The sequence below is a fragment of the Thioalkalivibrio sp. ALR17-21 genome, from assembly GCF_000420185.1.
Taxonomy (GTDB): domain Bacteria; phylum Pseudomonadota; class Gammaproteobacteria; order Ectothiorhodospirales; family Ectothiorhodospiraceae; genus Thioalkalivibrio; species Thioalkalivibrio halophilus.
This window is the reverse complement of the sequence record NZ_ATUL01000010.1, coordinates 1-57671: the sequence shown is the minus strand read 5'-3', so window position 1 is coordinate 57671 and position 57671 is coordinate 1. Positions and strand designations below refer to the sequence as shown.

The window sequence follows — 57671 nt, the reverse complement described above, 5'->3', positions numbered from 1 at the left end:
GCGCACGGCCAGGCGGTTCTCGAACGGTTCGACATGGATGTCGGAGGCGTTCTCGCGGACCGCCTCGGTCAGCAGTGCGTTGATCAGCCGGATGATGGGGGCATCGTCCTCGGTCTCCAGCAGGTCCCGGGGCTCGCCCAGCGATTCCGCGACACTGGAGAGGTCGAGGCTGTCGTCCAGTCCTTCCATCGACTGCATCGCGTCCGAGGAGCTGGACTCGTAACGTTCGCGCAGGCGCCGTTCGAAGGTGGCCTCGTCAACCGGGTGCAGACGCAGCGGCTCGGCGCTGCGTCGCCGGAGCTCGGCCAGTCCCTCGGGGTCCGCTCGTGGATGGAGAATGATTTCCCGCTCGCCGCCGCGGACCTCGCCCGGAACGGCGCCGACGCGCCGGGCGAAGCCGTAGCCGACGCTGAAGTCGTCTTCCGTGCTCGGGTCGGGGGCCTGTTCAGTCAGCATGGTCGGTGGCGTAAGCCGGATGCAGTTCTTCGAAGGCCGGGGGCAGCTCGGTCAGCCGGTCCCATTGCGGCAGGACCGGTGTGGTGTCGCCGCGGCCCCGGGTGCGGGCTCGTTCGCGCAGCTGTTCGGCGCGGATGAAGCTGTACTTCTCGCTGGTGAGTTCGGCGCCGTCGGCGCTGTCCCGGACGATGCGCGGGTGGAGGAAGACCATCAGGTTGCGTTTTTCGGTCTGGTTGCGGTCGGCGCGGAACAGCCGGCCCAGGCCCGGGATATTCCCGAGCCCCGGGACGCCGGCTTCCTGGTCGGTCTGCTGCTCCTCGATCAGCCCGCCGAGGACCAGCATGTCGCCGTCATCCACCAGGACATGGGTGGTCAGTGTGCGGGTGTTGGTGATCAGGTCGGCGGCACCCGCGGTGCCGGGCGCCAGCTGCGAGACCTCCTGTTCGATCTCCATGCGCACCGCGTTGCCCTGGTTGATCTGCGGACGCACGCGCAGCTTGACCCCCACGTCCTCGCGCCGGATGGTGTCGAAGGCCTGTCCGGAGTCCTCGATTGAGCGCCCGACCACGAACGGTACGTTCTGGCCGACCACGATCTCGGCCTCCTCGTTGTCCAGCGTGAGAAGGCTGGGGGTCGAGAGGATGTTGGTGGCACTGTCGCGCTGCAGCATGTTCACCAGACCGGCAATGGCGTTGTTTCCGGACTGGCCCGCGCCGCCGACCGTCAGCCCGTCGCTGAGCCCCGGCGGGCTGGCCACCTCGCCCCCGAGGTAGGCATCGATCCCGGCAGCCAGATCGACGATGCCGGTCTGCCTCTCGGAGAAGCTCAGGACTCCGGCGGCGCTGCTGCCGATCGCGCCCCACTGGACGCCCAGTTCCTCGACCCGGTCGGAGGAAACCTCCGCGATCACGGCCTCGACCAGGACCTGGGCGCGCCGGATATCGAGTTGGTCGATAATGTCGTCGAAATCACGCAGGCGCTCCGCCGGGCCCGAGGTGACCACAGCGTTGGTGCTTTCGTGGGACTCGATGTGAACGCGCGGGCCGTCGCCGTCCTCGGTTTCCATGCCCGGATCGTGCTCCGCGATGCTGCGCAGCAGTTCCGCGACGGTTTCCGCGCGGGCATAGCGCAGGTAGTGCACCCGGGTATTGCCCCGATGAACCTCGCGGTCCAGCTGGGCGATCAGGCCGCGCATGCGCAGGCGGTCGGTTTCGTCCCCCGACAGGATGATGGCGTTGCTGCGCGGGTCGGCCTGTGCGCGGGCATCCTGGAGCTCGCCCGGGCGTCCCGGCATCAGTTCGCGCAGGTGTTCGGTCAGGTCCCCGGCGCGTGCATGTTCGAGCTCGATGACATCGAACTCCGTGTCCATGGGGCGATCCATGCGTTCGACGATCCGCTGGAGGCGGCGGATGTTGTTACGGGTTGCGGAAATCAGCAGCGTGTTGGATCCGCTGGAGGCGGCCATGTGGCCGCTCTGGGGGAGGAGAGGGCGCAATGCGGGCACCAGCTGGGTGACGTCGACATGGCGCGCCTGGATGACGTGGGTGACGATCGACGCACCCCGGGTGTCCGGGGCTTCGGCATCCGGGGTCAGCAGGGGCGTGGGCTCCTGCGTGGTCTGACCATCCGGGATGATCCGGGTCGCGCCGTCACCCTCCACGGCCGCGAAGCCATGGATATCCAGGATCTCGTGAAACAGGTCCTCGAGTTCGTCACGCGCGACCGGACGGCTGGAAACCACCGTGACTTCGCCCCGCACCCTGGGATCCACGATGAAGTTGGTGCCCGTTTCTTCGGCCACCAGATCGATCAGGTTGTGGATGTCGGTGTCGCGCAGGTTGAGCGTGAGTGTGTCGGCGGCCAGCGGCGCGGCCGGGGTGGCCAGCAGGGCCGCGGTCAGCCATGCGCTGGCGAGGGACGGGCGGAGTCTCATTCGGTAAACTCGATGCTGAGCGAACGGGCCTGGCCGTCGCGTTCGACGGTGATATCGACCCGGCGCGCGTCCTGCAGGTCCGCGAGCAGGGTTTCGGGGTCCTCGATCGCGGAGATCTCTCGCCCTCCGACCGAGGTGATGATGTCGCCGGGGCGCAGGCCGGTTCGCTCGAAGTCGCGCCGATTGCGCGTGGGCCGGACTTCGAGTCCGGCCAGCGATCCCTGGCGAATGACGGGGCGGGCGCGTACGGCGTCCATGACCCGTTCGGGATCGTTGAGCCAGCGGTCGCGACTGATACGACCGTCGGCCGAACTCGTTGCAGGCGAAGGCTCCGCACTCCGGTCCGCACCGTTGCCCGCGATGCGCGGATCCTCACCGCGTGGCAGTCGCAGGATCTCGTGTCGGCCATCCCGCAGTAGCACCACATGATCGGGGTGCACCTGGTCCAGCGTGGCCATTTGCTCTCCGATGGTATCGTCGGGCCGGTAGAGCTCGATGTCCCCGCCGCCAGCCGCGATGAACGCGGTTCCGTCGCCATGGCCATCGGCCAGGACACCTTTCAGATCCAGCTGCAGCCGGGTTTCGGGCGCCTGTTCGACTGGCGCGGGCGTGGCGGTTTCGAGCGGGCCGAAAGGTTCATGACGCGCGCTGCGACTGAATCCTGAAGCTCGGTCCTCGCCTGCTTCCGTCGTCGCGCTGGCCGGTGATGAAGAATGTGTGGTGTCGGTGGGTGCTGCGGCGGGATCCGGGGGTGGCAGAACCCCCTCCGGGGCAAGCATCAGCCATACCAGCCCGGCCGTCATCCACGCCAGCATGACCGCCAGCGCCAGGTTGAGCAGGCGGGGCAGACGCGTGTGCATGAACGTTCCGGAATCCGCAATCATGTCCCCGAGTTTACCTGAGCCACAGGGACGTCACAGCCTCATTGATCAGTGTTTCCTTGACCACTGTGACGAGGAGGGAACGCTGACTGGCGGGGTGGCTGGACAGCCCCCCGGGCTTTTGCGACGGTAGCCGGCACGACGACGGACAGCGGCAGGAGCGGGCGTGGAGGCGAGCGAGGAACTGCAGCCAGGGATGGTGGTGCTGCACGGCAACCGTCTGGAGTCGCTGCGCTCGCTGGTGGTCGAGTGGGTGCGGCGGGCGCCGCCGGCGCCGCTGGAGAACGAGACCATCCTGGTGCAGAGCAACGGCATGGCGCAGTGGCTGCGGCACGCGCTGGCGGCCGATCCGGATGCTGATCCGCCCGGCTGCGGGATCGCCGCGGCGCTGGACATGCAGCTCCCCTCGCGCTTCATCTGGTCCGCCTATCGCGCGGTGCTGGGTGCCGAGGCGGTGCCGCTGGAATCCCCGTTCGCCAAGCGCCCGCTGCTGTGGCGGCTGATGCGCCTGCTGCCGGCGCTGCTGCAGCGCCCGGCCTTTGCCCCGCTGGCCGAATTCCTGCGTGACGACGGCCCGGAGGCGGGCGGCGACCTGCGCAAGCGTTACCAGCTGGCCGAGCGTCTGGCCGATCTGTTCGACCAGTATCAGGTGTACCGTGCCGACTGGCTGGCGGACTGGGCCGACGGCCGTGACGTGCTGCGCGGGGCGCGCGGCGAGGAGCCCGAACTGGCCCCGGAGCAGCGCTGGCAGGCCGAGCTCTGGCGGGCCCTGCTGGACGACGTGGGCGACGAACACGCAGGGGTCAGCCGCTCTGCGGTGCACGAGCGCTACATGCGGGCGGTGGCGGATCTCGAGCAGCGCCCCGCCGGGGTGCCGCGGCGGCTGATCGTGTTCGGCATCTCCTCCATGCCGGGGCAGATCCTGGAGGCGCTGGAGGGGCTGGCGGGCGTATGTCAGATCCTGGTCTGCGTGCACAACCCCTGCGAGCACTACTGGGCCGACATCGTGGCCGACCGCGACCTGCTGCGCGCCCGCCGCCGGCGTCAGGCGCGGCGCCCGGACATGCCCGAGGTGCTGGACGAAACCACGCTGCACAGCCACGCCCATCCGCTGCTGGCCGCCTGGGGGCGCCAGGGGCGCGACTACATCGCCTTGCTGGATGAACACGATGAGCCGGCCGCCCGCAACCGCGTGCTGGAGGGGCTGGACTGGGAGCGCATCGATTTCTTCGAGCCGCACGGCGAGGCCTGCCTGCTGCACCAGCTGCAGGAGGACATCCGCGCGCTGCGCCCGCTGGGCGAGACCCGCGAGGCCTGGCCGCCGGTGGACCCGGCCGACGCCTCGGTACGCTTCCACGTCGCGCACAGCCCGCTGCGCGAGGTGGAGATCCTGCATGACCGCCTGCTGGCACTGTTCGACGCCGACCCCGACCTGCGCCCGCGCGACGTGATCGTGATGGTGCCGGACATCAACGTGTATGCCCCGTACATCGACGCGGTGTTCGGTCAGCACGGGCCCGACGAACCCGGGCACATCCCCTACACCCTGGCCGATCAGGGGCCGCGCGGGCGCGACCCGGTCCTGATCGCGCTGGAACGCCTGCTGGCCCTGCCCGAGAGCCGCATCGGCGTGAGCGAGGTGCTGGACCTGCTGGACGTGCCCGCGGTGCGGCGGCGTTTCGGTCTCGGCGAGGACGATCTGGCGGCATTGCACCGCTGGGCCGAGGCCGCCGGCGTGCGCTGGGGGCTGGATGCCCGCCAGCGCGCCGGCCTGGGGCTGCCCGAGGGGCTGGAGCAGAACACCTGGCGCTTCGGCCTGCGGCGCATGCTGCTGGGTTACGCGGTGGGCGACGGCGAGGCCTGGCAGGCAATCGAGCCGTTCGCCGAGAGCGGCGGCCTGGCCGCAGCGCTGCTGGGGCCGCTGGATGCCCTGATCGAGGCCCTGTCCGGTGCCTGGGACATGCTGCGTACCGCGCATGCCCCCGAGGACTGGGCCGCGCTGCTGCACGGACTGCTGCAGGATTTCTTCCAGGGGCACGACGAGGACGAGCTGCTGAGCCTGCGGCGGCTGGAAGACGCCCTGGAGCAGTGGCGCGAGGACTGCCACGCCGCCGGCCTGACCGAGGCCCTGCCGCTGACCGTGGTGCGCGAGCAGTGGCTGGCGAGCCAGGAGGAGGCCGGGGTGGGGCAGCGCTTTCTCGCCGGGGCGGTGAACTTCGGCACCCTGATGCCGATGCGTGCGATCCCGTTCCGGGTGGTCTGCCTGCTGGGGATGAACGACGGAGATTATCCGCGGCGCCCGACGCCGGTGGATTTCGACGTGATGACCCGCGATTACCGCCCCGGCGACCGTTCGCGGCGCGAGGACGACCGCTACCTGTTCCTCGAGGCCCTGCTGTCGGCGCGTGACCATCTGCATGTCAGCTGGGTGGGGCGCAGCGTGCGCGACAACGAACCGCGTCCGCCGTCGGTGCTGGTGGCCCAGCTGCGCGACCATCTGGCAGCCGGCTGGCAGCCGGCGGGCGAGGCGTCCCTGCTACAGCAACTGACGATCGAACACCCGCTGCAGCCCTTCGCGCCGGCGAATTTCCCGCCGGCGGGCGAGGCTTCTGCGCATTTCACCTATGCCGCCGAATGGGAGGCGGTGCACGCCGCCCCGGCGGCGGGCGCGGCGCCAAAGGACGCGCCGGCGGAGGACGAAACCCTGCCACCCCCCGCGCCGGAGGCGGAGGACGCCGTGCTCGGGCCGGAGACCCTGGTGCGGCTGCTGAAGGACCCGGTCGAGGTGTTCTTTGGCCAGCGTCTGGGCGTGCATTTCGACGAGGACCCGGGCGCGACCGAGGACCTGGAGCCGTTCGGCGTGGCGGGGCTGGAGGGCTGGCAGCTGCGCCAGCGGCTGGTGGCCACGGCCCTGGAGGACGGCGAGATCGGGGCGGACGAGGACGCGCAGGCCTGGCTGCAGCGGCGTCGCCCGACCCTGGAGGCGGAATCCCGCCGTCTGCTGCGCGCCGGGCACCTGCCGCTGGGGGCGGCCGGCGAGCTGCAGCGCACGGAACTGATCGGGGACGCCGAGCGGCTGCTGGAACGCATCGCCGAACCCCTGCAGGCCTTCCCGCGGCGGGCCCCGGTGCTGCCGGCGGTGCGCGTGGCGGCGGCGGGCTGGCAGCTGGAGGCCCTGCCGGCCGCGCTGCGGATCCCGCCGGAAGACGCCCCGCAGGAGGCGGCCCTGCAGCTGGAATCCACGGTCAGCCGGCTGAAGGACAAGAAGGCCTGGCGCATCGACAAGCTGACGGGCGCCTGGGTGCGTCACCTGGTCGCCTGCGCCGCGCGTGCCGATGTCGAGACCCGTCTGGTGGGCCTGGATACCGAGTGCCGTTTCGTGGCCCTCGACCGGGCCACCGCCCGTGCGCATCTGGAGACCCTGCTGGAAGGCTGGGCCGCCGCGCTGGAACGCCCGCTGCCGCTGGCGGCTCTGGTGGCCGGGGCCTGGCTGCGGGCCGAGGATGAAGAGCGGGATGCGCACGCGGCCGCGCTGCGCGTGCTGGAAGGGGACGGTTACCACGAGGCCGGCGAACTGGCCCGGCGCCCGGCGCTGGCGCGCGCCTGGCCGGATCCGCAGGCATTGCTGGCGGATCCGGCGATGGCGCACTGGAGCACGCGCCTGTATCGCCCGCTGTTCGACAGCCTGAGCACCGGGGAGGAGACGGCATGACCCCCGCGCCCGGGACGGACACCCATGAGGACGTGCGCGAGCTGGATCCGCTGGCGCTGCCCCTGCACGGCTCGCGGCTGATCGAGGCCAGCGCCGGTACCGGCAAGACCTACACCATCGCCGCGCTGTACCTGCGTCTGGTGCTGGGACACGGCCCGCTGCCCGAGGGCTGCGGGGCGCTGACGCCGCCGCAGATCCTGGTGATGACCTTCACCGAGGCGGCCACCCAGGAACTGCGCGAGCGCATCCGCGACGGCCTGGCCACCGCCGCGCGGGTGTTCCGTGCCGAGGTGCCGGAGCAGGTCGCCGGCGCCGAACCCATCCATCTCGATCTGCGCGCGCAGTGGCCGGACCCGGACGAACGCGCGGGCGCGGCGCGGCGCCTGGAGGTGGCCGCCGAGTGGATGGACGAATCCGCGGTATCCACGATCCACTCCTGGTGCCAGCGGGTGCTGCGCGAACACGCCTTCGCCTCCGGAAGCCCGTTCCGTCAGGAGCTGGCGGCCGACCAGCGCGAGCTGCTGGCCGAAGCGGCGCGGGACTTCTGGCGCAGTTTCATGTATCCGCAGAGCGTCGATGCCCTGCTTTTGCTGCGCGGGGCCTGGGGTGCCCACCCCGAGGCCCTGCTGGGCAAGGTGCGCGCGCTGCTGGGGCGGGTGGAACCGCTGCCGCCGGCCACCGAGGCGCTGACCACCCCGGACGGGCTGAACGCCTGGCTGGGTGACCGCCTGCAACGGCTGGCGGCGATGAAGCAGCGCTGGAACGAGGACCGCGAGGCCGTGGAGGTGCAGTTCCGCCAGCTGCATCGTGACGTGCTGAACGGGAACAAATACCAGAAACCCGAGCAGCTGCTGGAGGCGATGCGCGAATGGGCGGATACCCCGGGGCTGCTGCAGCCGCGCATCGGCGGCAGCACTCCGCTGCTGGAGCGCATGAGCGCGGCCGGCATGGCGCAGGAGGGGTTTCGCAAGAAGGGCCAGTCCCTGCCGGCCGACCTGCATCCGGCGTTCATCGCGCTGAACGACCACGCCGAGGTCTGTGCCGACGAGAGCGAGCGCCTGCTCAAGGCCGCGGCGGCCGCGATCGACCGGCGCTTTCGCCGTGCCCAGCAGCAGCGCGCGCAGATCGGCTTCAACGACCTGCTCACCCGCCTGCGCGACGCCCTGTACGGTCCCGATGGCGAGGCCCTGGCGCGCACCCTGCGCGAGCGCTTCCCGGTGGCCCTGATCGACGAGTTCCAGGACACCGATCCGGACCAGTACCGGATCTTCGATCGGGTGTACCGCATCGAGGAGAACCCGGACGCCACCGGGCTGCTGCTGATCGGGGATCCCAAGCAGGCGATCTACCGCTTCCGCGGGGCCGACATCCACAGCTACCTGCGTGCCCGCCACGCCACCGCAGGGCGGCATTACACCCTGCCGAAGAATTTCCGCTCGGTGGAATCCCTGGTGGCCGGCGTCAACCACCTGTTCGCCCGTGCCGAGGCCTGGCCCGACGGCGCGTTCGGCTTCGGGGGCGGGGAGCTCCCGTTCCATCCGGTCACCGCCCGCGGTCGCTCCGAGACCCTGACGGAACACGGCACCGCGCTGCCCGCGCTGACCCTGTGGCAGGCCGGCGGCGACGAACCGGTGGGCATCCGCGACTGGCGGGCGAGTGCCGCGGCGGCCTGTGCCAGCCGCATGGTGGAGCTGCTGAACGGCGGCGAGGATGGTCACACCGGGTTCGTCGAGGGCGGGGACGCGGGCGAGGCCCGCTTCCGCCGCCTGCGCCCGCGCGACATGGCCGTGCTGGTGCGCGATCGCAAGGAGGCCGCCGAGATCGAACGCGCGCTGCGCGAGCGGGGCGTGCGCAGCGTGTACCTCTCGGGCGGGGATTCGGTCTACACCACCCCCGAGGCCGGGGACCTGCTGCGCTGGCTGCGCGCCTGTGCCGAGCCCACCAGCGAGCGGCTGCTGCGCGCGGCCCTGGCGACGCCGACGCTGGGACTGCCGCTGCCGGAGCTGCACCGGCTGACCGTGGACGAGTTGCGCTGGGAGGCGCGGGTGGAACAGTTCCGCGCCTATCGCCGGCTGTGGCAGGCGCGCGGGGTGCTGCCGATGCTGCGCGCCCTGCTGCATGATTTCGACGTGCCGCGCGCCCTGCTGGCGGACGAGGGCGGCGAGCGCGCGCTGACCAACCTGCTGCACCTGAGCGAGCTGCTGCAGGAGGCGGACGCCGAGCTGGACGGCGAGCAGGCGCTGATCCGCCACCTGGCCGAGCATCGCAACGCGGATTTCGCACCCGGCGACGAGCAGGTCCTGCGCCTGGAGAGCGACGAGGACCTGGTCAAGGTGGTGACCCTGCACAAGTCCAAGGGCCTGGAGTACCCGCTGGTGTTCCTGCCGTTCGTCTGCGGTTTCCGCGAGGTGACCAGCAAGGACGTACCGTTCCTGGACCGCTCGCCGGGCGCGGCCCCGCAGTGGCGTTTTCACATGGACGATGCGGCGAAGGAACGCCAGCAGCGCGAGCAGCGGGCCGAGGACCTGCGTCTGCTGTACGTGGGCATGACCCGCGCCCGCCACGCCTGCTGGATGGCGATCGCGCCCGTGCGCCACGGCAACCGCAAGGATAGCGATCTGCACCGCACGGCCGTCGGCTACCTGCTGTTCGGTCCGGAGGGCGTGGAGCCGCCGGCGCTGGCCGCGCGCATGGAGGAACTGCGCGACGACGACGGCCATGTGCGGGTGGAGCCGCTGCCGCCGCCGGCGGTCGAACGCTGCCGCGCGGGCGAGGCCGCGCCGGCCACCGGGCCCGCGCGGGTCCCGCGGCGCCGGGTGCGCGAGCCCTGGTGGGTGGCCAGCTACAGCGCCATCGCGCGGCGCGAGGAGCCGGGCCCGGACGACAGTGCCGCGCCCGCCGATGCCGGCCCCGATGCGCCGGATACCGCCGAGGAGGACATCCTGCGCGAGGACGCCGGCGCGCGTGATGTCGACGCGGCCGTCGATGGTGACCCCGGGGTGGACACCGGGACGGACACCGGGGCGGTGACCACGGCCCCGGCCGGCGGGCACCACGACTTCCCGCACGGACCGGAGCCCGGCACCTTCCTGCACGGCCTGCTGGAATGGGCCGGGGAGCAGGGCTTCGCGCGGGTGGCCGGCGATCCCGCGCGTCTGCACGCCGAGGTCGCGCGACGCTGTGGTGCCCGCGGCTGGGACGACTGGGTGCCGGTGCTGCAGACCTGGATGCACCAGCTGCTGGCGGCCGAGTTCCCGCTGGACGGCGCTGCGGGATTCTCGCTGGCGGGGCTGGACAGCTATCAGGCCGAGCTCGAGTTCCTGTTCGAGACCCGCTGGCTGCACAGCGACACCCTGGATGCAGCGGTGCGCCGTGATGTCCTGCCCGGGGAGTCGCGCTCGCCGGCCGGGCGCAAGTGGATCAACGGAATGCTCAAGGGCTTCGTCGATCTGGTGTTCCGGCACGGGGAGCGTTATTACGTGGCCGACTACAAGTCCAACCGCCTGGGTGCCGGGCCGGAGGCCTATACCACGGCGCAGCTGAACGCGGCGGTGCTGGATCACCGCTACGACCTGCAGCTGGTGCTCTACACCCTGGCGCTGCACCGCCTGCTGAAGGCCCGCCTGCCCGGCTACGACTTCGACACGCACATGGGCGGCGGGGTCTATCTGTTCCTGCGCGGGGTGGATGCGCCGGGGCGGGGCGTGTTCCATCAGCGCCCGCCGCGCGAGCTGATCGAGTGGCTGGACCGCGCCTTCGCCCGGGGTCCGGATCGCCCGGCGGTGCGCTCCACGGAGGCCGGGGCATGAGTGCGGCCACCGCAGCGCGGCCGGACGCCGCCGGCGTGCTCGCGCGTCTGGCCGAATGGGAACAGGCCGGCTGGCTGCGCGGCGTGGACCGCGCACTGGTGCGCCTGCTGCACGAGGAACTCCCGGAGCTGGATCCGCTGGCCCTGTTGCTGGCGGCGCTGGCCAGCCATCAGGCCGGGCGCGGGCATGTGTGTCTCGATCTGGACGCGTTGCTGGAGGCCCCCGACCGTACCCTGGCGCTGCCGCCCGAGGGCGAGGCGGCCACCGCGGTGCTGCCCTCCGAGGCCCTGCGCGGAACCACCCGGGCGGAACTGGAACAGGCGCTGGCGGACGCGCGGCTGTGCGCCGACGACGCGCCGGGTGCCAGCCCGCTGGTCCGTGCCCGGGGCCAGCTCTATCTGCGCCGCTACTGGCAGGCCGAGCGCCGGGTGGGCGAGGCGGTGCGCGCCCGGCTGGAAGACGCCCCCGCCTGGCGCGAGGCCCTGGATCCCGCCCGCACCCGGCAATGGCTGGACCGGCTGTTTCCCGCCGCGGCACCGGGGGGCGGCCCGGACTGGCAGCGCATCGCCTGTGCCCTGGCGGCCGGCAGCGGCTTCGGCGTGATCACCGGCGGTCCCGGCACCGGCAAGACCACCACCGTGCTGCGCCTGCTGGCTCTGCTGCAGGGCCTGCAGGGCGACGGCGAGGCTTTGCGCATCCGTCTGGCCGCGCCCACCGGCAAGGCGGCCGCGCGGCTCAATGCCTCGGTGGGCGGGGCGCTGGACCGCCTGAACCTCGAGGCCCTGCCCGACGGCGAGCGCCTGCGCAGCCGCATCCCCGCCGGGGTGGTGACCCTGCATCGGCTGCTGGGGGCGCGACCGGGGGCGCGCGGCTTCCGCCATGATGCGGCAAACCCGCTGCCGGTGGACGTGCTGGTGGTGGACGAGGCGTCGATGATCGATCTGGAACTGATGGCCGCGCTGGTGGAGGCGGTGCCGCGCCACGCGCGCCTGATCCTGCTGGGTGATCGCGACCAGCTGGCCTCGGTGGAGGCCGGCGCGGTGATGGGTGAACTCTGTGCCCGCGCATCCGACGGCCATTACACCCCGGAGACCGTGGCCTGGCTGAAGGCACATGCCGGCGCGGAGATCCCGACCGCGCTGCAGGACGGCGCCGGCCAGGCGCTGGACCAGCACGTGGTGATGCTGCGCCACAGCCATCGTTTCGATGCCGACAGCGGCATCGGCCAGCTGGCCACCGCGGTCAACGAGGGCCGGGCCGGGGAGGTGCGCCTGCCCACCCTCGATGGCGCGGTGGACCGGCTGACCCTGGAGGCCGGCGACGGGCGTGGCTGGCTGGCGCGGGTGCTGGATGGCGATCCGCAGCGCGAGGCCGCCGGGTATCGCCATTACCTCGAGGCCCTCGCGCGGCTGCGGCCGGCCGGCGGGGCCGCGCGCGGTGCATGGGAGGACTGGGCGCGCGAGGTGCTGCAGGCGCACGGGCATTTCCAGCTGCTGTGCGCGGTGCGTCGCGGCCCCCGGGGGCTGGAGCAGCTGAACCGCCGCATCGCGGCGGCGCTGCGGGAGCGGGGCCTGCTGGCGGGCGAGGGCACATGGGTCGAGGGGCGGCCGGTGATCGTCACCCGTAACGATTACGCCCTGGGCCTGATCAACGGCGACATCGGCATCGCGCTGGCCGTGCCACGCTGGCTGGCCGCGGGCGAGGACGGGCCGCAGGGCGACGCAGCCATCTCCGGGCCGGAGTCGCGGGTGCTGCGGGTGGCCTTCCTCGCCACCGACGGCCGGGTGCGCTGGATCCCGCCCAACCGCCTGGAGGGCGTGGAGTCCGCCTTCGCCCTGACCGTGCACAAGGCGCAGGGCTCCGAGTTCGACCACGTGGCCCTGATCCTGCCGGACACCGACAGCCCGATCCTGACCCGCGAGCTGGTCTACACCGCCATCACCCGCGCCAGCCGCCGTTTCACCCTGCTGGAACCTCGCCCCGGCCGCCTCGAAACCGCCGCCGGCCGCCGCATCCGCCGCGGCGGTGGCCTGCACCGCTGGCTCGAGGCGCCGGACATCCCTGCTGGATGAAGCTGCCCGCACATCGCCCGGGCATCGGGGTGGATAACCCCTCGGCAGGCGCGGCCGCCGTGGAAATCTCCCGGGGTGTCTCGTACCCTCCGGGGTCGTTCGCCCATCCCGATCCGGAGACACCGTGGCCGATATCCTGAATCCGTACGCCGACGATCAGCCCGAGTCGAAATACATCGTGCTGCGCGCACGCAGTGGCCAGGAGGTCTCCGCCAACTTCACCCTGCAGGACCGGCGGGGGCGCCAGAGCGCGGCGGAGTACCTGTTTCACCTCTACTCCACCATCAAGGAAAAGGTGGGCGAGCCGACCCTGGACACCGCCGCACCCTCGCCGGACGACCAGGACGCCATGCAGCGATTGATCCTCTACACGGCCGGTGCCCACGACACCATGTTCGGCACCTTCAATGCCTCCACGGAAATACCCGAGGAGGAGCGAAACGAGTTCGTGGAGCTCTTCCTGCTGGCCTGCGCCACGGTCATCGAGGGCAAGCGGATCACCATCGACCTCCAGCGGGGCCTCATCGACGCCGAGGCGGCCTGATTTCGAGGGACCCCTGAGCCGTCGGTAGCGGGCGGACCCGGGGTCCCGTACCGAAAGGGGACCCGGGATGACGCCGAGGACGTTTACTGGCAAGCGTGGACGACCCTCTCCCCCTCCCCGGAGAACTCGATACCGTCCCTCTCGTACTCGACGATGACCCTGAGCGAGCCTTCCTCGCCATATTCAAGTTCGGAATCGAAGTCGATCTCGTATTGATCGCTGAACAGCAGGCTGGTCACCTGCTGAAAGACCTGCTGAAGGTTTTCGTCACCTGCCGCTTCGTAGAACAGGCCGCCCGTCTCGCGCGCGAGCTTTCGTAGCCGGTCTTCGTCGAAGTCGCCGAACCCGATGGTGAACACGGGGATGCCGGCCGCGTTGGCCAGTTCGATCGCATCGTCCACATCGGCGTCGGACTCGTTGTCCATGCCGTCGGTCTGGGAGATGATGGCCTTGCGGTCCTTGTCGCGTTCGGTGGTCCGCTCGATGGCCTCGACGGTGGCGTCGTACAAGGCGGTGCGACCGCCGGCACCGTCGGGTTCCTTGTCGATCGCGGCTTCCAGCACGCCTTTGTCCGAAGTGAACTGCGGGGTCATGAGCTCGACCTCAGTGGCGTATTTGATGATGTCTGCTTCATCCTCGGACAGCATCGCGTCGACCAGTAACTTTGCTCCCTCTTTCATGTTGGATTCCGCGCCGGGGACGTCGGTGATACTGGCGCTGTAGTCCATGGCGACGCTGAACGCGAGGTTGGTGAAGCTTTCTTCGATCCAGGTGACGTGGACCGGTTGGGATTCCATGCCGGAGCTCTCCACCAGCGTGAAATTTGCAGGGTCCTCGTGCAGCCCCTTGACCGGGTATCCCGCCTGATCGATGACGGAAATATAGGCTTTGTCCAGCTCCCCCGGGCACGCGTTGACCTGGTTGACCTGGACGTTGAGATCCGGATCAATATGGGCATATTCGCCGTCCAGGCTGGCGGCATGCCCGACCGAGGGGGCGTTGGGATCGTCGCTCTCCACGATCAACAGCGCCCGGTGCTCGCCGAAATTCTGCTGGCCGGGGCCGAATGCCACCGCAATGGTGCAGCTGTCGCCGGGGTCGAGTGTCAGGCTCAGCGCGTCGCAGGGGGTGTCACCACCGCCCTGGTCCAGGATGAAGGCGTTCGGATCCTGCCCTGCCAGATACATGTTCGAGATGTCGTAGGACGTCGAACCTTCGTTGCTGATGGTGAATTGCCGCGGGGGCGTGTGTTCCTGGTTGCCCTCCGTAACGACTCCGAAGTCGAAATGTTCGGGCAGTACGTTGACGTCGGTCGAGTCGTCCCCTCCGCTACTGCCACCGCTACTGCCGCCGCCGCAGCCAGTCAGGCCGATTGACGCAGCCAGCAGGGCCGGAACCAGGAGTCGGGACTGTCCGATATCAAACCTCATGGTGTTCTTCTCCATCGATGTAGGGGGGACGGTGCTGTTGGAGAAGCCGGCCCATCCGTCCGGCGGCCAGGTTCAGCATCGCAAGCCTTTTCGGAAGTTGCCCCTGCGGGTTTTGTGAAACCGTTCTCTCGGGGGTTCCTGTCCAATGCCCTAGCAAGCCTCAGGCCAGAGAAGATCACCTTCCTGTTTTCAGTAACTTGGTGAGTTGGCTGCGTACGGTTACGAACCGGGATGTAAAATGCGCGGACAGGCTGAGGCTTGTTTGCCCTGCAGGGGCGAGGCAGGCAGCCGCGGTGCGGTACCGGATGCAGTATTCATCCCGGGGCGTCGTCGAAGTCGAGGGCGTGCCTCCCGCCGGCCAGTCGGTGGCTTCCGTGCGCTCCCGCCTGCTCGCACGGGTACCAAAAACGGGACGGGTCCTGGGACTCCATTCGAGGAATGGGGCGATGACGGCGTAAACCGGACGGACAGATCGAGATTCACGATGAGGGGCGCGAGCGCAAGCGAGTGGTGGCCCGGTTGGGTGGAGGCCGGTCGCGTAGCGACGCGAAGCATGGCTTCGCGAGGCCGGAACGGCGTGCGCCGGCAGGCGCGCGACAGGGATAGTCCGACCTGCCCGGCGCGAGCGCAAGCGAGTGGTGGGCCCGGTCGGACTCGAACCGACGACCAAGGGATTATGAGTCCCCTGCTCTAACCAACTGAGCTACAGGCCCGGGTGCTCGGGTGGGTTCGCAGCGGGGCCGCAAACGGATGCGGCGCCATTCTACCCCGAGGGGGCAGGGCGCCGCATAGTGGAGGGGCGGCCCGTCTGCGGGACGGGCGCGAGGTACCGGTTATTCGGCGTCCATGTAGGTGCGCAGCAGTTCGGCGCGGGTCGGGTGGCGCAGCTTGCGCAGGGCCTTGGCCTCGATCTGGCGGATGCGCTCGCGGGTCACGTCGAACTGCTTGCCGACCTCCTCCAGGGTGTGGTCGGTGTTCATGTCGATGCCGAAGCGCATGCGCAGGACCTTGGCCTCGCGCGGGGTCAGCGTGGACAGGATCTCGCGGGTGGCCTCGGTGAGGCTTTCCTGCGCGGCGGACTCGGTCGGGGAGGCGACCTTTTCGTCTTCGATGAAGTCGCCCAAGTGGGAGTCCTCGTCGTCGCCGATCGGGGTCTCCATGGAGATCGGTTCCTTGGAGATCTTCATCACCTTTCGGATCTTGTCCTCGGGCATCTCCATGCGCTCGGCCAGCTCTTCCGGCGTGGCCTCGCGGCCCATCTCCTGCAGCATCTGGCGGGAGACGCGGTTGAGCTTGTTGATGGTCTCGATCATGTGCACCGGGATGCGGATGGTCCGGGCCTGGTCCGCGATGGAGCGGGTGATGGCCTGGCGGATCCACCAGGTGGCGTAGGTCGAGAACTTGTAGCCGCGGCGGTATTCGAACTTGTCCACCGCCTTCATCAGGCCGATGTTGCCTTCCTGGATCAGGTCGAGGAACTGCAGGCCGCGGTTGGTGTACTTCTTGGCGATGGAGATGACCAGGCGCAGGTTGGCCTCGACCATTTCTTTCTTGGCGCGGCGGGCCTTGGCCTCGCCGATGGACATGCGGCGGTTGATCTCCTTGATCTCGGAGATGCTGAGGCTGGCCTCGCGCTCGATCTCGGCCAGTTTCTTCTGCGTGCGCACGATGTCGTCCTCGAGATCACCGAGGGCGTTGACGTACTTGCCCTTGCCTTCCTTCTGGACTTCCTGGATCCAGTTGAGGTTGGTCTCGTTGCGCGGGAAGCCGTCGATGAAGGTCTTGCGCGGCATATGCGCCTGGTTCACGGCCATGTCCATGATCCGGCGTTCGTGCTTGCGGATCCGGTCGATGGTCGTGTGCAGTTCCTGGGTCAGCTGGTCGACCACGCGCGGCACCAGCTTGAACTCCATGAAGTACTTCGCGGTTGCCTCGCGCGCGGTGGCATACGCTTCCATGTCGCCGGCCTCGAAGGCGGCGTGGGCGCGGGCGTGCAGTTCGCGCAGTTTCTCGAAGCGCTGGCGGGCTTCTTCGGGGTCGGGGCCGTTGTCCACCGGTTCGCCGGCCTCTTCGTCGGCTTCGTCCACGGCCTCGGAGATGGCGTCCAGTTCGGGCGAGGCGGCCTCTTCCTTCTTCGGCTGAGGCTGCTCCTTGACGTCGACCTCTTCGGCCAGGCCACGGGCGACGGCCTCGCCATTGGTGCCGTCGGGCTCGATGAAGGACACCACCAGGTCGGTCAGGCGGCTGCCGTTCTCGACGATCTGGTCGTAATCCTTGATGAGCTTGTCGATCGCGCCGGGATGGTGGGCCAGCGCGAACAGGACCTGCATCAGGCCCTCTTCGATGCGCTTGGCGATGCGGATCTCGCCCTCGCGGGTGAGCAGCTCCACGGTACCCATCTCGCGCATGTACATGCGCACGGGGTCGGTGGTGCGGCCGAAGTCGCTGTCGGCGGAGGCCAGCGCGGCGACCGCGTCCTCGGCGTCTTCGTCGGCGGACACCGAGCCGTCGGACAGCAGCAGGCTGTCGGCATCGGGCGCCTGTTCATGGACCTCGATGCCCATGTCGTTGATCATCGCGATGATGTCTTCGACCTGATCGGAGTCGATGATGGTTTCGGGCAGGTGGTCGTTCACCTCGGTATACGTGAGGTATCCCTGCTCCTTGCCCTTGGCAATGAGTTCCTTGAGCTGGGATTGCTGCTCTTCACGGTTCATCGCGATCTGATCTCCGAGGTTCGTCGTTCGGCTTCGAAAAGTGAACCCTGCATTATAGCAGAAGTGTCTTATATTGCTCGCCCCGTGAGGCGCGCGAAAAATGGTTCGTGCAATCAAGTGGATGCGGGCACGAACGGGGATTTCAAGGGGCCATGGGTTGCGGCTGCGGCTGTGGCGCGGTCTCGCCTTCAGCCCTGCAGGATGGAGGTGAGACGCGCGAGTTCGTCGCGTTGTTCCGTATCCAGACTCCCGGAAGCGGTGAGTTCACGGATGCGTTCGCGGCAGTGGCGCCGCAGCAGCTGGTCGGCGGCGTCCAGTGCGACCTGACGGGTCATCCCGTCTTCGCCGTCGTGCAGCTCGGCGCTGGCCAGCGACAGCAGGCGTTCGAAGCGCGGGTGTTCGCGGAATCGTTCCAGCAGCCGCGCGGTATCCGGCCGCGGCTGCTCGCCCAGGGCTTCCAGCAGTCGGCCGAGGGTGCCGGAAGCCTCGCCGCTGGCGGCCGCCAGCTCGCGCAGGGCGGGTGTGTCCCAGTCCAGTTCCGGGTGCTGCAGGATGCGCGCGAGCAGTGCGGCCCACAGGGTCGTGCTGCGGCGCCCGCTCGAAGGCGCGGATTCGCCGCGGGGACGACTGACAGGCGGGCCGTACGGCGAAGGCGTTTCTTCGGGAGGGCTCGCAGGGCCGGTTGTGGCGCGCCCGGCGGCCCCTGCGGCTGCGTAGCTGGCGCTGCCGCTGGCCGTCTCGGTCTGCAGCTGTTCCTCCAGGCGCTCGCGCGGGAGGTGGCTCTCCTCGGCGACGCGTTCGCACAGCAGTTCGCGGAACAGCGGATCGCGTGCGGTGGCGATGCGGCGCACCGCGGCGTGGGCGAAATGCGTGCGCCCCTCGGCAGTCTCGGTGGGGTGCTCTTCGCGCAGCAGCCGCACCAGGGCCTCGGACAGCGGCAGGGCCTGCTCCAGCAGCCGTTCCCAGGCAGCGAGGCCTTCGCGGCGCACCAGGCTGTCGGGGTCGTCGCCCTCGGGCAGGAACAGGAAACGGACTTCGCGCATGCCCTGCATCACCGGCAGGGCCTGTTCCAGCGCGCGCGAAGCGGCGCGGCGTCCGGCGGCGTCGCCGTCGAAGCACAGGGTCAGGTGGCCGACCTGGCGGAACAGTACGTCGAAGTGGCTGCGTCCCAGAGCCGTCCCCATGCAGGCGACGGCCCGGTGGTAGCCGCTGCGCGCCAGCGCGACCACGTCCATGTACCCCTCGACCACCACCAGGTGATCCAGCCGGGTCTGCGCGCGGCGGGCCTCGAACAGGCCGTAGATGGTCTGTCCCTTGTGGAAGACCGTGCTCTCGGGACTGTTGAGGTACTTGGGCTCGCCGTCGTCGATCAGGCGCCCGCCAAAGCCGGTGACACGCCCGCGCCGGTCGCGAATGGGAAACATGATGCGGGCGCGGAAACGTTCGCGCAGGTCGCCGTTGTCGCGGCGCGCGGCGAGGCCGGCATCCACCAGCTGCTGCGGGGAGAAGCGCTCCGACAGCGTCTGCAGCAGGCCCGATTTCGGCGCCCAGCCGAGGCGGAAATCGCGGGCGGTGGCGCCGTCGATGCCGCGGTTCTTGAGATAGTCGACCGCGCGCGGGGTCTCGCGCAGCTGGCGGACGTAGTAGTCCGCGGCGGCCTCCAGCGCGGCGTACAGTGGCCCGGTGGTGTCCTGGCGCGGGCCGTCGTCGTTTTCGCGCGGGACCTCCAGGCCAGCCTGTTCGGCGAGCTGTTCCACCGCCTCGGGAAAGGCGAGGTTCTCGTAATCCATCAGGAAACCGATGGCAGTGCCGTGCACGCCGCAGCCGAAGCAGTGGTAGAACTGCTTCTGCGGGGATACGTAGAACGACGGGGTCTTTTCGCCGTGGAACGGGCAGCAGGCGGCGTATTCGCTGCCGGCCTTCTTGAGGCTGACGCGCCGGCGCACCACCTCCACGATGTCGGTGCGCTCGAGCAGCTCGTCGATGAATGCCTGCGGGATACGGCCTGCCATGGTCCTCGTCGCCGGACGGGAGAGTCCGCCCCGGGGCCGGGGCGTGGCCGAGCATGATACCGCGCCCGCATCCGCAGGGACCATTGGCCCGCCGGAGATAGCGGTCGGAGCGCCGTATCGCGCAGAGGGCTGCGCTCCTACCCCCCACCCACACAGGGGGCGGGCCCGGGCCGTGGGAGGCCGGCCCTCCAGCCGATCAGGCGCGGGGTCAGCGGTATGGCGGGGCGGAGTCCTCGGCGACGGCGTCGGGGTCGATGCCGGTGTAGAGCTCCTCCACGGGCAGGCTCCATTCCAGCTCGGGGAGCTCCAGGCGGTCCTCGGCGCCGAGGTATTCCGCGGCCCAGCCGGCGTTTCGCCGATAGACCTGGACCGCCGGGCGCTGCTGCTCGACGATCAGGTAGGTGGCGAGGCTGTCGAGCCGGGTATAGGCCAGCAGCTTCTCCCGGCGGTCGAGGCGTTCGGTGGCCGGCGAGGTCACCTCGGCAATCACCCGCGGGCGCTCGAGATAGTAGCGGTGACGGTCGTCCGGGTCGCAGCCGACCATGACGTCGGGATAGTAGAACAGCTCGTCGTCACCCAGGCGCAGATGCACCTTCATGTCGGCCATGAAGGTCTGGCACAGGCCGCCGCGCAGGGCGGCGTGCAATGCGGTGCCAAGGTTCATGGTGACGATGTTGTGATTGCGGCTGGCCCCGCCCATGGCATAGACGGTGCCGTTGACGTATTCGTGCCGGATCTCGGTCTCCAGCTCTCCCTGCAGGTATTCGTCCACCGGCGTGAACGCCCGGGCGTTGGCCATTCCCATCGGCTGCCTCCGTACCACGAATGCCGTGACTGCCTCCCAGTATTGCGCTGCGGGCAGGCCGCGTCCAGTGGCGCACCATGCCGCCCGGGCGTGACGGCTCCGCCCGCAAACGGAACGGGCCCCTTGCGGGGCCCGTGACAGGTCAACGTCCGTTGGCCGGGCCCGCTCAGGCCGCCTGGCGCAGGTTGGCCAGCAGACCGCTAAGTTCGGCGGCCTTGGGCTTCACCAGCCAGAAGGAGCCCTGCCAGCTGTCGAACTGTTCGAGGATCTGGCGGCCCCAGGCGCTGTCCGTCTCGTGCACGAACTCGGTGATGAGTTCCTCGAGATAGTTGCGATGGGCCTCCATTTCCTCGGTATCGAGGCGGTGCAGGTCGATCAGCTCGTTGTTGATGCGGTCGGGGAAGTCGTTTTCCCGGTCCAGCACGAAGGCGAAGCCGCCGGTCATTCCGGCGCCGAAGTTGACCCCGGTGCCACCCAGGATGGTCATCACGCCGCCGGTCATGTATTCGCAGCCGTGGTCGCCGATGCCTTCCACCACCGCGATGGCCCCGGAGTTGCGCACGCCGAAGCGCTCGCCGGCCTGGCCGGCGGCGAACAGCTTGCCCCCGGTCGCGCCGTACAGGCAGGTGTTGCCCATGATGGTGGTGTCCTGGCTGGCAAAGCCCGAACCTTCCGGCGGTCGGATGACCAGCTTGCCGCCTGTCATTCCCTTGCCAACGTAGTCGTTGGCGTCGCCTTCCAGGTACAGGTGCAGGCCGCCGGCGTTCCAGACGCCGAAGCTCTGTCCGGCCGTGCCCTGCAGGCGTACCTGCAGCGGGGCTTCGGCCATGCCCTGGTTGCCGTGGCGCCGGGCAATCTCGCCGGAGAGCCGCGCGCCGATGGAGCGGTCGGTGTTACTGCACTTGTAATGGTGCTCGCCGCCGGCCTTGTTTTCGATGGCGTCGAGCATGTCGGCGACCATCTTTTCTGCCAGCTCGGCCTTGTCGAACGGCTCGTTCTTCGGCTCCTTGCAGAAGCGCGGCTTGTCGTCGAGGTCGCCGGTCTCCAGCAGGCGGTCGATGGCCAGGTGCTGCTGCCGGGGCGTTTCGCCCGGCAGGACTTCGAGCAGGTCGGTGCGGCCGATCAGGTCGGTCAGGCTGCGCACGCCCAGTTTCGCCATCCATTCGCGGGTCTCGCGGGCGACGAACTGGAAGTAGTGCATGACCATCTCGGGCAGGCCGATGAAGTGGTTCATGCGCAGCACCTTGTCCTGCGTGGCGACACCCGTGGCGCAGTTGTTCAGGTGGCAGATGCGCAGGTACTTGCAGCCGAGTGCGACCATCGGCCCGGTGCCGAAGCCGAAGCTCTCCGCACCGAGGATCGCGGCCTTGATCACGTCGAGCCCGGTCTTCAGGCCGCCGTCGGTCTGCAGGCGAACCTTGTCGCGCAGGTCGTTGCCGCGCAGGGTCGCGTGGGTCTCGGCCAGGCCCAGTTCCCAGGGCGTGCCGGCGTACTTGACCGAAGTCAGCGGGCTGGCGCCGGTGCCGCCGTCGTAACCGGAGATGGTGATCAGGTCGGCATAGGCCTTGGCCACGCCCGCGGCCACGGTGCCGACGCCGGCCTCGGAGACCAGCTTCACCGAGACCAGCGCATCCGGGTTGACCTGCTTGAGGTCGAAGATCAGCTGCGCCAGGTCTTCGATGGAATAGATGTCGTGATGCGGCGGCGGCGAGATCAGGGCCACGCCCGGATTCGAATAGCGCAGCTCGGCGATCATCTTGTTGACCTTGTGGCCCGGCAGCTGGCCGCCTTCGCCGGGCTTGGCGCCCTGGGCGACCTTGATCTGCAGCACCTCGGCGTTGACCAGATAGTGCGGGGTCACGCCGAAGCGGCCGGAGGCCACCTGCTTGATCTTCGACATGCGCTCGGTGCCGTAGCGGGAGACGGCCTCGCCGCCCTCGCCGGAGTTGGAGCGCCCGCCGAGGCGGTTCATCGCGGTGGCGAGAGCCTCGTGGGCCTCCGGCGACAGCGCGCCCAGGCTCATGCCGGCGGAGTCGAAACGCGGCAGGATGTCGGCCTCGGACTCGACCTCGTCGACTTCGATCGGCTCGATGTCCTCGCGCGGCTTGAGCAGGTCGCGCAGGGTCGCCACCGGACGTTCGTTCACCAATGCCGCGTATTCCTGGTACACCCCGTAGTCACCGGACTGCACCGCGCGGTGCAGGGTCTGGATCACGTCCGGATTGTAGGCGTGGTATTCCCCGCCGTGGATGTACTTCAGCAGCCCGCCCTGGCGCGGCGCCTTGCGTGGATTCCAGGCGCGCTGTGCGAGGATGTCCAGGTCTTCCTCGATATCGGCGAAGCGGGTGCCCCGGATGCGGCTGGTGCTGCCCTTGAAACAGGTCTCCACGACCTCGTCCGCGAGGCCGACGATCTCGAACAGCTGGGCCCCGCGGTAACTGGCGATGGTCGAGATGCCCATCTTGGACAGGATCTTGAACAGGCCCTTGTTGATCCCCTTGCGATAGTTTTGCGCCAGGGTAAGGGCGTCCACCCCGGGGATCTCCCCGGATTCGCTCATGCCGTGCAGCGCGGAGTAGGCGAGATAGGGGTAGATCGCGGTCGCGCCATAGCCGATCAGGACCGCGAAGTGGTGCGGGTCGCGCACGGTGGCGGTCTCGATGACGATGTTGGCGTCGGTACGCAGCCGTGCGGCGATCAGGGCGTGATGCACCGCGCCCACCGCCAGCGCCGCGGGGATCGGCCGGCGCTCGCGATCGATCGCGCGGTCGGACAGTACGAGGATCACGGCGCCGTCGCGCACCGCCTCTACCGCGTCTTCGGTGAGCTGCTTCAGCGCCGATTCGAGGCCGTGGTGCTGGCGGTCGTAGTTGAGGTCCAGGCGCTCAACCCGGAAGGCGTCGTCGGTGACGTTGCACAGTTCGCGGAATTTCGCCTCGGACAGCACCGGAGAATCCGCGACCAGTCGGTGGGCGTGTTCCGGGGTTTCCTCGAACAGCCCCTGCTCGCGGCCGAAGCAGGTCTCCAGCGACATTACGATACTTTCGCGCAGCGGGTCGATCGCCGGGTTGGTGACCTGGGCGAACTGCTGGCGGAAGTAGTCGTACAGCGAACGGGTCTGCTGCGACAGCACGGCGAACGGGGTGTCGTCGCCCATCGAGCCGACGGCCTCCTGGCCGGCCTCGGCCAGCACGCGCAGGACCTGGTCACGTTCTTCGAAGGTAACGTCGAACAGCTTTTCGTAGGTCTCCAGGCGGTCGGCGGGCATCGGCTCACCGGAGAACAGCTGGTTGTCGTCCAGCTGGCTTTTCAGGTGGTGCACCTGCGCGCGCAGCCACTGGCGATAGGGTTGACGCTTGCGGTTGATCCGGTCGATGTCCTCGGGCTGCAGCAGATCGCCGGTTTCGGTATCCACGGCGAGCATCTGTCCGGGCTTCAGGCGGCCCTTGGCGACCACGTCCTCGGGGGCGTAGTCGTACACGCCGATCTCCGAGGCCAGGGTGATGTGGCGGTCCTTCGTGATGACGTAGCGCGCCGGGCGCAGGCCGTTGCGGTCCAGGGTGCAGCCGGCGTAGCGGCCGTCGGTCAGCACGATGCCGGCCGGGCCATCCCAGGGCTCCATGTGCATGGAGTTGTACTCGTAGAACGCGCGCAGATCCGGGTCCATGTGCGCGACGTTCTGCCACGCCGGCGGGACCAGCAGGCGCATCGCACGGAACAGGTCCATGCCGCCGGCCAGCAGGACCTCGAGCATGTTGTCGAGGCTTTGCGAATCGGAACCTTCCAGATTGACCAGCGGTTCCAGCTCGGACAGTTCGGGAAGCAGTTCGTTGGCGAACTTGTGCTGGCGCGCGACCGCCCAGTTGCGGTTGCCCTGCACGGTGTTGATCTCGCCGTTGTGCGCGAGGAAACGGAACGGCTGAGCCAGGCCCCACTGCGGCCAGGTGTTGGTGGAGAAGCGCTGGTGGAACACGCAGATCGCGGTTTCCAGCTCCGGGCGCTGCAGGTCGGGGTAGAACACCGGCAGGTTGGCCGGCATCACCAGACCCTTGTACGACAGTACCCGCGCCGACAGGCTCGGCACGTAGAACACCGGGTCCGAAGCCATCGCCATCTCCGCGCGCCGCCGCGCGACGTACAGGGCGCGTTCGAAGGCGTCGCCGTCCATCTCTGCCGGGGCGTTGACGAACAGCTGGAGGACGTGCGGCCGGGTGCGCAGGGCTTCCGCCCCGCAGGCGTCGGGGTCGACCGGGACTTCGCGCCATCCGGCCAGGGTCAGGCCGCCGCGGTCGAGGGCGGTTTCCACCGCGGCGCGGGTCTCGGCGATCGCCTCGGGGTTGATGAACACCAGGCCGGCGGCGAAGCGTTCCGCCAGCGCGATGCCCGCTTCATCCGCGATCTGGCGCAGGAACGGTTCGGGGGTCCGCATCAGCAGGCCGCAGCCGTCGCCGGTCTTGCCGTCGGCGGCGATCGCGCCGCGATGTGTCAGCCGTTCGAGAGCCCGTATTGCAGTTTCCAGTACCCAGTGACTGGCCTGCCCGTCCATGTGTGCGATGAGGCCGAATCCGCAATTGTCGCGTTCGAATTCGGGGCGATGGAGGGTGCCGGTCAGTCGGGTCTGCTGCATCGATAGGCCTCCGGTCGTGGTGCGTATGCACCAGGCTGGAAAAAGGGGCGCAGGAATATACCGGAATGATCGTGTTCCGGCAAACCGGAGGGTGCAATAACACGCGCAGGTGGAGTGGACAGCCTTGCCCGGGGGGTCAGCGGCGGGCCGCCTCCTGGACCGAACCGATGGAGCGAATCCAGGTGCCGGCGTCCCGCGCGCTGTCCGGCAGCTCGGCAGCCGCCTGTTCCGCAGCGTCCCGGTCGGGGAAGGCGCCGGCGAGGATCACGACGTAGTCGTTCCCGCCCGTGCGGGTGGGGATGTAGCGGATGCCACCGAGATTGTGGCGGTCTGCGTATTCGCGCGCGGTGTCCATGTCCGGCGCGGCCACCAGCTGGATGGTCATGCGCGAGGCATCCTGACCCTCGAGCCATTCCAGGTCGCCCCCCAGGCGCTCGCCGTCGCCTTCGGCGTCGGCCAGGGCTTCGGTGGTGTGATCGGCCGGCTCCGGCTCCGGCTCCGGCTCCGGCTCCGGCTCCGGTTCGGGTTCGGGTTCCGGCTCCGGTTCGGCTTCGGGGGTCGGGCCCGGCTCTTCCGGTGTCTCCGCCGGTTCGTCGGTGGCTGGCGGGGGCAGGATGGGCTCCGGTTCCAGCCGAGCGATCTCCGGTGACGGCTCTTCCGCTTCGAGGGGCGGATCCGGGGCCGCTTCCCGCTCGTCCGGGCGTTCCGGCAGGGGCAGTTCCACTCGTTCTTCGTGTTCCGGGGCGTGCTCGGGCGAGCCGGTCAGCAGTTGCCAGAGCAGCGGCGCGGCGATCCCGAAGGCCACGGTGGCGGCTACGGCGGGAACGAACCAGCGCTGGTTCCAGAACGGTTGTGCTTCGGCCGGTGCGAGAGCCGGCTCCTCCGCTGTCGTTTCCGCGTCGGCGTCCGAGGCGTCGCGCTCGCCGCGCAGGGCGAATGCGGCCGGAGTGAAATCGTCGCCGTCGCGGCTCGCGCGGAGGCTTTCTCCGGGGGCGGGTTCGGCTCCGGATGGAGCACCGGCCTGCTCCTCGGGGCGGGTGCCGGACGGCGCCGCTCCGGATGGCGACGCGGATTCCGCAGCATCCCGCGTATCCCCGGCATCGGCGGTGGCTGCCTGGCCGGCGGACGCGGCCGCGGGGGGCGCAGTCGTGCCCGGTGTCGGGCGACATTTCGCTTCCAGCAGGATCCGCGCCTCGCGGTTGAGGGCGCCCGCGAGCCCCTGGCTGTCGGTCTGCAGGCGCTGCACGGCCTCGCGCGGGAGTAGTGCATCCGGGTCTTCGGCGCCGGCGGCCAGCAGGCGATGACGCAGGTAGGCGGCGGTCTGTTCGAGGTTGAACGCGCGCAGGCTCAGGCGGGTCAGCTGGTCCTCGTCTCCCGGGTCCGGCAGGTACAGGCGGCGGCGCAGGAGTCCCGCGCCGCCGACCAGGACGATGCGCGGTGCGCGACCATGCTGCTCGAGGATCTCCGAGCGCATGCGCAGCAGGTTGTTGACGATGTCGGTGCCCACCAGGTGGGCGTCGTCCATCGCGATCACCGGTACGAATCCGTCGACCACCCGCTGGGCGAGCAGTTCGGTCAGCGAGCGATCGGGGTCATCCGCGTTCTGCGAGCGCAGGTAGTTGCGGATGGTCAGGTCCACCGATTCGAAATGGGTGTTGATGCGTGCCTTGAACGCGATGAGTTCGTAGCCCTCGGGCAGCATGCCGAGCAGGCGCATCAGCTGCAGGCTGCGGCCGGAGCCGTTGTCGCCGGTCAGCAGAACCACGGCACCGGGGTGCTCCAGCGCCTGTCGTGCGGATTCCAGGACACCGTCCAGCAGCGGATCGGTGTACAGGAAGTCCGCGTCGGGCACCTCCGCGAACGGGTCGGTGCGCAGGCCCAGCTGTTCAAGGCATTGGTCGCGGAGTGCCATGGCGGTCAGGTCAGGGTGCCGAGGTCGAACAGGCGGTGATGTTCGCGGATGGCGTGACGGTCGGTCATGCCGGCGATGTAGTCGGCGATGGCGCGTTGTTGTCCGTGCGGATCATCCTCGCTCAGGGCGCGGGCGTGGCGCTGGTAGTGCTCCGGCATCAGGCGCGGGTCGCGGTCGAAGGCGGCGAACAGGTCAAGGATGATCTGGCGCGCCTTGTGCATTACGCCATGGACCTGGTGATGCCGGTAGAGGTTTTCCCGCAGGAAGGTCTTGAGCGTGCGGTTGCGTTCGGCCATCTCCGGGCTGAAGCGGATCAGCGGGCCGCTCTCCGCGCGCACGGCGTCGATCGATTCCGGGCTGCTGCTCTCGATCGCGTGGCGGCTGGTGGTGACCAGGTCCTGGACCAGGGTGTCGATCATGCGCCGCACGGTTTCGTGCTGTACGCGGCGGGCCTCCAGCCTCGGGTAGCGCGCGCGCACCGCGTCGAGGCAGTCGCGGAACAGCGGGACTTCCATCAGCTGGTCCAGCTGCAGCAGGCCGGCGCGCAGGCCGTCGTCGACATCGTGATTGTTGTACGCGATCTCGTCGGCGACATTGGCCAGCTGGGCCTCCAGTGATGGCTGGCCGCGCTGCAGAAAGCGCACGCCCACCTCGCCGAGGATGCGGGCGTCTTCCGGCGAGCAGTGCTTGAGGATGCCCTCGCGGGTCTCGAAGGTCAGGTTGAGGCCGTCGAAGTCGGCGTAATGCGCCTCGAGGTGGTCCACGATCCGCAGCGACTGCAGGTTGTGTTCAAAGCCGCCATGTTCGCGCATGCAGTCGTTCAGGGCGTGCTGCCCGGTGTGGCCGAACGGGGTGTGGCCCAGGTCATGGGCCAGCGCGACCGCCTCGGTGAGGTCTTCGTTGAGGCCCAGGGCGCGGGCGACGGAACGCCCGATCTGCGCGACCTCCAGCGAATGCGTGAGGCGGTTGCGGAACAGGTCGCCCTCGTGGCTGATGAATACCTGGGTCTTGTACTCCAGGCGGCGAAACGCGCTGGAATGCACGATGCGGTCGCGATCACGCTGGAACTCGCTGCGGTGGCGCGGGGCGTCTTCCGGATGCCGGCGGCCGCGTGTCCGCTCCGGGTCGGCCGCCCACGGGGCGAGGCCGACGCCGTTGGGGGTACGGGCGATCGAGGCGGTGTCAGGCGGCACGGGCGGTCTCGTCGAGGGTGTGTTGCAGGGCGTTGTCGTCGAAGTCGGCGGTCAGTTCGGCGGCGCCCAGGCCGCGTAGCAGCACGATCCGCAGGCGGCCTTCGCTGACCTTCTTGTCGATCCCCATCAGTTCGCGGAAGCGGGCGGCATCCAGTTCCGCCGGCGGGTAGGTGTCGAGGCCGGCGCGGTGGATCAAGGCCTCGGCGCGCGCGGCGTCGGCCGGGGCCAGCCAGCCCATGCGCGCGGACATCCGGGCGGCCATGGCCATGCCGGTGCCTACCGCCTCGCCGTGCAGCCAGGCGCCATAGCCCATGCCGGTTTCAATGGCGTGGCCGAAAGTGTGGCCGAGGTTGAGCAGGGCGCGGCGGCCGGATTCGCGTTCGTCCGCGGCGACTACTTCGGCCTTGCAGGCACAGGAGCGGCGGATGGCGTGGGCCAGCGCCTCGGGTTCCAGGGCGAGCAGGCGGTCGAGGTGTTCTTCCAGCCAGGCGAAGAAATCCGCGTCCTGCATCAGGCCGTATTTGATGACCTCGGCCAGGCCGGCGCGCAGTTCCCGCGCCGGCAGGGTCTGCAGGCTGTCGGTGTCGATGATCACGGAGCGTGGCTGGTGGAAGGCCCCGATCATGTTCTTGCCCAGCGGGTGGTTGACCCCGGTCTTGCCGCCCACGGAGGAGTCGACCTGCGCCAGCAGGGTGGTCGGGACCTGAACGAAGTGGATGCCGCGCTGGTAGATCGCGGCGGCGAAACCGGCGATGTCGCCCACCACGCCACCCCCCAGCGCGACGATGCGGCTGCCGCGGTCGAAGCGGGCCTCCAGCAGCCGGGTCAGGATCTGTTCGACCGTCGCCAGCGTCTTGTGCGATTCGCCGTCGGGCAGCTCGATCCACAGGGGCTCGCCGCGCACTCCGGCCGCGGTCAGGCTGGCGCGCAGGCGCTCGCCATACAGTGGCCCCACGGTACTGTTGGTGACGACTGCGACCCGCCGCCCCTCCAGCACCGGAGCGAAATGCTCGGCCCGCGCGGCCTCGCCGGGGCCAATGTGGATCGGGTAGCTGCGTTCGCCCAGTTCGACGTTCAAGATTTCCATGGAGTCATCATAGCGTGCACGTCGCGTGCTCGTAAGTCAGGCTCGCGAACGTGCACATTGATCAGCGTTTCCCGAGTCACGGGCTTTTCCAAAGGGGCTGTCCTGGATTATCATGCTCCGTTCTGCATGGCGGGCGTGTGTGCCGGCCATGGCTTAACGTACACCGTTTCGTCGAAACCAATGCTGTAACCGGAGATTGTATGCCGCACGTTCGAGTCCGCGAAAACGAACCCTTCGAGGTTGCCCTGCGCCGTTTCAAGCGCACCTGTGAAAAGGCCGGTGTGGTGGCCGAAGTCCGCCGCCGCGAGTACTACGAGAAGCCCACGGCCGAGCGCAAGCGCAAGGCGGCCGCCGCGGTGAAGCGGCAGCTGAAGAAGAATTCGCGCGACATGACCCGTCGGCCGCGGCTGTACTGAACCCCGCGGAGCCCCGGCCCGACCGGGCCCGTGGCTTGCGCATGAATCCTTGCGAGGAGGGATGCCGAATGTCGCTGAAGGCCCGGTTGCAGGATGACGTGAAACAGGCCATGCGGGCCCGGGAACGGGACCGCCTGGCGATCCTGCGTCAGATTCAGGCGGAAATCTCCCAGTTCGAAGTCGACGAGCGCCGCGACGCGGACGACGACGCCGTGCTCGCGATCCTCAACCGCATGCTCAAGCAGCGGCGCGATTCCATCGAACAGTACCGTCAGGGCGGGCGCGACGATCTCGCCGACCGTGAGGCTGCGGAGATCGCCGTGGTGGAGGCCTACATGCCCGAGCCGCTCGACGACGCCGCGCTGGATGCGGTGATTGCCGAGGTCATCGCCGAAACCGGGGCCGAGGGCCCGGGTGACATGGGCCGGGTGATGGGCGTACTCAAGCCGCGGGTGTTCGGGCGTGCCGACATGGGCGCCGTCAGCGGCAAGGTCCGCGCAGCACTGGGGAAATCTTGACCCCGGACGGGCCCGTGTCAAATGTAGTCCTCGTATGACCTGCCGCGCCGGTGCCGGGCCCTCCGGCCGTTGTGGCCCCGACCCCGTTTCGTTGGAGCGACTGACCCATGGCGACCAATCCGATGCAGTTCCTGGACCTCCCGCGCCAGGATCCCCAGAAGACCCCCGCGGAAATCCGCATCCACGAGTTCGGCGAGATCATCGGCCAGTTCGATCCCGCCACCGCCGGCCAGCAGGCCGGGCGCTGCCTGGCCTGCGGCAATCCCTATTGTGAGTGGAAGTGCCCGGTCCACAACTTTATCCCCAACTGGCTGAAGCTGGTCGAGGAAGGCAATCTGTTTGCCGCCGCCGAGATGTCGCACAAGACCAATTCCCTGCCGGAGGTCTGTGGCCGGGTATGTCCGCAGGACCGCCTGTGCGAGGGTGCCTGCACCCTGAATGACGGTTTCGGCGCGGTCACCATCGGTTCGGTGGAGAAATACATCACCGACGAGGCGCTGAAGGCCGGCTGGCGGCCCGATCTGTCGGATGTGGTGCCGACCGGCAAGCGGGTCGCGGTGATCGGCGCCGGGCCGGCCGGTCTCGGTTGTGCCGACATCCTCGCGCGCAACGGTGTCGAGGCGGTGGTCTATGACCGTTACCCCGAGATCGGCGGGTTGCTGACCTTCGGGATCCCCCCGTTCAAGCTGGAAAAGAAGGTGATCCGCACCCGTCGGGAACTGCTCGAGGGAATGGGCGTGGAATTTCGCCTGAATACCGAGATCGGCCGCGACGTGGAGTTCCAGGCGCTGCTGGACGAATACGACGCGGTCTTCCTCGGCATGGGGACCTACAACGCGATGCAGGGCGGTTTCCCCGGTGAGGATCTGCCCGGGGTCTATCCGGCCCTGCCGTTCCTGGTGTCCAACATCCGCGAAGTGATGGGCTGGGAGCACGACGAGAACGGTTTCGTCGACATGGCCGGGCAGCGGGTCGTGGTCCTCGGCGGCGGCGACACCGCAATGGACTGCAACCGCACCTCCATTCGCCAGGGCGCCACCTCGGTGACCTGTGCCTACCGCCGTGACGAAGAGAACATGCCGGGCTCGCGCAAGGAGGTCGTGCATGCGCGCGAGGAGGGCGTGCAGTTCGAGTTCAACGTGCAGCCGCTCGAGATCGTGGGCGACGACAAGGTCGAGGGCGTGAAGGTCGTGCGCACCCGGATGGGTGCACCGGACGAGCGTGGCCGGCGGCGTCCCGAGCCGGTGCCGGGTTCCGAGTACGTGATTCCCGCCGACCGCGTGCTGGTGGCTTTCGGCTTCCGCCCGTCACCATCCGACTGGTTCGGCGAACACGGCATCGACGTCGACGAGGGCGGCCGCGTCCGTGCGCCGGAATCCGGCCGGCACGCCTTCCAGACCGCCAACGAGAAGGTCTTTGCCGGCGGCGACATGGTCCGCGGCTCCGACCTGGTGGTCACCGCCGTCTTCGAGGGCCGCCAGGCCGCCGAAGGCATTCTTGAATACCTCGGCGTCTGAGGACTGCATGGCCCAGGAACTTGAAAACGACCGCCTCCTGCGGGCACTGGCCCGCGAACCGGTGGATCGCCCGCCCGTCTGGATTATGCGTCAGGCCGGTCGCTATCTGCCCGAGTACCGCGAGACGCGGGCGCAGGCCGGCAGCTTCATGAGCCTCTGCCAGAACCCGGAGCTGGCCTGCGAAGTCACCATGCAGCCACTCCGCCGTTTTCCGCTGGATGCCGCCATCCTGTTTTCGGACATCCTCACCATCCCCGATGCCATGGGGCTGGGTCTGTACTTCGAGACCGGCGAGGGACCGAAATTCCGCGATCCGGTGCGCAGCCCGGAAGCCATCGAGCGGCTGCCGGTCCCCGACCCGGAGGATTCGCTGGGCTATGTGACCGATGCGGTGCGTCTGATTCGGCGCGAACTCAACGGCCAGGTACCGCTGATCGGCTTCGCCGGCAGCCCGTGGACCCTCGCCACCTACATGGTGGAAGGTGGCAGCTCGCGCGATTTCGCCGAGACCAAGCGCCTGCTGTATGGCGATCCGCAGGCCATGCATGCGCTGCTGCAGAAGGTGGCGGACGCGGTCACCGAGTACCTGAATGCGCAGATCCGCGCCGGGGCTCAGGCGGTCATGGTCTTCGATACCTGGGGAGGTGCGCTGACACCGCGCAGCTACCGCGAATTTTCGCTGGCGTACATGCAGCGCATCGTCGACGGCCTGATCCGCGAGAACGAAGGCCGTCGCGTCCCGGTGACCCTGTTCACCAAGGGCGGCGGGGCCTGGCTGGAGGCGCAGGCCGACACCGGCGCGGATGGCCTGGGCCTGGACTGGACGATCGAGATCGGCGAGGCCGCGCAGCGCGTCGGCGACCGTGTCGCCCTGCAGGGCAATCTCGATCCCTCCGTGCTGTATGCCCCGGAAGCCGTGGTGCGCGAGGAGACCCGGCGTGTTCTTGACGGCTTCGGTCGCGACACCGGCCATGTCTTCAATCTCGGGCACGGCGTGCACCCGGCGATCGATCCGGATCGTGTGGCGGCGATGGTCGACACGGTGGTCAATTACCGCCGCGCCGACTGAGCCGGGAACGGCACCGAATCACCTCTCCCGCTCCGGGAGGGGTGCGGGCGCATCAGAGGCGTTCCGCCTCGCGACCCTCCGTCAGGAGGCGTTCCACTTCTCCGGCCCCGGCCCGGGCCATGGGTTTGCCGTCCACCGGCGAGGGTGGCGCCTGGCGGATCCCGTCCAGCGGAAAGATCGTCAGTTCGACCTCGGTGTCGTCCGGCCCGCGGAAGGCGATGAAGGGCACGCGCTGCTCGCGGCCCTGCCGGCTGCGGTAGCGGCGCTCGCCGGTTTCGCAGTGGATACCGCGGTCGGCCAGATCGATCAGCACCTCTTCCACGGTCTCGGCGAATCCGTGCAGATTGATCACCGGGAAGCGTTCGATCATCCCCGTGAGCAGCGGTCCGACCAGGCGCGGCTCCAGATGCGACAGGCGCTGCATCACCTGCAGTGCCGCCGCAAGGCGGTCGCGATACGCCTGGCGGCTCTCGTCGGTCGCGAACAGCCGGCTGCGTTCCAGTGCGGCATCCTGGATTTCGATGTTGGCCGGCATGTCGTGGCGTGCGTCCACCCCCAGGTGTTCCGCGGCCTTGCGCTTGGCCAGGCCGAAATCGCGGATGCCCTCGTCGAGCAGGATTCGCCCGGCTTCCTGGGCGAGTTCATGACGCAGTCGGGAGCCGTTGCTGCTCATCGTCAAAATACCGATTCGGGTTGCTGGTCGCGACCGTTGCGGTCGTCCCCCGGAATGCTGCGCGAACGCTCGGGAATTTGCTGCGGGAGCAGCCATTCGGTGGTTGCGCGGCTGTCACCGGCGTCGGGGGCGCGCCCGCCGTCGGGCAGGATGCCCACCCGTACCAGGTCGTCCGGCCGTTCCGGAAGGCTTTCTTCGGTGTCCGCCAGGGCGCTCCCCATGAAGCGGACCCAGATCGGCAGGGCGGCACGGCCCCCGCTTTCGCGGCGGCCCAGTTCCCGGTTGTCGTCGTATCCGATCCACGACGTCGCAACCAGCTCGCCGCTGAATCCGGCGAACCATGCGTCGCGATAGTCGTTGGTGGTGCCGGTCTTTCCCGCCAGGTCCGAACGGCCCAGTTCCTGCGCCCGCCGTCCGGTGCCGGCGTCCACTACGTGTTTCAGCATGCGGCTCATCTGCCAGGCGACGCCGGGCTCCAGGACCGGCACCGGGTCGCGTTGCTGCAGAACCGTCTCGCCGGTGGACAGCGTCAGGTCCTGCCCGGGCGGATTGTCGCAGGGCGGTTCACAGCTGCGGGGAGCGGGTGCCTGATAGAGCAGCTCGCCATCCACGGTTTCGATCCGCGAGATGATCCAGGGACTGTGCAGTCGCCCGCCGCTGGCGAACACGCCGTAGGCCGTGTTGAGCTGCAGAGGCGTGAGTGAACCGGTGCCCAGCACCATGGAAAGGTTGCGCGGCTGGCGCTCCGGGTCCAGCCCGAACCGTCCCAGCTGATCGTGCACGTTCTCAACGCCGATCGTGTCGAGCAGGCGGATCGAAGCCAGATTGCGCGAATGCGCCAGCGCGCTCTGCATCGGCGTGTCGCCCTGGAACTGGCGCGAATAGTTCTGCGGACGCCATTCCGCCCCCAGGGCCGGGTCATCAAACACCATCGGGGCGTCCACCAGCGTGCTGCGTGGCCGGTAGCCCTCGCGCAGCGCCAGGGCATACACCAGCGGCTTGAAGGCCGAACCGGGCTGGCGCTGTGCCTGCACGGCCCGGTTGTAATGGTTGTCGAAAAAGTCGAAGCCACCGGCCAGGGCCAGAATGGCGCCGTCGTCCGGCGACTGGGCGATCAGCGATCCGGTCACTTCGGGTTTCTGTGCCAGTCGCCACCCGGATTCTTCATCCGCCCGGATCCGGATGACGTCCCCGCGCCGGAGGTCCGGTGAATCCGCCCATGCCAGACCCTCGGCTGTCAGTTCGACCTCCCCGATGCGGCCGCCGTCGACCCGCAGGGAGCCGTCGTCGCCGGTCTCCAGCACCGCGGCCGGATAGAGAAGGCGTCCGTGTATGCCCAGGTTTCTCAGGGCGCGTTCGCGGGCGTCGGCCGTGGCCATCTCTTCGTCGGACAGCTGCGTTTCCGGACCTCGAAAACCGTGACGTTCGTCATATTTCAGGAGGCCGGCGCGCAATGCCTGATTGGCGGCCTCCTGATAGTCGGGGTCAATCGTGGTGTGCACCTGCAGCCCGCGCCGATAAGCGTCCTCTCCCCACAGGTTGACGACGATCCGGCGGGCATCCTCCGCCACCCAGTGAGCGTCGATCTCGGTCTGTGCGGTGTGCCGTTCCGACATGACCGGCCGCTCCACGGCCGCCGCGTGCTCCTCGGCGGTGATGGCGCCGGTGTCCAGCATCCGGCCGAGGACGTAGTCACGGCGGATGCGCGCACGCTCCGGACTGGTCACCGGGTTGGTGGTGGACGGTGCCTTGGGAAGGGCCGCCAGAATGGCGATCTCGTCGAGTTCCAGCTCGTCCAGCGAGCGGCCGAAATACACCCGTGACGCCGCTTCCACGCCGTAGGCGCGCTGCCCGAGGTAGATTTTGTTCAGATAGAGTTCCAGGATCTCGTCCTTGCTGAGTTCCCGTTCCAGCCGGATGGCCAGAAAGATTTCCCGCAGCTTGCGCTCGTAGGTGCGGTCCCGGGTGAGGAAGATGTTGCGGGCAAGCTGCATGGTGATGGTGCTGCCCCCCTGGGTTCGTTCCCCGGTGCTCACCAGATTGACCGCGGCACGCGCCAGACCGAAGACATCGATCCCCGGGTGGCGGAAGAACCGCTCGTCCTCGGCAGCCAGAAAGGCCTGGACCACGGGCTCGGGAACATCCTCGATCTCCACCGGAATGCGCCTTTCTTCCGCGAACTCCCCCATCAGGCTGCCATCCGCCGCCCGGATCTGCAGCGGCGTCTGCAACCGCACCTCGCGTACGGCTTCCGGTTCGGGTAGTGTCGGGGCGTAATAGGCGTACAGCCCGAGCAGCGCCGCCGAGCCGGCGATCATGAGGGTCAGGGTTATGGCCGCCAGAGCGGTGACAGACTTCACAATCCGGTGCATGACTCTAAATTTTGTGGGGGGAAGGTGAGGGATTGCCTTCAGAAGGATTTGCAACCCCGAAAACGTCATGTATATTAATCGTTGCTAGCATTCGAGATTGTAACGCTACCAGCTGCAATCATCGGGGTATACAGGGGGACGTGTGCTGAATCTCGGAAAATCCAGGCCCGCACTGCTGGGCGTTGATGTCAGTTCGGCGGCCGTCAAGGTCCTCGAGCTTGGTCGACACGGAAAGGGATATCGGGTCGAGGCATTCGCCGTCGAGCCGCTGCCGGACGGTGTCATGGTCGACAAGGTCTGCCAGGACACCGAAGCGGTCGGTGCAGCGCTTGGACGTGCAGTCAAACGCTCCGGTTCCCGTCTTAAACAATGCGCGATGACCGTACCGTCCTCGGCCGTCATCACCAAGACCATCCAGCTGTCCGCCAGCCTCAGCGACTCGGAACTGGAAGGTCAGGTGTTCGTCGAGGCGGACCAGTACATCCCGTACACCCTGGAAGAGGTCAACCTCGACTTCCAGGTCCTGGGGCCCAACGAAAAGAACCCTCAGATGCAGGATGTCCTCGTCGTGGCCTCGCGTCGCGAAAACGTGGAATCACGTATCGCCATCGCCGAGGCGGCGAAGCTCTCGGTGGAGCTGGTCGACGTCGAGGCCTATGCCATCGAACATGCCTCCGAACGCCTGATGGAGCATATCCCCGACCGGGAGAACAAGCCGATGGTCGCCATCGTGGACGTCGGCTCGTCGGTGACGGCGGTCTATGTCGTCTCTCAGACCGAAGGTGTCGTGTACACGCGCGAGCAGAATTTCGGTGGCCGGATGCTCACCGAAGAGATCATGCGGCGCTACAACATGAGCTACCAGGAAGCCGGATCGGCGAAGATGAGCGGCGACCTTCCCGCGGATTACGTCAGCGAGGTCCTGGAGCCGTTCAAGCAGACGATGATGGATCAGATCCAGCGGCTGCTGCAGTACTTCTATGTGACCCGGCCCCAGGACACCATCGATCACGTGCTGCTGGGCGGCGGCTGTGCCGCCATTCCCGGAGTGGACGAAATGCTGGAGGAAGTGACCTCCACGCCCGTTTCGGTAGCCAACCCCTTCCGCGGGATGGCGCTCTCCCGTCGCATCAACCAGCAACGTTTCACCAATGATGCGCCGGCCCTGCTGACGGCCTGCGGCCTGGCACTGCGGGGGCAAACATCATGATCTATGTCAATCTGCTTCCCTGGCGCGAACGTGCTCGCGAACAGCGGCGCAAGCAATTCTTCGTCTCGGTCGGCGTGGCCGCAGCGGTGGGTGTGGTGCTTGCGTTCGGCGGTTATACCTACATGGAATCCCTGATCGACCATCAGGAAGATCGCAATCAGGTGCTCGAAGAAGAAATCCGCGAGCTCGACCGCAAGATCGCCGAGATCGAGGAACTCGAAGAGAAACGCGAGGACCTCGTCGCGCGGATGGACGTCATCCAGACGCTGCAGGCGCAGCGCCCGGAGGCCGTCCACCTGTTCGACCAGATGGTGGTGACCCTGCCGGACGGCACCTACGTCAACGAGATCACTCAGGACGGATCGCGTATTCAGATTCGCGGCCTGTCGGAATCCAACACCCGCATCTCCGCGATGATGCGCAATCTGGATAACTCCCCGTGGCTGGGCAGCTCCAACCTGCAGATCATCGAAACCCGCGAGGAAGGCCGTATCCAGGTGAGGGATTTCCGCCTCGACGCACGGCAGACCCGGCCGGACAATGGCGAGTAGGGAGACTGCCCAATGGACCTGAAAAACCTCAACGAGATCGATTTCAACAACATTGGCGAGGCACCCTGGATCGTCAAGGGGGTGATCCTTCTGGTGATCATCGCCGTGATCCTGGGCCTCACCTACTATTTCGTGATCGACGACCAGCTCAGCGATCTGGAACGGGCGGAGCGCGAGGAACAGCAGCTGCGTGACGAGTTCGAGGATAAGCAGCAGCGTGCGGCCAACCTCGACGATTACCGCGAACAGCTCGCGGAAATGGAAGACATGTTCGTGGAGCTGCTGGAGCTGCTGCCGACCAGCGCGGAAATCCCCAGCCTGCTGGTGGATGTGTCGCAGACAGCGCTGCAGACCGGCCTGGAAATCGAGCTGTTCGAGCCGCGTTCCCACCGCGAGCGGGATTTCTATGCCGAGGTGCCGATCCGGCTGCGGCTGCGGGGCGACTACGAGGAACTGGCCGAATTCGTCAGTGGCGTCTCCTCGATGCCCCGCGTGGTCACCATGCACGACATGCGCATCCGCCGCGCGGGTGACTCGGACTTTGATCTGGTCATGAACGCCGAGGCGCGAACCTACCGCTATCTGGAGGACAACTGATGAGTCGGATCTCCGTCAGCCCCCGGGTACGGATCCTGGCGGTCGCCGTGCTGGGCGCGGGCCTGCTGGGTGGCTGCGCCCAGGACAAGAGTGACCTGCACAACTATATCGCCGAGGTCCACGAACGGCCGGGTTCGGGCATTGAACCGATCCCGACGCTCGAGCCCCATGAGCCCTACCTGTATCCGGGGCATACCCGTTCACCGTTTGACTCCAGCGTGATCGAACAGCCTCAGATCGCGGAGGACGAGGGCGAGCCGGGCGATGCCGAAATCGACCCGGACCGGCCGCGGGAATACCTGGAAAGCTACCCGCTGGATTCGCTGTCCATGGTCGGCACCCTGGAGCGCGACAACATGCGCTATGCCCTGGTACGGACTCCGGACCGTTCGGTGCAGCAGGTCACGGTGGGCAACTGGATGGGCCAGAACCACGGTCAGATCGTCGAAATCACGCCCACCCGCATCGAGCTGGTGGAAGTGGTTCCGGATGCCTTCGGCGGGCACATCGAGCGCGACAATTCCATCGCCTTGCAGCGGGCCGAAGATCGGTAGGATCCCGGGAGAGACAAACATGGAAATGACATATCGGCACAATGCCGGCAACAGCAACAGGGGGCTGAACATGGGATCTTCCATGCGCGCACTGGCGGGCTCCGCGATGGCGGGCCTGCTGTTCATGGCGTCCCAGGGCGTTTCCGCCCAGGAACTGGAGGATATCCGGGCTGCCAGCATTGGCGGTGACCGGGTGCAGGTGAACCTGCAGTTTTCGGACACCCCGCCCGCGGACATCCGCGCCTTCGCGATTGATTCGCCGCCGCGGATCGCTTTTGACCTGCCGGATGCCGGCAGCGTGATGAGTGACCGTCGCAAGGAATTCAACGTGGGGCCCCTGCTGGAGGCCACCGCGGTGGAATCGGGCGATCGAACCCGGGTGGTGCTCGGACTGACGCAGCCCTCCGAATATCAGACGCGGGTGGATGGCAACAACTTCATCGTGACCCTCGGGCGCGGCGTGACTGAAGCCGACGCGCAGGACGAGGCCGTGGCCGAGCGCGTCGGCGAACCCGAGCCGCGGACGACCCGTTCCGCGCGGCCGGTTGAGCTCACCGACATCGATTTCCGTCGTGGCGACCAGGGCGAGGGTCGTGTCGAGGTGGGGCTGTCACGCAGTGGTGGTGCCATCGATGTGCGTGAACAGGCCGGCCGTATCGAAATCGAATTCGATCGGGCCGCCATCGACGAGTCGATGGAGCGGCGGCTGAACGTGGTCGACTTCGCCACCCCGGTGCAAACCATCGACACGGTCGCCGATGGCGACCGGGTCCGCATGGAAGTGGCCACCGAGGGCGAGTACGAGGTCGTCTCCTACCAGAGCGACCGGCAGTACGTGCTGGAGGTGGCGCCGATCACCGAAGCGGAGCTTCAGGCGCGTGAACAGGAAGAGCGCGAGTTTACCGGCGAGCGCCTGTCGCTGAACTTCCAGGACATCGAGGTCCGCTCGGTGCTGCAGCTGCTGGCCGACTTTACCGACCTGAACATCGTCGTCAGCGACGACGTCGACGGCAACATCACCCTGCGGCTGAACAACGTGCCCTGGGATCAGGCGCTGGACATCATCATGCAGTCCCGCGGCCTGGACAAGCGCATGGAGGGCAACGTGCTGTTCGTGGGGCCCGCCGAGCAGATCGCCGCCCGTGAGCGGCAGCGGATGGAGGCCGAACGCGACCGCCAGGAACTGGAACCGCTGCGCACCGAGTTCGTGCAGATCAACTTTGCCCAGGCGGGCCAGATCGCCGAGCTGATCCGGGGCGAGGAAGACCGCTTCCTCTCCGAACGCGGCAGCATGACGGTCGACAGCCGGACCAACACGCTGCTGGTCCAGGATACCCAGCGCCGGATCGAGGATATCCGCGAGCTGGTGCGGAACCTGGACGTGCAGGTGCAGCAGGTGCTGGTGGAGACCCGCATCGTGATCGCGGAAGACAGCTTCAATCGCGACCTCGGGGCGCGTTTCGGGGTGACCGGCACGCGGACTCGCGGTGATACCTCGGCGGCCGGTACGGGCTCGCATACGGGCGCAGATCAGGCGCGAGGCGGCACCCCGGACGACGCGGACCTGGACAATCGCCTCGGCTCTTCCCTCCCGGCCGACGCGGCCAATGCGGGCGAGTTCGGGTTCAGTATCCTGCGTCGTGGTCTGCTGCTGGACCTGGAGTTGTCGGCGCTGCAGGCCGAGGGTCGCGGCGAGATCATCTCCTCGCCGCGAGTGGTGACGACCAATGGTCAGCCGGCCGTGATCGAACAGGGCCAGGACATCCCGATCATCGTGCAGGACGAGGCGGGCAACCCGAATACCGAGCTGGTCGAAGCCTACCTCTCCACCGAGGTGACGCCGCAGATCACGCCGAACGGCAACGTGATCATGGACATCCGCGTGACCAAGGATGAACCGGGCGACGTGGTCTTCGACGACGTCACCATCAATCGCCGCGCCGTGGAGACCCAGGTGTTCGTGGGTGACGGTGAAACGGTGGTCCTGGGTGGCGTCTACGAGATCGACAGCAGCGAACAGGTCCGCGAAGTCCCGTTCCTGGCGGACATCCCGTTCCTCGGCAACTTCTTCCGTAACCGGGCGAGTTCCGAGCAGAAGGCGGAGCTGCTGATCTTCGTCACACCCCGCGTGCTGGACTGAACCCGCCCGGGCCCTGGCGGCCCGCCGGTGGGTGACAGCGAACCCGGGATCCACGGATCCCGGGTTTTTTTTGCTCGGGAGTCCCGGTAGCCTGCCCGCATGCAGAATATTGTCCTGGTGGGCCCGATGGGGGCCGGCAAGAGCACGATCGGGCGGGGACTGGCGGGACTTTTGCGCCGGGCGTTCCATGACACCGATGACGAGATCCGCAAGCGTACCGGCGTGGATATCCCGACCATCTTCGAGTATGAAGGCGAGGAGGGTTTCCGCCAGCGCGAGACCGCGGTACTGGATTCGCTGCTGGAGAAGGACGGGATCATCCTGGCGACCGGGGGCGGGATCGTGGAGCGGCCGGAGAACCGGGAACGGCTGAAAGACGCCTTCGTGATCTATCTGCGGGTGCCGGTGGAAGAGCAGTTCCGCCGGACCCGGCGCAGCCGCAACCGGCCTCTTCTGACCCAGTCGGAGGATCCCCGGGCCCGACTGCAGGCGCTGTTCGAGCGGCGGGACCCGCTGTACCAGCAGGTTGCGGACATGGTCCTGGAGGGCCGCGGGCGCCGGGTGCGGGACGCGGTCAACGGGGTGTGCTCGGCGCTGCAGATGAAGCGCCCGGACCTGTGCCAGCCGCGCGCGGGGTCGGAGTAGCCCGCGCGGTGATCAGTGCCGGGTCTGGCTGCCGCTGTCGGGGACGAACATCCCTTCCGGGCTGGGCTCCGCCCGGCGCCCGTGAGACGCGTGGTGAAACGCCAGCCGCCAGCCGCCGTCGACGCGCCGCCAGGTCTGGCTGATCAGGATGGTGCCGGTGGGTGCCACGTCGCCCGGCCGGGTGATGGCTTCTTCGATCACCATGCCAAGGCTGGTGTCGGTCTCGAAACGGCCGACGATGCGCGGCTCGATGCCGATGTTGAGTTCGCGCGAGAACACCAGCAGCCAGCTTTCCATCACTTCGGCGGTGCCGCGGTGTGCCCGGGGGCTGCCCGGATGGATGCACACGATATCGGGGCGGTCGGCCCACAGGTCCATCATGCGTTCGATGTCCGCCTCGCGGAATGCCCGGTAGTAGGCGTCCATGCAGGCCTCGACGGCATCGCCGGCCATCAGTGCACGCTCCGGCGGTTCCAGCGCGAGCGGGTGGTTGGATCGGGGCTGGCGTGGTGCAGCACCATGTGCCAGCTCAGACCGTTGAAGCGGTAGGCATTGGTGGCCAGGATCACGCCCCGGAGCTCTCCACCCATGTACAGGTGCTCGTGCAGCACGTGGGTGACCAGGTCGCTGCCGCCGAGCACGGTAAGGCCGGAGCGTCGGATTACGGTGTCTTCCATGCTCGCGAGAATGTCGTCCCAGCTGTCCATGACCAGTTCGATCCCCTGCAGGCGCTCGCCGCCGGGGTGGATGCAGACGCAGTCGGGCGTGCCCTGCCAGACCGCACGCATGGCTTCCGGATCACCGGCTTCGAACGCGCCGTAGAATGCCTCTTCGGCGGCTTCGGGGGAGGAAAATTTCGCCATGGCCGTCCTGTCCTTTGTCCAGATGATCACGAACGCTCCGCGAACGCGAGGGCGGGCTCCTTGCGCCGGATTCTTTCAGTCCCCGGTCCGCGCGGCGAATTCTGCCAGTATCCGCACCGTTGGGGATACGGGAATCCGGGGGCGGCGCTGGTCGCCGGGCGGGCGGAACGTCACAATGGCGCCCCTGCGGTTTCGTTTCCCTGAATCATCCGACCGGAGCCCCGCCCATGGCGCGCATACTGATGACCGGCATCGTCACCCTCGATCACGTGCTGGATGTCGACACCTATCCCGCCGAGGACGCCGAGGTGCGCGCGGACGCCAGCCGCACCCGGCCCGGTGGCAACGCCGCGAACACTGCCGCGCTGCTGGCGCAGTTCGGGCACCGGCCGGAATTGGCCGCGGTGGTGGCGGAGGGGGCTGCCGGTGACGACCTGATCCGGCGTCTGCGCGAGCGCAGGATCCACGACCGCCATCTGGTCCGCCGGCCGGGGGCGACGCCGACCTCGCACATCCTGCGCGCCCGCGACACCGGTTCGCGCACCATCGTGCATCACCGGGATCTCCCGGAACTGGCGGTGGAGGATCTGAACGGCGTCGCCTGGGAGGAATACGACTGGCTGCATTTCGAGGGCCGCAACCCGGAGGTCCTGGCCCGGGTGCTGGCCACCGTGCGCGACTGCGTGTACGACGCCCCGGTCTCGCTGGAGCTGGAGAAGCCCCGCGACGGGCTGGAGGCCTGCATCCCGTTCGCCGACATCCTGATGGTCTCGCGCGACTGGGCGCGGGCGCGGGCGGAGCGCACCGGTGCCGGGGGAGACACGGCGGCGACCTGCGAGGCGGCCCTGCGGGCCCTGATGGAGGAACACCCGGAGGCCATCATCACCGTCACCGGCGGCCCCGCCGGTGCCTGGATCGGGTTCCGCGGCCGCGTGGAGCACTGCGCGCCGACGCCGGGCCTCACGGTGATCGACAGCGTGGGCGCCGGCGATGCCTTCAACGCCGGGCTGATCGATGCCATCGCCTCCGGGGAACCGCCGGAACGCGCGCTGGTCGCCGCGGTGCGTCTGGCCGAACGCAAGCTGGCGCAGGACGGCTTCGACGGCCTGGTCCGGGACTGAGGCCCGGTCTCCCGCGACCAGCGGGATCATCGCACCAAGGGAAACACTGATCAATGTACCAACCCCACGAGCCATTGAAAGCAGGGGCTCGGCCGCCCGTTGTTATCAAAGCCAGGCGCGCACACGGCGTTGCGGTTCCCTTGTGCAGAGTGACTGCACGGCAGTCACCGCGCCTTGTTCGCACGCAAAAGCGACTCGAGCGCGAGCGTGTACATTGATCAGTGTTTCCCTAGGCGTGGCCGACGGTGGTGTCGGTGCTGGCGTGGAAGTACTCGCTGTCGCGGGCCAGTTCGTCGACCAGCTCGTGCAGCATGGCCAGGCGGCTCTCGGCATCGGAGAACGGCGAGCATTCCTCGCAGCGCACGTCGCCGCAGGGCTGGCGGCTGTAGAGCCAGAAGTGCACCGCGCCGGCCAGCAGACCGTCGGCGACATCGCCGGTGTCCACCGCGTCACCGTCCTCGGCAAGGCGGTTGGCCAGGTCGATCAGGCGGCGCGCGGCGTTGTTGTAGCTCTCTTCGGGGCTGTCGGTCTCGTTCATCTCGTATCGGGCTCGCGTTGGCGTTGGGGCCCCGGGAGATCATCTCCGCGGGTCCGCGCCCCAGTTTACCGGGAATTGGCCAGCGACCGAAGGAACAGCGGAATGCGGCGTTCCTCGGGCGAGAGTCCGCCGTGTGCGCCGCGGAAGAACGGGCCTTCGTCATCGGCTGGCGGGTCCACCAGGTAGGCATCGGCCGCGGGCAGGAGGAGGTAATCGCCGGCGCGGGCGTGCAGCTCCGGATGCTCCGGCCCCGGGCCCAGAGTGGGGGCGGGCGTGTCACTGGCCATCCAGGCCTCGCGTGGTAGCAGGGCGATATCGTCGCCGAAGGCCTGCGCGACGGCGGCCTCGAACCTGGCCTCGCGGCCCTCGCGCACGTGGGCCAGCGCGGCGCGCGGTTCGCCGGTCAGGCGGTGCCGCAGGCAGTCCTGCACATCCGGGGCCTCGCGCAGGTCCAGACGGCGCTCCACCGGGCGCATGCCGTGGTCGGCGGTGGTCAGCAGCACCGCATCCTCGCCGGCGAGCTGGGCGCAGGTTGCGGTATAGGCGAGATCCAGCTGCTTCAAATGGCGTTCCACCTCGGGGCTGCCGGGACCGTACTCGTGGCCCAGGTGGTCGAGTTCCGACCAGTACACGTAGGTGAAATGCGGCCCCGGGTGCGCGCGCACGTGGGCGGCGACACGCGCCGGCAGGTCGCTGATGCCGTCGAACCCCACGAAGCCCGCGCCCTCGCTCATCATCCGGTTGTAGGGTGCGTGGCCGATCCACTTCGGGCCGATGAAGGTGCTGGGGCATCCGAGGCGGTCAATGATCCGGTCCGGCTGCACCCGGGCGGCGAGTTCGCGATGGTCCAGCCGCGCGGGCTGGTCGTCGGCGCCGCGTTCCTCCGCCATCAGCACCGTCAGGGTGCGCGCCGGTTCGGCCAGCCGGGTGTTCCAGCCGAGCAGCCCGTGGTGCGCCGGATGCCGGCCGGTGAGGATGCTGGTGATCGCGGTGGCCGTGGTGCTGGGGAACACCGTCTCCAGCGTGGCGTGGTGGTCGGCCTGCATCAGCGGGGTGTGCCGGCGGTAATCCTCGGCGAAGCCGTCGATCAGCCACAGCACCACGTGGGTATCCGGGCCCAGGGCCGGGTCGATGCCGGCCAGGGCACCGGCATGTGCCGGCGCGTCCGGATTGAGGGACGCCTCGATACGTCCCAGCAGGTCCATCAGCCCCGGCCCGTCGTGGCGGGCACGCAGGATCTCGGTGATGGACATCAGGCCTTCGCGCCGCCGTCACCGCCTTCGCAGGGCGGCGAGTCGGGGACCTGGCCGGCGCGTTCGAACCACTGGTCCGGGTCCAGGGTATGCAACGCCAGCGCGTGAATCCCGCCGGCGAGTTCGTCGGCCAGGGTGCGGTTGACCATGCGGTGGCGCGCCACCAGCTTCTGGTCACGGAAGGCCTCGGAGACGATGGTGACCTTGAAATGCGACTCCGAGCCCGGGGGCACGTTGTGCATGTGGCTCTCGTTCTCCACGGCCAGATGCACCGGTTCGAACTCCGCCTCCAGCTTGGCGGTGATCTGTTCCTGCATGCTCATGGGAGACTCCTGTTCGGGGACGTTATGTCGGAAACGACCCACCAGTCTGCCGGGGTGTGCATCAATGTCCAGATCCGTCGCTGTGGGGCGGGCGTTGCCCGCCTTCCGGACAACGGGATGACGCAGCGCTGTGGAGGGTTATACTGATCGGCTCGTTCATGGGCCGGGAGCCATTGATGATGCCAGTGATGCGGAACGCGGGGGCGGGTGTAACCCCGATTCCCTGCCCCGACCGGTTCGCCTCGTCGCTGAAATGAAACGCGTGCAGCACCTCGACGAGCTGGCGACCCTGCTGGAAGCGGGTGTCGACTGGCAGCGGGCCAGCGGGGTGGTGGGTCTGCCCGCCGGCCGCGCCGATCCGGTGCGCGCGCTGGAGACGGCCGGCTGGATCCGCCCCGAAGAGCGGCCGTTGCTGAAGTCCCTGAAGCTGGCCGGGCGGCTGGATCGCGCCCTGCGACTGCTGGCCGAGCGGCTGCATCGCGAGGAGAACATCGAGCGACGGATCCGCACCGGATTGCTGCTGCCGGCGCTGCTCTGGGTGGTGGCGCTGGTGCTCGCGCCCCTGCCGGCGCTGTTCCGGGGCGTGCTGGATGGCCCCGGCTACCTGTTCGCCGTGCTTCAGCCGCTGGTGGTGACCGGGTTGCTGGTCTGGGCCGCGTTTCGTTTCTGGCGTCCGCTACTGCAGGTGTGGCAGCGCTGGCGGCTGCGGCCCGGGCGCCTGCCCGGGGCCGGCCGGCGGCAGGCGCTGTTGCAGGATCTGGGTTTGGTGCTGGCCGCCGGGGTATCGGCGGATCAGGCCCTGCAGGGCCTGGCCGCGGCGGAAACCGGCGAGCTCCGGCGGCGGCTGAACACGGCGGCTACGGCCTGCGCGGAGGGACTGCCGGTGGTGGAGGCGCTGCGGCGCGAGGCCCTGCTGGACCCCGACCGCGAACCCGGGCTGCTGTCCTCCGGCGAGGCGGCCGGTCGTCTGCCCTCGGTGCTGCAGTACCGCGCCCGCGAGCTGGACGGGCATCTCGCCCTGCGTCGCGAGATCGTGGCCGAATGGCTGCCGCGCGGGGTGTACCTGCTGGTGCTGGTCTACATCGGCTACTGGCTGGTGGTCTGAGCCGGCAGGAGCCGCCGCGTCAGGCCTTCTCCGGCGCTTCGGACTGCGGATCGTGGAGGTCGAGATCGACCATCAGCTCGTTGGCCAGCGCCTCCAGATCATCCTGCAGGGTGTCCAGGTCCACGCCCTCCGGCACCCCGATCCGGGCGCGGGCGCGGAACATCGGCTCGCCGGTCATCGACCCCGGTTCGACGGCCGTGTCCAGGTTCTCCACGCCCACGCCGTGACGCGACAGCACGGCGGTGATGTCCTGCACGATACCGGGCCGGTCGTGCCCCATCAGGTCCAGCAGCACCTTGTGCTGCGCGGGGACCGGCTCCGGCACCGGCAGGTCGTCGCCCCGCTGGATGTGGATCTGCAGCCCCTCGCCTTCCAGCTCCCGCATCGCGGTCTCCAGGGCGTCGACGCCTGCGGTGTCGGCCTCCAGCATCACCACCCCCGCGAACTGACCGGCCAGCTGCGCCATGCGGCTCTCCAGCCAGTTGCCGCCGGCCTCGCGCGCACGGGCCGCCACCTTGCTGACCAGACCCGGACGATCCGGGCCGATCAGCGTGAGGATTACCGAAGTCTTCATCGTCGATCTCCTGTCTTCTGGCGTCGCAGCGGATCCACCATCGTACGGCAAGTCCGGGCTGGCGGGTATCATCGTGGTGCCGGGGCAGGGCGAACGTGTACATTGACCCGGTTTCCCCCGAGCCGCACGGGCGCACCATGATCACCGATCCGCAGGCGCAGCAGGAAGCCGTCTCCACCGGGCTGGAAGACCTGGACCGGGTGCTCGACGGACTGCGCATCGGCGACAACGTGGTCTGGCGGGTCGACGACATCGAGGACTACCGCCGCTTCGTCGAACCGTTCGTGGCCGCCGCCCGCGCCCAGCACCGCTCCATCATCTATCTGCGCTTTGGCTCCCACCCGCCGTTGGTGGAGACCGGTCCGGGGATCGAAGTGGTGGCTATCGACGCCCTGCGCGGCTTCGAGCCGTTCACCCGCCACGTCTTCCGCCTGGTCACCGAGTACGGCCGCGGCGCGTTCTATCTGTGCGACTGTCTGTCGGATCTGCTGGATGCCTGGGCCACCGACCACATGGTGGGCAATTTCTTCCGCGCCATCTGCCCGTATCTGTACGAGATGGATACGGTGGCCTGGTTCGCGCTGCATCCGCACAGCCATTCGCACACCACGCTGTCGCGCATCCGCGAGACCACGCAGGTGCTGATCGACGTGCGCCGCGCCGGCGACGCGGTGCACGTGCAGCCGGTCAAGGTGTGGCAGCGCAGCTCGCCGACCATGTTCCTGCCGCACCGCCAGCGCGGCCCGCAGTTCGAGCCGGTGGTGGACAGCAGCGAGGCCACGCGGCTGCAGGCCCTGCTGGAGGAGCAGCGCCCCGGGCAGCAGTACGGCCGGCAACTGCTGGACTACTGGGACCGCCTGTTCCTCGCCGCCTCCGACGCGCTGGCGGAGGGGACGCCGGCGGCCGACCGCGCCCGGGTGCAGGACGAGATCCTGCGGGTGCTCATCGGGCGCGACGAGCGCATGCTGGAACTGGCGCGGCGCCATCTCGGGCTGGAGGAACTGCTGGCGATCCGCAGCCGTATGGTCGGCAGCGGCTACATTGGCGGCAAGGCCGCGGGCATGTTGCTGGCGCGGTGCATCCTGCTCGCGCAGGACCCGCAGCGCTGGGGGCGGGCGCTGGAGCCCCACGACTCGTATTTTATCGGCGCGGACGTGTACTACGCCTATCTGGTGCACAACGGCTGGTGGCCGCGCCTGATGCACCAGCGCACCGCGGAAGGCTACTTCGACGAGGCGCACGGCCTGCGCGACGACATGCTGCACGGCGAGATCCCGCCGGAGGTGCGCCGCGAGCTCGAACGGGTGCTCGACCACTACGGGCAGTACCCGATCCTGGTGCGCTCCAGCAGCCTGCTGGAAGACGGCTTCGGCAACGCCTTTGCCGGCAAGTACGAGAGCGTGTTCTGCGTGAACCAGGGCAGCCCCGGCGAGCGCCTGGCGCAGCTCGAGGACGCCATCCGCCGGGTCTATGCCTCGACCATGAGCCACGACGCGCTGAGCTACCGCCACCAGCGCGGCCTGATGGATCAGGAAGAACCCATGGCGCTGCTGCTGCAGCGGGTCAACGGCCGCTACCACGGGCGCTACTACTTGCCGGAGGCCGCCGGGGTCGGGGTCTCCTGGAACACCTTCGTCTGGGACGGCGCGCTGGATCCGTCCGCCGGGATGCTGCGCCTGGTGCTGGGGCTGGGTACCCGCGCGGTGGACCGGGTCGCGCGCGATCATGCCTGCGTGGTGGCGCTGGACCGGCCCGAGCGGCGGCCGTTTCACAGCCGGGACGAGTTGTACGGCTACTCGCAGCACGCCGCCGACGTGCTCGACATCGAGGCCAACCGCGAGGCCGCCGTGCCCGTCCAGCAACTGGCCGAGACCGCACCGGACTTGCCGCTGAACCTGCTCGGCGAGATCGACCGCGAGGCCGGCCGCCGCGCCCGCGAGCAGGGGCGCGAGGAGCGCCTGTGGCGGGTCACCTTCACCCCGCTGCTGCAGCGCACCGGCTTCGCCCCGCTGATGCGCGACCTGCTCAAGACCCTGGAGGCCGCCTATGCCCACCCGGTGGACGTCGAGTTCACCGTGCACCTCGACGCCGAAGGCAACGCCGGCGTGAACCTGGTGCAGTGCCGGCCGCTCGCCACCCTGGGCAGCGACCGGCCGGTGGAACTGCCCGGGCAGGTCGATCCGCAACGACTGCTGTTCGCCAGCCAGGGCCGCTTCATGGGTGGCAATCTGGACCTCGCCATAGGGCGCGTCATCCGCGTGGACGGCGCACGCTACGCGGTGCTTTCCCGCCCGCAGAAATACGCCGTGGCCCGCCTGGTCGGTGCGCTCAACCGTCAGTACGCCCGTCCCGAAGACTGCGCCACGCTCCTCATCGGCCCCGGCCGCTGGGGCACCAGCACCCCCGAACTGGGCGTACCCGTGCGCTTCGCCGACATCGACCGCGTGCGCATGCTGGTGGAGGTGGCCGACTCCGATGCCGGCATCGTCCCCGACCTCTCGTTCGGCAGTCACTTCTTCCAGGACCTGGTGGAGGCGCGGATCGCCTACGCCGCGCTGTTCCCCGCCGAACCGGGCTGCGAATACCACCCCGCCTGGCTCGACGGGTGCCCCGCGCACATGCCTGAGGTCGAACCCGAGGTCGCCCTCGGCGAGCCCCTCGACCCCGCCGTATGCGCCACCGTGCAGGTCCACGACACCCGCGACGCCGCCCTGCGGGTCGTCGCCGATGTGGTGCAGCAGCGCCTGCTCGGCTACCAGCCCGCCGGCGGCTGAAGTCCGCCGAGCCCCGACACGCCCACTTCCACTCTCCAGCCCCGGGGCAGCCTGTCCGGACCCTGTTTTTTCAGCGTGTTTGTCTATACTTATATCATTGTCCGCTTGTTCGGTAGGCTCGCAGGGCGGCATTGGATGCGGTAGCACCCATCAGAATCATGACCAGGGACAACGTGACATGACGAACCAGCAGCTTGCCGGAGGTCTGGCCCTCATTCTCGGTTTCGGGATGGGCGCTTCGACGGCACAGGCAGTAGACGGGCTCGAGGGTGATCCGCAGCGCGGGGAAGGCCTGACGCAGACCTGCGTGTCCTGCCACCAGGCGGACGGTTCCGGGCAGAACGTCCCCGGTGGGGAATCCTGGCCGCGTCTCGCGGGCCTGCCGGAGGGCTACATCGCGCGGCAACTGAAGGACTACCAGGAAGGTCGCCGCGACAGCAGCACCATGGCCCCGTTCGCCAACCTGCTGGATGACCAGGGCATTGCCGATGTGGCTGCGTATTACGCCCGGCTCCCGGTGACCGAGGCACAGGGCGGCGACGACGTCGATGACGCCACCCTGGCGCGTGGCGAGGAGCTGGCGCTGCGCGGGGACTGGAACCAGTACATCGTCAGCTGCCAGAGCTGTCACGGGCCGGGCAACGCCGGGGCTGGTGAGGTGTTCCCGGGAATCGCGAGCCAGCACGCCGGTTACATTGCCGACCAGCTGCATCATTGGCAGGAAGGCGAGCGGGCCAACGACCCGCAGGGCCTGATGGCGGCCATTGCCAGGCGCATGAGCGACGAGGACGTCCGTGCGGTTTCCGCCTGGCTGGCCCGTCAGCGCGTAACGTCGGAATAAGGGAGTACGGACATGACCATTCGCAAGCTCGCCCTGGGTACCGGGGCGGTTGTTCTGATGGCGGGTGCCGCGACCGCCGCCTGGGACGAGTACAAGCCCCTGTTCGCCCTGGGCTACGCCGAGCCGGAAGAACACCAGCTTGTCCACATCCCGCCGACCCTGAAGGACCTGGAAGAGTCCCGTCTGCATCCGGAGTTGCAGGACGTGATTCGGCGCGGGCACGACCTCTTTGTCGATACCCAGCAACTGCGCGGCCAGCACGTATTCAACGACATGAACTGCGCCAGCTGCCACATGGACGCCGGGCGGCAGCCGTTCAGTGCCGCCCTGTGGCCGGCCGCCATCACGCTGCCGGACTACCGCGGCAAGAACCGGCAGGTGAACAGCCTCGAGGAACGCATCGCCGGTTGCTTCAGTTTTTCGATGAATGGCCAGCCGCCGGAGTACGGCAGCGACACCATGCTGGCGATCACGGCGTACCTGCAATGGATGGCCAAGGGCGCGCCGATGTACCCGGATGAAGAGATCTACGGCCGCGGCTACGGATCGGTGGACGAGCCGGAACAGGAGCCTTCCTTTGCACGCGGCAAGGAGGTCTATGCCCAGAACTGTGCGGTCTGCCACGCCGAGGACGGTCAGGGGTTGAAGCAGGACGGCCAGGTGGTGTTCCCGCCGTTGTGGGGCGACGGCTCCTATAACTGGGGTGCCGGAATGTCGCGGATCAATACCTCGACGGCCTTCATCAAGCACAACATGCCGCTGGGCCAGCCGAATTCGCTCAGCGACCAGGAGGCCTGGGATGTGGCGTTCTACATGAACAGTCACGAACGCCCGCAGGACCCACGCTACACCGGCGATGTCCACGAGACCCGCGAAAAGTACGCCAACTTTCACGGCCACACGGCCTACGGGACCGTGCGCGAGGTGGACGGGCACTTGCTGGGCGATCACGACAACACCGGCGAGAAGGACTTCCTGCGCCCGGAGATCCTCCGCTCGCGTACCTTCGACTGACGCGATCGCCTCCCGGCTGATTCACAGGGAGGACATCAACGCCCTGGAACTCTGGTCGTTCCGGGGCGTTTTCGTTTCCGCTTTTGGGCCGGCCTTTCCCGTTCATGGATCGGCTCATTCGGTATAGATCATGCGGCGGGTCATGCCGCCGTCGACGGTCCAGGTCTGGCCGGTGACGAAGCCGGCGTCGGGGCCGAGCAGGAAGGCGGTGAGGGCGGCGATGTCGGCGGGCTGGCCGACGCGCCCGGCCGGGTGCTGGGCGTGGTCCTGTGCGGACAGGGGCTCGGCCTGTTGCTGGTCGGGGCTGCGGGCGTCGATCCAGCCGGGGCGGATGGCGTTGACGCGGACGTCCGGCCCGGCGCTGATGGCCAGGGCGTGGGTGAAGGCGTCCAGCCCGCCCTTGCTGGCGGCGTAGGCCTCGGTGTGCGGCTCCGACTGCAGGGCGCGAGTCGAGCTGATGTTCACGATGGCGCCCCGTCTGCGGCGCAACAGGGGCAGGGCGTGCTTGCCGAGCAGGAAGGCGCCGGTGAGGTTGGTATCCAGCCAGCGCTTCCAGTCGGCCAGCTCCAGTTCTTCCAGTGGTCCGGAGTGCGGGTCGCTGATGCCGGCATTGTTGACCAGCGCATCGAGGCCGCCGTGCCATTCCTCCGTATGCCGAATGGCCTCGCGGACCTGTTCCTCCTCACGGACATCCAGCGCGATTGCCCGGGCGGCGGGGCCCAGACGCGCGGCGGCCTGTTCGCATTCGGGGCCATTGATATCGGCCAGCACCACCTGCCAGCCATCCCGCACCAGGCGCTCGGCTATGCCGAGGCCGATCCCGCGCGCCGCGCCGGTGATCAGCGCGACCCGCGAGTCACTTTGGTGGGGAGTGTGCTCAGACATAGAAGGTCATGGGTGAGTCTTGTTGCTCAAGGTTGGCACGGCAGGCGTAGCGACGTGAGTCATGCGGTTTCGGTCTCGTGCGCGAGCATGTTCATGATCAGGCGGATCATCGTTTCCTTGTTGTCGGGGTCGGATTCCGCCACCAGCAGGGTCAGGGCGGCCAGGCCTACATCGTTGATCACGGGCTCGCCGGCTGGGCTGATGAGACGGTGATTGCGATGCAGGAAGTCGACGAACAGGTAGGCGGCGCTGCGCTTGTTGCCGTCGGAGAACGGGTGGTTCTTGATCACGAAGTACAGCTTGATGCGTCGTGAGACCTGGCGAGCGCCTTCCTGTCGAAGTACCGAGGAATCCTCGGTAGTTGACGGTTCATCGAGTTCGTCGTCTTTGTAGATGTTCTTGAGATGCAGACCGACGTTGTCGGTTGAGGTGTCGAAGAGCTCGGCCATTTGCCGCTGCGTCAACCAAACCGTATCGCGCCCGGTGTCCAGCCGGACTTCCACGGTATGGTTGGCATTCTCGTAGATGACGATCGGGGTTTCGTCTTCCTGGCTCATGTTGGCTCCTCTTCCTTGAGGGTTTGGCCTTTTATAGCCCTTGTCTGTTCGTTCTTCCTGTTGGTGGCAAGGTGGCTGGACATTTTCACCGGAGCATCACTCGACGGTGGCGGGCGGCAAGTTGTAGAAGGTGCGGGCGGTGGCGGTGGTGTGGGCGGCGAGGTCTTCCGGGGTTTCGTCGCGCAGTTGGGCCACGTATTCGCCGATGTGAGGGAGGAAGGCGGGTTCGTTGCGCCGGCCGTTGCCGATCTTCTTGCCGGTGCCCTTGGGCAGGGTGCGCGGCAGCAGGTAGGGGGCGTCGGTCTCGATCATCAGGCGACCGCGCGGGATGGTCGGCACCAGCGGGTGCAGGTGTTTGCCGCGGCGCTCGTCGCAGACCCAGCCGGTGATGCCGATGTGGCAGTCGAGGTCGAGGTATTCGGCCAGGGCGTCGGCCTCGCCGGTAAAGCAGTGCACCACGGCGGCCGGTACCTTGTCGCGCCAGCGGCGCAGGATCTGCGCGAAGTCGTGGTGGGCGTCGCGTTCGTGCAGGAACACCGGCAGGCCGAGATCGGCGGCCAGCTCCAGCTGGGCCTCGAAGGCGATGCGCTGCTGCGGGCGCGGCGAGTGGTCGCGGTTGTAGTCCAGCCCCATCTCGCCCATCGCGACGACGTTGTCGTCCGCGCGGGCGAGGTCACTGAACCGCGCGGCGATCGCGTCGGTCCACTGTTTGGCGAGATGTGGATGCACGCCCAGGGTGGCGCGGCAACAGTCCGGGTACTGGTCGGCGATCTTCAGGCACTTCTCGCTCTGGTGGGCGTCGGCGCCGGTGATCAGCATCCAGGACACGCCGGCCTCGCGCGCGCGCTCGAGAACCTCGTCGCGTTCCTTGTTGAAGGATTCGTGGGTAAGGTTGAAGCAGATATCGATCCATTCCATGCGCGGTATGCTAACGGATTGGACGCACAGTGCCAGTTCCCCGGCTGCGTCATTGCGAGGCGCCGAAGGCGGTGAAGCAATCTCCTGCGGCTGGCAGTGCGGTGGATTCGAGGGCTCCGGTGGTTTCGGGCCGGCAGATTGCTTCGTCGCTGCGCTCCTCGCAATGACGGGGAGTGGGGCGCAATGACGGGGGATACAGTCGGGCTTCGCAATGACGGGGGGAAGAAACACTGTCATGGCGAGGAGCGCAGCGACGTGGCGATCTCTGTGAGGAGCCCCGGCGTTGCAATGACGGCGCCGGCGTCCGGGTTTGGGCCGGGGCAGCGGCGGCGTGTTAAGGAAACACTGAGGAATATACACGTTCGCGTTGGCACCCCGGGTTTTCCGAGACAAGGCGCGTCGTGCAACGGGTAGTGGTTCTACCCGCAAGCGACGCAACGCTGGATCGGGGAACCCGGGGCGCCAACCCCGAAGGGGCTCGGCCGCTTTTGCGCGCGCACGGCGTTGCGACTCCCTTGTGCAGAATGACTGCACGGCGGTCGCCGCGCCTTGTTCGTACGCAAAAGCGACTCGAGCGCGAACGTGTATATTCCTCAGTGTTTCCTTAAACCTTTGGCAATGTTTTTGATCTGGAGTCTGGAATGCGTGATGCGAACCCCCAGCCGGTCTATCTGAGCGAGTACCAGTCGCCGGCGTTCGAGGTGGAGGACCTGGAACTGGATTTCGATCTGGCCGCGGCGACCACCGAGGTGACGACGCGCATGGCGGTGCGCCGCAACCCGCAGGCGGCGGAGCCGGGGGCGCCGCTACGCTTGTACGGCGACGGCGTGGAGCTGGTGTCGCTGACGGTGGATGGCGCGGAGCCGGGCGAGGGCATGCTGGAAGAAGACGCCGACGGCCTGCTGTTGCACGGCCTGCCGGAAGCGGCGCGGCTGGAGATCGTCAGCCGCTGCCACCCGGAGCAGAACACCGCGCTGGAAGGGCTGTATGCCTCCAGCGGGAACCTCTGCACCCAGTGCGAGCCGGAGGGCTTTCGCCGCATCACGTTCTTCCCCGATCGTCCGGATGTGCTGACCACCTACCGCGTGCGCATGGAGGCGGACCGGGCGCAGTACCCGGTGTTGCTGGCCAACGGCAACCGCGTGGAGGCCGGCGAGCTGGACGGCGGGCGCCACTATGCGGTGTGGGAGGATCCGTTCCTGAAGCCGTCGTACCTGTTTGCACTGGTCGCGGGGGATCTGGCCTGCCAGCGCGACACCTTCACCACCATGTCCGGGCGCGAGGTGGCGCTGGAGCTGTATGTGGAGGCGCACAACGCCGATCGCTGCGATCACGCGCTGGCCTCGCTGAAGCGCGCGATGCGCTATGACGAGGAGGCCTTCGGCCGCGAATACGATCTGGACGTGTACATGATCGTCGCGGTGGACGACTTCAACATGGGGGCGATGGAGAACAAGGGGCTGAACCTGTTCAACGCCAAGTACGTGCTGGCCAGCCCCGACACCGCCACCGACGACGACTTCGTCGCCATCGAGTCGGTGATCGCCCACGAGTACTTCCACAACTGGTCCGGCAACCGCGTGACCTGCCGCGACTGGTTCCAGCTGTCGCTGAAGGAAGGGCTCACGGTCTTCCGCGACCAGGAGTTCACCACCGACTGCACGCTGTACGGGGTCAAGCGCATCGACGATGTCTCGCTGCTGCGCGCCCATCAGTTCCCCGAGGACGCCGGTCCGCTGGCGCACCCGGTGCGCCCGGATCATTACGCCGAGATCAACAATTTCTACACCCTGACGGTGTACGAGAAGGGCGCGGAGCTGATCCGCATGCTGCGCACCCTGATCGGGCGCGAGACCTTCCGCCGCGGGCTGGATGTCTACTTCGAGCGCTTCGATGGCCAGGCGGTGACCACCGACGACTTCGTGGCCGTGATGGCCGAGGTCAGCGGGCGCGACCTGACGGCATTCAAGCGCTGGTACACCCAGGCCGGCACCCCGCACGTGACCGCCGCCACCGCGCAGGATGGCTCCACCGGCGAGTTCCGCATCAGCCTGGGGCAGTACACCCCGCCGACGCCGGGCCAGGAACACAAGGAGCCGGTGGTCATCCCGGTACGGGTGGCGATGCTGGATGACGACGGGCGGCGCATCCGCGGGCGCCTGGAGGGCGGCCCGGAGCAGGATGAATGGGTGCTGGAGCTCGACCGCTCCGAGCGCAGTTTCCATTTCGACGAACTCTCGGCGACCCCGCGGGCCGTGTCCTGGCTGCGCGGTTTCTCCGCGCCGGTGATCCTGGAGGCCAACCAGAGCGCGACGACCCTTGCCCACCTGCTGGCCCATGACGACGATGCCTTCAGTCGCTGGGAAGCGGCGCAGACCCTGATGCGGCGCGCGATCCGGGCGCGCATCGAGGACGACGCCGCCGACTCGGTGCTGGAGGCGGAAATCCAGCACGCCCTGGCGGCCCTGCTGGAGGATCCGGCGATCGAGCCCGTGCTGCTGGCCACGATCCTTCAGCTGCCGCCGCCGCGCGAGCTGGCGGAGCTGTTCGACTGCGTGGACCCGGTGCGCCTGCGGGCCGAGCGTGATGCCCTGGAGGCGCGGCTGTACGCCCCGCTGGCGGACCGGCTGCGCGAGCGCCAGCCGAAGCTGGACGATATCGACAACGGCGCATTCACCGCCGATGCCATGGGGCAGAGGCGCCTGCGCAACCGCCTGCTGGCATTGCGGGTGGCGGCCGGTGACGAATCCGCGGTGCCCGAGGTGCTGGAGCAGTACCGCAAGGCCTGCAGCCAGACCATGCGCATGGGGGCGTTGAACGCCATCAACGACCTGAACCACGAGGCCCGGGCCCTGCTGCTGGCCGACTTCGAGCGGCGCTACCATGACGATCCGCTGGTGCTGGACAAGTACTTCGGCCTGCAGGCGGCCAGCCAGGTGCCGGGCGGTTTCGACCGCCTGGAGTACCTGCTGCAGCATCCCGGGTTCCGCTGGTCCAACCCCAACCGCGTGCGCGCGGTGCTGGGCCCGTTCATGGCCCGCAACGAACGCCATTTCCACCAGGCCGACGGCGAGGGCTACCATCGCATTGCCGGCTTCGTGGAGAAGCTGGACAGGATGAACCCGCAGACCGCCGCGCGTCTGGTGCAGCCGCTGACCCGCTGGCGCAAGGTGGATCCGGCGCGCGGCGAGCAGATGCGCGCGGAACTCGAGCGCCTTGCCGCCCTCGAAATCTCGCGCGACCTGCGTGACGTGATCGAGCGCGCGCTGGCCGACGCCTGAATCGGCCAGAGGGCTGGCCTCCCACGGGCGGGCTTGTAGGAGCGCAGCCCCCCTGCGCGAGCCGCCCGCGCCGGATCCCGGTCCGGAGGTTGCCGCGTCGCCTTCGGCTCCTCGCAACGACGGGGGCTGGACGGGTTCCGTCATCGCGGGGCGCGCAGCGCCGAGGTCCGGT

The 57671-nt window shown here is 68.4% G+C and carries 42 protein-coding genes and 1 tRNA gene (1 of these 43 running past the window's edge); 20 read left to right on the top strand and 23 right to left on the bottom strand.

The window, feature by feature from the left end:
* The 3 genes in view from gspE to G020_RS0107135 are tightly spaced (each overlapping or abutting the next) and all read right to left on the bottom strand, a layout consistent with a single transcriptional unit that may run on beyond the window.
* Positions 1 to 456, bottom strand: the 5' portion of a protein-coding gene (gspE, locus tag G020_RS0107145) for a type II secretion system ATPase GspE (protein WP_018946770.1). The gene continues 1059 nt to the left of window position 1, outside the view; only the first 456 of its 1515 coding nucleotides appear in the window; its start codon is at positions 454 to 456; the stop codon falls past the left edge of the window.
* Positions 446 to 2389, bottom strand: a complete 1944-nt coding sequence (gspD, locus tag G020_RS0107140; RefSeq protein WP_024329112.1) for a type II secretion system secretin GspD — start codon at positions 2387 to 2389, stop codon at positions 446 to 448. Before gspD ends, gspE begins: the two co-directional genes overlap by 11 nt.
* Entirely contained in the window at positions 2386 to 3249 is an 864-nt protein-coding gene (locus G020_RS0107135) for a type II secretion system protein N (RefSeq protein WP_029681234.1), read from the bottom strand. Before G020_RS0107135 ends, gspD begins: the two co-directional genes overlap by 4 nt.
* Before the next feature lie 187 nt (positions 3250 to 3436).
* Between G020_RS0107135 and recC the strand changes: the two genes are divergently transcribed.
* From recC to G020_RS0107115, 4 genes are all read left to right on the top strand, one after another.
* Positions 3437 to 6982, top strand: coding sequence for an exodeoxyribonuclease V subunit gamma (gene recC / locus G020_RS0107130; RefSeq protein ID WP_024329110.1), 3546 nt, complete (start codon positions 3437 to 3439; stop codon positions 6980 to 6982).
* Positions 6979 to 10791: an exodeoxyribonuclease V subunit beta gene (gene recB, locus G020_RS0107125; RefSeq protein WP_024329109.1), complete on the top strand. Its 3813-nt coding sequence runs from the start codon at positions 6979 to 6981 to the stop codon at positions 10789 to 10791. The genes recC and recB overlap by 4 nt, the downstream gene beginning before the upstream one ends.
* Positions 10788 to 12863 (top strand): exodeoxyribonuclease V subunit alpha, encoded by a 2076-nt coding sequence (gene recD, locus G020_RS0107120; RefSeq protein WP_024329108.1) that lies wholly within the window; start codon positions 10788 to 10790, stop codon positions 12861 to 12863. Before recB ends, recD begins: the two co-directional genes overlap by 4 nt.
* A 124-nt stretch (positions 12864 to 12987) precedes the next feature.
* Positions 12988 to 13407, top strand: coding sequence for a hypothetical protein (locus G020_RS0107115; RefSeq protein ID WP_024329107.1), 420 nt, complete (start codon positions 12988 to 12990; stop codon positions 13405 to 13407).
* 83 nt (positions 13408 to 13490) lie between these two features.
* On the opposite strand, the gene G020_RS0107110 is transcribed toward G020_RS0107115, so the two are convergent.
* From G020_RS0107110 to aroB, 9 genes are all read right to left on the bottom strand, one after another.
* Positions 13491 to 14837 carry a VWA domain-containing protein gene (locus G020_RS0107110; protein WP_024329106.1) on the bottom strand — a complete coding sequence of 449 codons (1347 nt, stop codon included), beginning with the start codon at positions 14835 to 14837 and terminating at the stop codon, positions 13491 to 13493.
* A gap of 636 nt (positions 14838 to 15473) precedes the next feature.
* Positions 15474 to 15550 (bottom strand) — tRNA-Ile (locus tag G020_RS0107100).
* 120 nt (positions 15551 to 15670) lie between these two features.
* Positions 15671 to 17554 (bottom strand): RNA polymerase sigma factor RpoD, encoded by a 1884-nt coding sequence (rpoD, locus tag G020_RS0107095; RefSeq protein ID WP_018946780.1) that lies wholly within the window; start codon positions 17552 to 17554, stop codon positions 15671 to 15673.
* A gap of 188 nt (positions 17555 to 17742) precedes the next feature.
* Entirely contained in the window at positions 17743 to 19566 is a 1824-nt protein-coding gene (gene dnaG / locus G020_RS0107090) for a DNA primase (protein ID WP_024329105.1), read from the bottom strand.
* Positions 19567 to 19774: 208 nt separating this feature from the next.
* Complete coding sequence (locus G020_RS0107085; protein ID WP_024329104.1) at positions 19775 to 20371, bottom strand: Uma2 family endonuclease; 597 nt, start codon at positions 20369 to 20371, stop codon at positions 19775 to 19777.
* Positions 20372 to 20537: 166 nt separating this feature from the next.
* Positions 20538 to 24998, bottom strand: a complete 4461-nt coding sequence (gene gltB / locus G020_RS0107080) for a glutamate synthase large subunit (RefSeq protein ID WP_024329103.1) — start codon at positions 24996 to 24998, stop codon at positions 20538 to 20540.
* A 136-nt stretch (positions 24999 to 25134) separates the two neighbouring features.
* Positions 25135 to 26910 carry an SPOR domain-containing protein gene (locus G020_RS0107075; protein WP_024329102.1) on the bottom strand — a complete coding sequence of 592 codons (1776 nt, stop codon included), beginning with the start codon at positions 26908 to 26910 and terminating at the stop codon, positions 25135 to 25137.
* Between the two features lie 5 nt (positions 26911 to 26915).
* The gene (locus G020_RS0107070) at positions 26916 to 28103 is read right to left on the bottom strand and encodes a deoxyguanosinetriphosphate triphosphohydrolase (protein ID WP_024329101.1); all 1188 of its coding nucleotides are present in this window, start codon (positions 28101 to 28103) and stop codon (positions 26916 to 26918) included.
* Positions 28093 to 29190 carry a 3-dehydroquinate synthase gene (aroB, locus tag G020_RS0107065; protein WP_024329100.1) on the bottom strand — a complete coding sequence of 366 codons (1098 nt, stop codon included), beginning with the start codon at positions 29188 to 29190 and terminating at the stop codon, positions 28093 to 28095. Before aroB ends, G020_RS0107070 begins: the two co-directional genes overlap by 11 nt.
* Positions 29191 to 29390: 200 nt before the next feature.
* Here aroB and rpsU point away from each other — a divergent pair, with 200 nt between their 5' ends.
* The 4 genes from rpsU to hemE all read left to right on the top strand — a co-directional run bounded on the left by rpsU (position 29391) and on the right by hemE (position 32710).
* Complete coding sequence (gene rpsU, locus G020_RS0107060) at positions 29391 to 29606, top strand: 30S ribosomal protein S21 (protein WP_018870999.1); 216 nt, start codon at positions 29391 to 29393, stop codon at positions 29604 to 29606.
* A 68-nt stretch (positions 29607 to 29674) separates the two neighbouring features.
* A complete protein-coding gene (locus G020_RS0107055; RefSeq protein WP_018870998.1) occupies positions 29675 to 30124 on the top strand; it encodes a GatB/YqeY domain-containing protein in 450 nt (149 codons plus the stop codon).
* A gap of 107 nt (positions 30125 to 30231) precedes the next feature.
* Positions 30232 to 31641, top strand: coding sequence for an FAD-dependent oxidoreductase (locus G020_RS0107050; RefSeq protein WP_024329099.1), 1410 nt, complete (start codon positions 30232 to 30234; stop codon positions 31639 to 31641).
* Positions 31642 to 31648: 7 nt separating this feature from the next.
* A complete protein-coding gene (gene hemE, locus G020_RS0107045; protein WP_024329098.1) occupies positions 31649 to 32710 on the top strand; it encodes a uroporphyrinogen decarboxylase in 1062 nt (353 codons plus the stop codon).
* Between the two features lie 52 nt (positions 32711 to 32762).
* On the opposite strand, the gene G020_RS0107040 is transcribed toward hemE, so the two are convergent.
* On the bottom strand, positions 32763 to 33383 hold the full coding sequence (locus G020_RS0107040) for a hypothetical protein (protein ID WP_024329097.1): 621 nt from the start codon (positions 33381 to 33383) through the stop codon (positions 32763 to 32765).
* 2 nt (positions 33384 to 33385) lie between these two features.
* Positions 33386 to 35755 (bottom strand): penicillin-binding protein 1A, encoded by a 2370-nt coding sequence (locus G020_RS0107035; protein ID WP_024329096.1) that lies wholly within the window; start codon positions 35753 to 35755, stop codon positions 33386 to 33388.
* A 142-nt stretch (positions 35756 to 35897) separates the two neighbouring features.
* On the opposite strand from G020_RS0107035, the gene G020_RS0107030 reads away from it, so the two are divergent.
* The 6 genes from G020_RS0107030 to G020_RS0107005 all read left to right on the top strand — a co-directional run bounded on the left by G020_RS0107030 (position 35898) and on the right by G020_RS0107005 (position 41452).
* Positions 35898 to 36965, top strand: coding sequence for a pilus assembly protein PilM (locus G020_RS0107030; protein ID WP_024329095.1), 1068 nt, complete (start codon positions 35898 to 35900; stop codon positions 36963 to 36965).
* Entirely contained in the window at positions 36962 to 37516 is a 555-nt protein-coding gene (locus G020_RS0107025) for a PilN domain-containing protein (RefSeq protein WP_024329094.1), read from the top strand. The genes G020_RS0107030 and G020_RS0107025 overlap by 4 nt, the downstream gene beginning before the upstream one ends.
* 12 nt (positions 37517 to 37528) lie before the next feature.
* The gene (locus G020_RS0107020) at positions 37529 to 38113 is read left to right on the top strand and encodes a type 4a pilus biogenesis protein PilO (RefSeq protein WP_024329093.1); all 585 of its coding nucleotides are present in this window, start codon (positions 37529 to 37531) and stop codon (positions 38111 to 38113) included.
* Positions 38113 to 38667 (top strand): pilus assembly protein PilP, encoded by a 555-nt coding sequence (locus G020_RS0107015; protein WP_018870990.1) that lies wholly within the window; start codon positions 38113 to 38115, stop codon positions 38665 to 38667. Before G020_RS0107020 ends, G020_RS0107015 begins: the two co-directional genes overlap by 1 nt.
* 19 nt (positions 38668 to 38686) lie before the next feature.
* Positions 38687 to 40807: a type IV pilus secretin PilQ gene (gene pilQ, locus G020_RS0107010; RefSeq protein WP_024329092.1), complete on the top strand. Its 2121-nt coding sequence runs from the start codon at positions 38687 to 38689 to the stop codon at positions 40805 to 40807.
* 99 nt (positions 40808 to 40906) lie between these two features.
* Positions 40907 to 41452 (top strand): shikimate kinase, encoded by a 546-nt coding sequence (locus G020_RS0107005; RefSeq protein ID WP_024329091.1) that lies wholly within the window; start codon positions 40907 to 40909, stop codon positions 41450 to 41452.
* Positions 41453 to 41464: 12 nt separating this feature from the next.
* Here G020_RS0107005 and G020_RS0107000 read toward each other — a convergent pair whose 3' ends face one another.
* Positions 41465 to 41905 carry a nuclear transport factor 2 family protein gene (locus tag G020_RS0107000; RefSeq protein ID WP_024329090.1) on the bottom strand — a complete coding sequence of 147 codons (441 nt, stop codon included), beginning with the start codon at positions 41903 to 41905 and terminating at the stop codon, positions 41465 to 41467.
* On the bottom strand, positions 41905 to 42315 hold the full coding sequence (locus G020_RS0106995; protein ID WP_024329089.1) for a nuclear transport factor 2 family protein: 411 nt from the start codon (positions 42313 to 42315) through the stop codon (positions 41905 to 41907). Before G020_RS0106995 ends, G020_RS0107000 begins: the two co-directional genes overlap by 1 nt.
* A 227-nt stretch (positions 42316 to 42542) precedes the next feature.
* On the opposite strand from G020_RS0106995, the gene G020_RS0106990 reads away from it, so the two are divergent.
* On the top strand, positions 42543 to 43436 hold the full coding sequence (locus G020_RS0106990; protein WP_024329088.1) for a PfkB family carbohydrate kinase: 894 nt from the start codon (positions 42543 to 42545) through the stop codon (positions 43434 to 43436).
* Between the two features lie 229 nt (positions 43437 to 43665).
* On the opposite strand, the gene G020_RS0106985 is transcribed toward G020_RS0106990, so the two are convergent.
* The 3 genes from G020_RS0106985 to G020_RS0106975 form a co-directional block, all read right to left on the bottom strand.
* Positions 43666 to 43974, bottom strand: coding sequence for a hypothetical protein (locus G020_RS0106985; protein ID WP_018870983.1), 309 nt, complete (start codon positions 43972 to 43974; stop codon positions 43666 to 43668).
* A 65-nt stretch (positions 43975 to 44039) separates the two neighbouring features.
* Entirely contained in the window at positions 44040 to 45227 is a 1188-nt protein-coding gene (locus tag G020_RS0106980; protein ID WP_024329087.1) for an alkaline phosphatase family protein, read from the bottom strand.
* Positions 45227 to 45550 (bottom strand): BolA family transcriptional regulator, encoded by a 324-nt coding sequence (locus G020_RS0106975; protein ID WP_019021745.1) that lies wholly within the window; start codon positions 45548 to 45550, stop codon positions 45227 to 45229. The genes G020_RS0106980 and G020_RS0106975 overlap by 1 nt, the downstream gene beginning before the upstream one ends.
* A gap of 253 nt (positions 45551 to 45803) precedes the next feature.
* Between G020_RS0106975 and G020_RS0106970 the strand changes: the two genes are divergently transcribed.
* Positions 45804 to 46655: a type II secretion system F family protein gene (locus tag G020_RS0106970; RefSeq protein ID WP_024329086.1), complete on the top strand. Its 852-nt coding sequence runs from the start codon at positions 45804 to 45806 to the stop codon at positions 46653 to 46655.
* A 19-nt stretch (positions 46656 to 46674) separates the two neighbouring features.
* On the opposite strand, the gene G020_RS0106965 is transcribed toward G020_RS0106970, so the two are convergent.
* The gene (locus tag G020_RS0106965) at positions 46675 to 47229 is read right to left on the bottom strand and encodes a glycine cleavage system protein R (protein WP_018946802.1); all 555 of its coding nucleotides are present in this window, start codon (positions 47227 to 47229) and stop codon (positions 46675 to 46677) included.
* Between the two features lie 137 nt (positions 47230 to 47366).
* On the opposite strand from G020_RS0106965, the gene G020_RS0106960 reads away from it, so the two are divergent.
* From G020_RS0106960 to G020_RS0106950, 3 genes are all read left to right on the top strand, one after another.
* Positions 47367 to 50003 carry a PEP/pyruvate-binding domain-containing protein gene (locus G020_RS0106960; RefSeq protein WP_024329085.1) on the top strand — a complete coding sequence of 879 codons (2637 nt, stop codon included), beginning with the start codon at positions 47367 to 47369 and terminating at the stop codon, positions 50001 to 50003.
* A gap of 178 nt (positions 50004 to 50181) precedes the next feature.
* Positions 50182 to 50844, top strand: coding sequence for a cytochrome c (locus tag G020_RS0106955; RefSeq protein ID WP_024329084.1), 663 nt, complete (start codon positions 50182 to 50184; stop codon positions 50842 to 50844).
* Positions 50845 to 50856: 12 nt separating this feature from the next.
* Positions 50857 to 51858, top strand: coding sequence for a c-type cytochrome (locus G020_RS0106950; protein ID WP_024329083.1), 1002 nt, complete (start codon positions 50857 to 50859; stop codon positions 51856 to 51858).
* Positions 51859 to 51972: 114 nt separating this feature from the next.
* Here the strand turns inward: G020_RS0106950 and G020_RS0106945 are convergent, their stop codons facing one another.
* The 3 genes from G020_RS0106945 to G020_RS0106935 form a co-directional block, all read right to left on the bottom strand.
* Complete coding sequence (locus G020_RS0106945) at positions 51973 to 52743, bottom strand: SDR family oxidoreductase (RefSeq protein WP_024329082.1); 771 nt, start codon at positions 52741 to 52743, stop codon at positions 51973 to 51975.
* Positions 52744 to 52802: 59 nt separating this feature from the next.
* Positions 52803 to 53300, bottom strand: coding sequence for a Fic family protein (locus tag G020_RS0106940; RefSeq protein ID WP_018946805.1), 498 nt, complete (start codon positions 53298 to 53300; stop codon positions 52803 to 52805).
* A 96-nt stretch (positions 53301 to 53396) separates the two neighbouring features.
* On the bottom strand, positions 53397 to 54218 hold the full coding sequence (locus G020_RS0106935) for a TatD family hydrolase (RefSeq protein ID WP_024329081.1): 822 nt from the start codon (positions 54216 to 54218) through the stop codon (positions 53397 to 53399).
* 641 nt (positions 54219 to 54859) lie between these two features.
* On the opposite strand from G020_RS0106935, the gene pepN reads away from it, so the two are divergent.
* Complete coding sequence (pepN, locus tag G020_RS0106930) at positions 54860 to 57499, top strand: aminopeptidase N (protein WP_024329080.1); 2640 nt, start codon at positions 54860 to 54862, stop codon at positions 57497 to 57499.
* Positions 57500 to 57671 lie beyond the last annotated feature (172 nt).

What these genes read in the sequence shown, in the direction of transcription:
- G020_RS0106980 (WP_024329087.1), bottom strand. Translation starts at nt 45,227, where the DNA reads ATGTCCATCACCGAGATCCTGCGTGCCCGCCACGACGGGCCGGGGCTG.
- G020_RS0106935 (WP_024329081.1), bottom strand. Translation starts at nt 54,218, where the DNA reads ATGGAATGGATCGATATCTGCTTCAACCTTACCCACGAATCCTTCAAC.
- G020_RS0106990 (WP_024329088.1), top strand. Translation starts at nt 42,543, where the DNA reads ATGGCGCGCATACTGATGACCGGCATCGTCACCCTCGATCACGTGCTG.
- G020_RS0107085 (WP_024329104.1), bottom strand. Translation starts at nt 20,371, where the DNA reads ATGGGAATGGCCAACGCCCGGGCGTTCACGCCGGTGGACGAATACCTG.
- pepN (WP_024329080.1), top strand. Translation starts at nt 54,860, where the DNA reads ATGCGTGATGCGAACCCCCAGCCGGTCTATCTGAGCGAGTACCAGTCG.
- G020_RS0106945 (WP_024329082.1), bottom strand. Translation starts at nt 52,743, where the DNA reads ATGTCTGAGCACACTCCCCACCAAAGTGACTCGCGGGTCGCGCTGATC.
- G020_RS0107025 (WP_024329094.1), top strand. Translation starts at nt 36,962, where the DNA reads ATGATCTATGTCAATCTGCTTCCCTGGCGCGAACGTGCTCGCGAACAG.
- G020_RS0107015 (WP_018870990.1), top strand. Translation starts at nt 38,113, where the DNA reads ATGAGTCGGATCTCCGTCAGCCCCCGGGTACGGATCCTGGCGGTCGCC.
- G020_RS0106985 (WP_018870983.1), bottom strand. Translation starts at nt 43,974, where the DNA reads ATGAACGAGACCGACAGCCCCGAAGAGAGCTACAACAACGCCGCGCGC.
- G020_RS0107005 (WP_024329091.1), top strand. Translation starts at nt 40,907, where the DNA reads ATGCAGAATATTGTCCTGGTGGGCCCGATGGGGGCCGGCAAGAGCACG.
- G020_RS0107000 (WP_024329090.1), bottom strand. Translation starts at nt 41,905, where the DNA reads ATGGCCGGCGATGCCGTCGAGGCCTGCATGGACGCCTACTACCGGGCA.
- G020_RS0107110 (WP_024329106.1), bottom strand. Translation starts at nt 14,837, where the DNA reads ATGAGGTTTGATATCGGACAGTCCCGACTCCTGGTTCCGGCCCTGCTG.
- G020_RS0107035 (WP_024329096.1), bottom strand. Translation starts at nt 35,755, where the DNA reads ATGCACCGGATTGTGAAGTCTGTCACCGCTCTGGCGGCCATAACCCTG.
- G020_RS0107055 (WP_018870998.1), top strand. Translation starts at nt 29,675, where the DNA reads ATGTCGCTGAAGGCCCGGTTGCAGGATGACGTGAAACAGGCCATGCGG.
- gltB (WP_024329103.1), bottom strand. Translation starts at nt 24,998, where the DNA reads ATGCAGCAGACCCGACTGACCGGCACCCTCCATCGCCCCGAATTCGAA.
- G020_RS0107135 (WP_029681234.1), bottom strand. Translation starts at nt 3,249, where the DNA reads ATGCACACGCGTCTGCCCCGCCTGCTCAACCTGGCGCTGGCGGTCATG.
- recD (WP_024329108.1), top strand. Translation starts at nt 10,788, where the DNA reads ATGAGTGCGGCCACCGCAGCGCGGCCGGACGCCGCCGGCGTGCTCGCG.
- G020_RS0107020 (WP_024329093.1), top strand. Translation starts at nt 37,529, where the DNA reads ATGGACCTGAAAAACCTCAACGAGATCGATTTCAACAACATTGGCGAG.
- G020_RS0106975 (WP_019021745.1), bottom strand. Translation starts at nt 45,550, where the DNA reads ATGAGCATGCAGGAACAGATCACCGCCAAGCTGGAGGCGGAGTTCGAA.
- G020_RS0106955 (WP_024329084.1), top strand. Translation starts at nt 50,182, where the DNA reads ATGACGAACCAGCAGCTTGCCGGAGGTCTGGCCCTCATTCTCGGTTTC.
- G020_RS0106995 (WP_024329089.1), bottom strand. Translation starts at nt 42,315, where the DNA reads ATGGCGAAATTTTCCTCCCCCGAAGCCGCCGAAGAGGCATTCTACGGC.
- recB (WP_024329109.1), top strand. Translation starts at nt 6,979, where the DNA reads ATGACCCCCGCGCCCGGGACGGACACCCATGAGGACGTGCGCGAGCTG.
- G020_RS0107075 (WP_024329102.1), bottom strand. Translation starts at nt 26,910, where the DNA reads ATGGCACTCCGCGACCAATGCCTTGAACAGCTGGGCCTGCGCACCGAC.
- G020_RS0106940 (WP_018946805.1), bottom strand. Translation starts at nt 53,300, where the DNA reads ATGAGCCAGGAAGACGAAACCCCGATCGTCATCTACGAGAATGCCAAC.
- aroB (WP_024329100.1), bottom strand. Translation starts at nt 29,190, where the DNA reads ATGGAAATCTTGAACGTCGAACTGGGCGAACGCAGCTACCCGATCCAC.
- rpoD (WP_018946780.1), bottom strand. Translation starts at nt 17,554, where the DNA reads ATGAACCGTGAAGAGCAGCAATCCCAGCTCAAGGAACTCATTGCCAAG.
- dnaG (WP_024329105.1), bottom strand. Translation starts at nt 19,566, where the DNA reads ATGGCAGGCCGTATCCCGCAGGCATTCATCGACGAGCTGCTCGAGCGC.
- G020_RS0106960 (WP_024329085.1), top strand. Translation starts at nt 47,367, where the DNA reads ATGATCACCGATCCGCAGGCGCAGCAGGAAGCCGTCTCCACCGGGCTG.
- G020_RS0106965 (WP_018946802.1), bottom strand. Translation starts at nt 47,229, where the DNA reads ATGAAGACTTCGGTAATCCTCACGCTGATCGGCCCGGATCGTCCGGGT.
- rpsU (WP_018870999.1), top strand. Translation starts at nt 29,391, where the DNA reads ATGCCGCACGTTCGAGTCCGCGAAAACGAACCCTTCGAGGTTGCCCTG.
- G020_RS0107040 (WP_024329097.1), bottom strand. Translation starts at nt 33,383, where the DNA reads ATGAGCAGCAACGGCTCCCGACTGCGTCATGAACTCGCCCAGGAAGCC.
- G020_RS0106950 (WP_024329083.1), top strand. Translation starts at nt 50,857, where the DNA reads ATGACCATTCGCAAGCTCGCCCTGGGTACCGGGGCGGTTGTTCTGATG.
- hemE (WP_024329098.1), top strand. Translation starts at nt 31,649, where the DNA reads ATGGCCCAGGAACTTGAAAACGACCGCCTCCTGCGGGCACTGGCCCGC.
- gspD (WP_024329112.1), bottom strand. Translation starts at nt 2,389, where the DNA reads ATGAGACTCCGCCCGTCCCTCGCCAGCGCATGGCTGACCGCGGCCCTG.
- pilQ (WP_024329092.1), top strand. Translation starts at nt 38,687, where the DNA reads ATGGAAATGACATATCGGCACAATGCCGGCAACAGCAACAGGGGGCTG.
- G020_RS0106970 (WP_024329086.1), top strand. Translation starts at nt 45,804, where the DNA reads ATGAAACGCGTGCAGCACCTCGACGAGCTGGCGACCCTGCTGGAAGCG.
- G020_RS0107050 (WP_024329099.1), top strand. Translation starts at nt 30,232, where the DNA reads ATGGCGACCAATCCGATGCAGTTCCTGGACCTCCCGCGCCAGGATCCC.